General features: G+C 70.3%; 47 protein-coding genes (1 of these 47 cut by a window edge). 26 read left to right on the forward strand and 21 right to left on the reverse strand.

All coding sequences use genetic code 11. The annotated features are described in order from the left end of the window. Together ABTW65_RS27300 and ABTW65_RS27305 are read left to right on the forward strand one after the other, a co-directional pair. Positions 1–683, forward strand: partial view of an amidohydrolase gene (locus ABTW65_RS27300; protein WP_350666044.1) — the 3' end only. It extends 901 nt beyond the left edge of the window; only the last 683 of its 1584 coding nucleotides appear in the window; its start codon lies beyond the left edge, outside the window; its stop codon occupies positions 681–683. Beyond that, positions 680–1804, forward strand: coding sequence for a serine hydrolase domain-containing protein (locus ABTW65_RS27305; protein ID WP_350666046.1), 1125 nt, complete (start codon positions 680–682; stop codon positions 1802–1804). Before ABTW65_RS27300 ends, ABTW65_RS27305 begins: the two co-directional genes overlap by 4 nt. Here ABTW65_RS27305 and ABTW65_RS27310 read toward each other — a convergent pair whose 3' ends face one another. Next, positions 1805–3022: an MFS transporter gene (locus ABTW65_RS27310; RefSeq protein WP_350666048.1), complete on the reverse strand. Its 1218-nt coding sequence runs from the start codon at positions 3020–3022 to the stop codon at positions 1805–1807. A gap of 83 nt (positions 3023–3105) precedes the next feature. On the opposite strand from ABTW65_RS27310, the gene ABTW65_RS27315 reads away from it, so the two are divergent. The 4 genes from ABTW65_RS27315 to ABTW65_RS27330 all read left to right on the forward strand — a co-directional run bounded on the left by ABTW65_RS27315 (position 3106) and on the right by ABTW65_RS27330 (position 8056). Beyond that, complete coding sequence (locus ABTW65_RS27315; RefSeq protein WP_350666050.1) at positions 3106–4029, forward strand: LysR family transcriptional regulator; 924 nt, start codon at positions 3106–3108, stop codon at positions 4027–4029. A 93-nt stretch (positions 4030–4122) separates the two neighbouring features. Beyond that, the gene (locus ABTW65_RS27320) at positions 4123–6195 is read left to right on the forward strand and encodes an MMPL family transporter (protein ID WP_350666052.1); all 2073 of its coding nucleotides are present in this window, start codon (positions 4123–4125) and stop codon (positions 6193–6195) included. Then, a complete protein-coding gene (locus ABTW65_RS27325; protein ID WP_350666054.1) occupies positions 6192–7442 on the forward strand; it encodes a sensor histidine kinase in 1251 nt (416 codons plus the stop codon). Before ABTW65_RS27320 ends, ABTW65_RS27325 begins: the two co-directional genes overlap by 4 nt. Next, complete coding sequence (locus ABTW65_RS27330) at positions 7439–8056, forward strand: response regulator (protein WP_350666056.1); 618 nt, start codon at positions 7439–7441, stop codon at positions 8054–8056. Before ABTW65_RS27325 ends, ABTW65_RS27330 begins: the two co-directional genes overlap by 4 nt. Positions 8057–8067: 11 nt before the next feature. Here the strand turns inward: ABTW65_RS27330 and ABTW65_RS27335 are convergent, their stop codons facing one another. Beyond that, positions 8068–8727, reverse strand: coding sequence for a response regulator (locus ABTW65_RS27335; protein WP_350666058.1), 660 nt, complete (start codon positions 8725–8727; stop codon positions 8068–8070). Continuing rightward, entirely contained in the window at positions 8724–9974 is a 1251-nt protein-coding gene (locus ABTW65_RS27340) for a sensor histidine kinase (protein WP_350666059.1), read from the reverse strand. The genes ABTW65_RS27335 and ABTW65_RS27340 overlap by 4 nt, the downstream gene beginning before the upstream one ends. Before the next feature lie 144 nt (positions 9975–10118). On the opposite strand from ABTW65_RS27340, the gene ABTW65_RS27345 reads away from it, so the two are divergent. Then, positions 10119–11021 carry a CPBP family glutamic-type intramembrane protease gene (locus tag ABTW65_RS27345; protein ID WP_350666061.1) on the forward strand — a complete coding sequence of 301 codons (903 nt, stop codon included), beginning with the start codon at positions 10119–10121 and terminating at the stop codon, positions 11019–11021. On the opposite strand, the gene ABTW65_RS27350 is transcribed toward ABTW65_RS27345, so the two are convergent. Further along, complete coding sequence (locus ABTW65_RS27350) at positions 11018–12271, reverse strand: MFS transporter (protein ID WP_350666063.1); 1254 nt, start codon at positions 12269–12271, stop codon at positions 11018–11020. The genes ABTW65_RS27345 and ABTW65_RS27350 overlap by 4 nt on opposite strands. Before the next feature lie 104 nt (positions 12272–12375). On the opposite strand from ABTW65_RS27350, the gene ABTW65_RS27355 reads away from it, so the two are divergent. From ABTW65_RS27355 to ABTW65_RS27375, 5 genes are all read left to right on the forward strand, one after another. Continuing rightward, on the forward strand, positions 12376–13815 hold the full coding sequence (locus ABTW65_RS27355) for a pyridoxal phosphate-dependent decarboxylase family protein (protein ID WP_350666065.1): 1440 nt from the start codon (positions 12376–12378) through the stop codon (positions 13813–13815). Then, complete coding sequence (locus tag ABTW65_RS27360) at positions 13812–15152, forward strand: lysine N(6)-hydroxylase/L-ornithine N(5)-oxygenase family protein (RefSeq protein WP_350666067.1); 1341 nt, start codon at positions 13812–13814, stop codon at positions 15150–15152. The genes ABTW65_RS27355 and ABTW65_RS27360 overlap by 4 nt, the downstream gene beginning before the upstream one ends. After that, positions 15149–17401, forward strand: coding sequence for a GNAT family N-acetyltransferase (locus tag ABTW65_RS27365; protein ID WP_350666069.1), 2253 nt, complete (start codon positions 15149–15151; stop codon positions 17399–17401). Before ABTW65_RS27360 ends, ABTW65_RS27365 begins: the two co-directional genes overlap by 4 nt. Before the next feature lie 79 nt (positions 17402–17480). Then, complete coding sequence (locus ABTW65_RS27370) at positions 17481–19472, forward strand: penicillin acylase family protein (protein ID WP_350666071.1); 1992 nt, start codon at positions 17481–17483, stop codon at positions 19470–19472. Then, entirely contained in the window at positions 19463–19990 is a 528-nt protein-coding gene (locus ABTW65_RS27375) for a GNAT family N-acetyltransferase (RefSeq protein WP_350666073.1), read from the forward strand. The genes ABTW65_RS27370 and ABTW65_RS27375 overlap by 10 nt, the downstream gene beginning before the upstream one ends. A 1-nt stretch (position 19991) precedes the next feature. Here ABTW65_RS27375 and ABTW65_RS27380 read toward each other — a convergent pair whose 3' ends face one another. The 3 genes from ABTW65_RS27380 to ABTW65_RS27390 all read right to left on the reverse strand — a co-directional run bounded on the left by ABTW65_RS27380 (position 19992) and on the right by ABTW65_RS27390 (position 22609). Beyond that, positions 19992–20327: a DUF1048 domain-containing protein gene (locus ABTW65_RS27380; protein WP_350666075.1), complete on the reverse strand. Its 336-nt coding sequence runs from the start codon at positions 20325–20327 to the stop codon at positions 19992–19994. A 134-nt stretch (positions 20328–20461) separates the two neighbouring features. Next, positions 20462–21757 carry an HNH endonuclease gene (locus ABTW65_RS27385; protein ID WP_350666077.1) on the reverse strand — a complete coding sequence of 432 codons (1296 nt, stop codon included), beginning with the start codon at positions 21755–21757 and terminating at the stop codon, positions 20462–20464. A 357-nt stretch (positions 21758–22114) separates the two neighbouring features. Continuing rightward, complete coding sequence (locus tag ABTW65_RS27390) at positions 22115–22609, reverse strand: hypothetical protein (protein ID WP_350666079.1); 495 nt, start codon at positions 22607–22609, stop codon at positions 22115–22117. Between the two features lie 98 nt (positions 22610–22707). Between ABTW65_RS27390 and ABTW65_RS27395 the strand changes: the two genes are divergently transcribed. From ABTW65_RS27395 to ABTW65_RS27410, 4 genes are all read left to right on the forward strand, one after another. After that, positions 22708–24984 carry an HAD-IB family hydrolase gene (locus ABTW65_RS27395; protein ID WP_350666081.1) on the forward strand — a complete coding sequence of 759 codons (2277 nt, stop codon included), beginning with the start codon at positions 22708–22710 and terminating at the stop codon, positions 24982–24984. Between the two features lie 11 nt (positions 24985–24995). Beyond that, the gene (locus tag ABTW65_RS27400; protein WP_350666083.1) at positions 24996–26186 is read left to right on the forward strand and encodes a zinc-dependent alcohol dehydrogenase; all 1191 of its coding nucleotides are present in this window, start codon (positions 24996–24998) and stop codon (positions 26184–26186) included. Positions 26187–26202: 16 nt separating this feature from the next. Continuing rightward, on the forward strand, positions 26203–27783 hold the full coding sequence (gene larAH, locus ABTW65_RS27405; protein WP_350666085.1) for an NPN-dependent hydroxyacid isomerase, LarAH14/15/16 family: 1581 nt from the start codon (positions 26203–26205) through the stop codon (positions 27781–27783). Between the two features lie 157 nt (positions 27784–27940). Beyond that, on the forward strand, positions 27941–28873 hold the full coding sequence (locus ABTW65_RS27410) for a lysophospholipid acyltransferase family protein (RefSeq protein WP_350666087.1): 933 nt from the start codon (positions 27941–27943) through the stop codon (positions 28871–28873). Positions 28874–28893: 20 nt separating this feature from the next. On the opposite strand, the gene ABTW65_RS27415 is transcribed toward ABTW65_RS27410, so the two are convergent. After that, a complete protein-coding gene (locus ABTW65_RS27415; protein WP_350666089.1) occupies positions 28894–29976 on the reverse strand; it encodes a baeRF2 domain-containing protein in 1083 nt (360 codons plus the stop codon). 57 nt (positions 29977–30033) lie between these two features. Next, a complete protein-coding gene (locus ABTW65_RS27420) occupies positions 30034–30468 on the reverse strand; it encodes a hypothetical protein (RefSeq protein ID WP_350666091.1) in 435 nt (144 codons plus the stop codon). A 166-nt stretch (positions 30469–30634) separates the two neighbouring features. Between ABTW65_RS27420 and ABTW65_RS27425 the strand changes: the two genes are divergently transcribed. Continuing rightward, a complete protein-coding gene (locus ABTW65_RS27425; RefSeq protein WP_350666092.1) occupies positions 30635–30973 on the forward strand; it encodes a hypothetical protein in 339 nt (112 codons plus the stop codon). A gap of 7 nt (positions 30974–30980) precedes the next feature. After that, on the forward strand, positions 30981–31853 hold the full coding sequence (locus ABTW65_RS27430; RefSeq protein WP_350666094.1) for a serine/threonine-protein kinase: 873 nt from the start codon (positions 30981–30983) through the stop codon (positions 31851–31853). Positions 31854–31882: 29 nt separating this feature from the next. Here ABTW65_RS27430 and ABTW65_RS27435 read toward each other — a convergent pair whose 3' ends face one another. Genes ABTW65_RS27435 through ABTW65_RS27445 form a run of 3 tightly spaced genes read right to left on the reverse strand, consistent with a single transcriptional unit; the run spans position 31883 to position 34258 of the window. Further along, the gene (locus ABTW65_RS27435; protein WP_350666096.1) at positions 31883–32548 is read right to left on the reverse strand and encodes a response regulator transcription factor; all 666 of its coding nucleotides are present in this window, start codon (positions 32546–32548) and stop codon (positions 31883–31885) included. After that, a complete protein-coding gene (locus ABTW65_RS27440) occupies positions 32533–34017 on the reverse strand; it encodes a sensor histidine kinase (RefSeq protein WP_350666098.1) in 1485 nt (494 codons plus the stop codon). Before ABTW65_RS27440 ends, ABTW65_RS27435 begins: the two co-directional genes overlap by 16 nt. Further along, positions 33986–34258 (reverse strand): hypothetical protein, encoded by a 273-nt coding sequence (locus tag ABTW65_RS27445; RefSeq protein WP_350666100.1) that lies wholly within the window; start codon positions 34256–34258, stop codon positions 33986–33988. The genes ABTW65_RS27440 and ABTW65_RS27445 overlap by 32 nt, the downstream gene beginning before the upstream one ends. 104 nt (positions 34259–34362) lie before the next feature. Here ABTW65_RS27445 and ABTW65_RS27450 point away from each other — a divergent pair, with 104 nt between their 5' ends. Next, positions 34363–35904: an AMP-binding protein gene (locus tag ABTW65_RS27450; protein ID WP_350666102.1), complete on the forward strand. Its 1542-nt coding sequence runs from the start codon at positions 34363–34365 to the stop codon at positions 35902–35904. 103 nt (positions 35905–36007) lie between these two features. Here the strand turns inward: ABTW65_RS27450 and ABTW65_RS27455 are convergent, their stop codons facing one another. From ABTW65_RS27455 to ABTW65_RS27485, 7 genes are all read right to left on the reverse strand, one after another. Next, positions 36008–36934, reverse strand: a complete 927-nt coding sequence (locus tag ABTW65_RS27455) for an intradiol ring-cleavage dioxygenase (RefSeq protein ID WP_350666104.1) — start codon at positions 36932–36934, stop codon at positions 36008–36010. Between the two features lie 98 nt (positions 36935–37032). Continuing rightward, positions 37033–37281 (reverse strand): zinc-ribbon domain-containing protein, encoded by a 249-nt coding sequence (locus tag ABTW65_RS27460; RefSeq protein ID WP_350666106.1) that lies wholly within the window; start codon positions 37279–37281, stop codon positions 37033–37035. A gap of 21 nt (positions 37282–37302) precedes the next feature. Then, complete coding sequence (locus ABTW65_RS27465) at positions 37303–38898, reverse strand: amidohydrolase (RefSeq protein ID WP_350666108.1); 1596 nt, start codon at positions 38896–38898, stop codon at positions 37303–37305. Positions 38899–38945: 47 nt separating this feature from the next. Further along, positions 38946–39779: an ABC transporter permease gene (locus ABTW65_RS27470; protein ID WP_350666110.1), complete on the reverse strand. Its 834-nt coding sequence runs from the start codon at positions 39777–39779 to the stop codon at positions 38946–38948. Next, positions 39776–40684: an ABC transporter permease gene (locus tag ABTW65_RS27475; protein WP_350666112.1), complete on the reverse strand. Its 909-nt coding sequence runs from the start codon at positions 40682–40684 to the stop codon at positions 39776–39778. Before ABTW65_RS27475 ends, ABTW65_RS27470 begins: the two co-directional genes overlap by 4 nt. Next, positions 40677–41873 (reverse strand): polyamine ABC transporter substrate-binding protein, encoded by a 1197-nt coding sequence (locus ABTW65_RS27480; RefSeq protein ID WP_350666114.1) that lies wholly within the window; start codon positions 41871–41873, stop codon positions 40677–40679. Before ABTW65_RS27480 ends, ABTW65_RS27475 begins: the two co-directional genes overlap by 8 nt. Continuing rightward, the gene (locus tag ABTW65_RS27485; protein ID WP_350666116.1) at positions 41870–43012 is read right to left on the reverse strand and encodes an ABC transporter ATP-binding protein; all 1143 of its coding nucleotides are present in this window, start codon (positions 43010–43012) and stop codon (positions 41870–41872) included. Before ABTW65_RS27485 ends, ABTW65_RS27480 begins: the two co-directional genes overlap by 4 nt. Before the next feature lie 155 nt (positions 43013–43167). On the opposite strand from ABTW65_RS27485, the gene ABTW65_RS27490 reads away from it, so the two are divergent. From ABTW65_RS27490 to ABTW65_RS27500, 3 genes are read left to right on the forward strand one after another with little or no spacing between them, the layout of a single operon-like run. Then, on the forward strand, positions 43168–43965 hold the full coding sequence (locus ABTW65_RS27490) for a Nif3-like dinuclear metal center hexameric protein (RefSeq protein WP_350666118.1): 798 nt from the start codon (positions 43168–43170) through the stop codon (positions 43963–43965). 57 nt (positions 43966–44022) lie between these two features. Beyond that, positions 44023–44739, forward strand: coding sequence for a zinc ribbon domain-containing protein (locus tag ABTW65_RS27495; protein ID WP_350666120.1), 717 nt, complete (start codon positions 44023–44025; stop codon positions 44737–44739). Beyond that, on the forward strand, positions 44736–45440 hold the full coding sequence (locus ABTW65_RS27500) for a histidine phosphatase family protein (RefSeq protein ID WP_350666122.1): 705 nt from the start codon (positions 44736–44738) through the stop codon (positions 45438–45440). Before ABTW65_RS27495 ends, ABTW65_RS27500 begins: the two co-directional genes overlap by 4 nt. A gap of 103 nt (positions 45441–45543) precedes the next feature. On the opposite strand, the gene yaaA is transcribed toward ABTW65_RS27500, so the two are convergent. Beyond that, positions 45544–46335 (reverse strand): peroxide stress protein YaaA, encoded by a 792-nt coding sequence (gene yaaA / locus ABTW65_RS27505; protein ID WP_350666124.1) that lies wholly within the window; start codon positions 46333–46335, stop codon positions 45544–45546. 101 nt (positions 46336–46436) lie between these two features. Here yaaA and ABTW65_RS27510 point away from each other — a divergent pair, with 101 nt between their 5' ends. Both ABTW65_RS27510 and ABTW65_RS27515 read left to right on the forward strand, forming a co-directional pair. Continuing rightward, positions 46437–46757 carry a hypothetical protein gene (locus tag ABTW65_RS27510; protein WP_350666125.1) on the forward strand — a complete coding sequence of 107 codons (321 nt, stop codon included), beginning with the start codon at positions 46437–46439 and terminating at the stop codon, positions 46755–46757. Between the two features lie 17 nt (positions 46758–46774). Further along, the gene (locus ABTW65_RS27515) at positions 46775–48238 is read left to right on the forward strand and encodes an RNB domain-containing ribonuclease (RefSeq protein ID WP_350666127.1); all 1464 of its coding nucleotides are present in this window, start codon (positions 46775–46777) and stop codon (positions 48236–48238) included. 19 nt (positions 48239–48257) lie between these two features. Here the strand turns inward: ABTW65_RS27515 and ABTW65_RS27520 are convergent, their stop codons facing one another. Further along, on the reverse strand, positions 48258–49190 hold the full coding sequence (locus ABTW65_RS27520; protein ID WP_350666129.1) for a TauD/TfdA dioxygenase family protein: 933 nt from the start codon (positions 49188–49190) through the stop codon (positions 48258–48260). A gap of 139 nt (positions 49191–49329) precedes the next feature. On the opposite strand from ABTW65_RS27520, the gene ABTW65_RS27525 reads away from it, so the two are divergent. Together ABTW65_RS27525 and ABTW65_RS27530 are read left to right on the forward strand one after the other, a co-directional pair. Beyond that, positions 49330–50613: a hydroxyacid-oxoacid transhydrogenase gene (locus ABTW65_RS27525; RefSeq protein ID WP_350666131.1), complete on the forward strand. Its 1284-nt coding sequence runs from the start codon at positions 49330–49332 to the stop codon at positions 50611–50613. Between the two features lie 70 nt (positions 50614–50683). Continuing rightward, the gene (locus ABTW65_RS27530; RefSeq protein WP_350666133.1) at positions 50684–51895 is read left to right on the forward strand and encodes a multidrug effflux MFS transporter; all 1212 of its coding nucleotides are present in this window, start codon (positions 50684–50686) and stop codon (positions 51893–51895) included. Positions 51896–52026: the final 131 nt, after the last annotated feature.

Consider the following 52026-nt stretch of genomic DNA (forward strand, 5'->3'; position numbering starts at 1 on the left):
CCGACGCGTTCTGGCGCGACCCGGCGTCCTATACCCGGGCTGTCCGTCACTTCGCCTCCGGCCGGGTCCAGACGGCGACCCACGCCATCGGGGACGCCGGCGTGCGCCACGTCGTCGAGTCCCTGGTCGGTGTGGACACCGGAGGTGTGCGGCACCGGGTGGAGCACCTCGAGACCTTGCCTCTGGAGGACGTACGGCGGGTTGTCGACGCGGGACTCGTCGCCTCGATGCAGCCGTCGCACACCGGCTATGCCAGGGCCGACCACACCGATGAGTGGTCGACCCGCCTGGGCCCCGAGCGGGCCGCGCGCGCCTGGCCCTGCCGGGACGTACGTGACGCCGGCGGCACTCTGGTGCTGGGCTCGGACTGGCCCATCGCGTCGTACGACGCCCGCGAGGTCCTCGCCTTCGCGCAGCTGCGCCGCCGCCCGGGGAGCGGCAACACGCCGATCACGCCCGACCAGGCCGTCACCGGGCTGATGGCACTCGAGGGGATGACCACCCACGCGGCGCTGGCCGACGGCACCGAGGGCACCACCGGAAGCATCGCCGTCGGGCACCGGGCCGACCTCACCGCGTTCGTCGTGGACCCGGTCGAAGCGCCGGCCGACGAGCTCGCGACCGCACCGATCCGGCTCACCGTCTCCGGCGGACGGATCACCCACCGCATGGACGACCGATGACGGAGGTCACTGTCGCCGACTGGCAGACCCATCCGCAGCTGCGCTGGGCCTTCCAGCACATGGATGACCTCTTCCCTGCGGCGGTGATCGCCCGGGGAGAGGGGGCTGCCGCGCCCCTACCGCCATGCGACCTCGACCAGCCCGCCCTCACCGTGCAGGCACAGGACACCGACGCCTGGCTCGTCGTCCACCGCGGGGCGGTAGTGGCCGAGGAGTACGCCGGCACGATGGGCCCAGACACACGACACCTGCTCATGTCCGTAAGCAAGTCGATCGTAGGCCTCGTGGCGGGCATCCTCGTAGGCGACGGCCGACTCGACGTGAACCGGCTCGTCACGTCGTACCTCCCCGACCTCGCCGGTTCCGGCTGGGCCGGCGCGACGGTTCGCCACCTGCTCGACATGCGTGTCGGTATCCACTTCTCGGAGGACTACCTCGACCCGACATCCGAGGTGCGCCGCCTCGACGAGGCGGTCGGGTGGGCCGTACGTGGCCCATCGTCGCCCGCGAACCTGCGCGCGTTCCTGGCCGAGCTGCGCAGCGATCGCCCCCACGGCGGTGCCTTCGCATACAGCAGCGCCATCACCGACGCCGTCGGCCTCGTCTGCGAAGTGGCTGCCGGCGGCGTCCCCATCGCCGACCTGGCCTCGGACCTGATCTGGTCGCGGATCGGAGCCGAGCACGACGCCTTCGTCACAGTCGACAGCGCCGGCACGGCCATGTTCGACGGCGGCATCTGCGCCACGCTGCGCGACCTCGCCCGGTTCGGTGCGCTGATCGCCTCGGGTGGCCGGTCGCTCACGGGGGAGCAGGTCGTGCCTGCTGCGTGGATTGACGACCTGTTCCGCGGTGGGGCCGACTCGGCGACGGCCTTCGCGAACGCCGAACACGACCACGGCCTTCGCGGCGGCAGCTACCGCGGCCAGTTCTGGTCCCCGGCCGCGGGCGGCGACGTCGTGCTGTGCCTGGGCATCCACGGTCAGATGGTCTACGTCGACCGGGCCCGGGACTTCATCGGCGTGAAGCTGTCGAGCTGGCCGCTGCCGATCGACCACGAACGGTCGCAAGCCGACCTCACGGCCTTCCGCGAGATGGCGCAGCGCCTGACATGCTGGGCATGACTAGGAGGCCTGGCGACCTGGATCCTGCTTCGAGGACTGGGGCAGGAGCGTGCGGGCGGCTGTGAACGCGATGAGGGTGATCGCGATGACCATGCTCGCGGTGCCGGTCCAGCCGGCCGCGAAGGCGAGGCCGCCGAGCCAGCCGAAGAGACTGGAGCCTGCGTAGTAGAAGAGTGTGTAGAGCGAGGTGGCCTGCGCGATCCCACTGGTCGCCATCGGGCCCACCCAGCCGGACGCGATCGAGTGCGCGGAGAAGTAGGCGGTCGTGAACAGCAGCAGTCCGATCAGCACCGTGGGCAGTCGGTCGGGGATCGTCAGCGTGGCTCCCGCGACCATGGTCAGCGATGAGGCCAGGAGTACGCGTCTGCGGCCGAAGCGTCCGGCGAGCGTGGCCGCGAGGCGGGCCGAGACGGCGCCGGAGAGGCTGGCCAGGAAGATCACCGCGGTCAGTGCGGGCGGCAGGTCGAACGGCTCCAGCTCGAGTCGGTAGCCGAGGTAGTTGAAGACCGCCACCTGGGCGCCCATCAGGAAGAACGCCTGTGCGTAGAGCGCGAGCTGGCCGGTGTTGGTGAGGTTGGCGACCATCCCTGGCCACACGCCGGCCGGTCGCGGCTGTGCTGTTGCGGGGCTGGGGCGTTCGCGGCGTTCGCGCGACAGGGCGATGACCGCGATGGCAGCGCCGACCGCGCTGACGACTCCGGCCACGAGCGCCGCTACGCGCCAGTCGCTCACATCGGCGATCGGCGCGGCGATCAGCCGTCCGACCAGGCCGCCGACGACCGTGCCGGAGATGTACGTCGCGCCGGCGGCCATCGCGTCGCGTCGGCTGACCTGCTCGGCGAGGTAGGCGAGGGCGAGCGCCGGGGTGCCGCCCAGGGCGATGCCCTGTGCGACGCGGAGGAGGATGAGGAGGGGGAACGAGGTCACGAAGGGAAGGGTCAGCCCGATGGCCGCCGCGGCGACGATGGCGATAGTCATCGCCCTGGCCCGGCCGATCCGGTCGGCGATCCACGACCAGCCGAGCGCGGCGACGGCGAGTCCGATCGTCGCGCCGGAGACGGTCAGGGCGGCCTGCGACGCATCGACCGCGAAGTCGCGGCTGATCGACGGGATCAGCGCCTGGGGGTAGTAGAGCTGCACGAACGTCGTCATCCCGATCGCGACCAGAGCGATCAGCACGCGTCGATGCCCGGGGTCGGTCGGTGCCTGTACGCTCACCCTTATCACGCTAAGGATCCTGAAACCATGCGTCCAATGCATTGGTGATGCATGAATAATGCCGATTCGCATACCATGGCGACGTGGATGCCACCGCACGAAACGTCCTGCCGATGCTCCCGGCCCTCGCCGCCCTGGCCGAGACCGGGCAGACGCTCGCCGCCGCCGATCTTCTGCAGATGCCGCAGCCCACGGTGAGCCGCATGCTCGCGCGCCTCGGTCGCGAGCTCGGCGTGGACGTGGTCGAGCGGCACGGGCGAGGTCTGCGGCTCACCAGGGCGGGGGAGGCGCTGGCGCCGCATGCGGCCGCCGCGGTCGCGGCGGCAACGGCGGGCATCGAGGCGGTGCAGGCCCAGGAGTCAGGTGCCCGCGGACGGATCGCCCTCGCGTTCCAGAGCACCCTCGGTGAGCGGGTCGTGCCGGCGCTGGTCAAGGCGTTCCTCCAGGAGCATCCGGGCACGTCCGTCGACCTGATCCAGACCTCGCGTCCGCGGTGCCTGGAGGCGGTCACCGACGGCACCGCCGAGGTCGCACTGATCTCGCCACTCGAGGAGGCCTCCGGCATGCGCCAGTGGCGGCTGCACACCGAGCCCCTGGTCCTGGTCGTACCGACCGGCCACCGCCTGTCGACACGTGCCCGGGTGAGCTTCGAGGAGGCCGCCGCGGAGACGTTCATCTGCATGAAGCGCGGCTATGGGATGCGTACGCTGCTCGAGGATCTCGCTCAGGCCAGCGGTGTCACGCCCGCGATCGGTTTCGAGGGCGACGACCTCGCCACGCTGCGGGGGCTCGTCTCGGCCGGCCTCGGTGTGAGCCTCGCACCCCGCGACCCGCACGGTGCCGCGGGCTGTGTCGAGGTGCCGTTGACGAACCCGGAGGCCGTACGTCACATCGGTGCCTGCTGGCTCGACCGCCGTCCGTCGACCCTCGCCGCCGCCTTCCAGGACCTGCTCCGGCGCCGGGGTCGGCGACTGACCGAGATCGGCTTGCGGCCCTTGATCGGATGATTCTCCGGCGCCGCGGCATCAGCCATTTGGATGATTCCGGGTTCAGTCCTGCTCGCGATGATCTGCGACGACGCCGCTGGTGGAGTTGTGGGTATGGCAGATTCTCTGGTTCGTACGCGGTCGGGTGCTCGTCCGCATGTCGCAGACAGGTTGACCTCGCGCCGTGGGGCCTGGGTTGCGCTCGGGGTCGCGGTGGTCGTGGTGGGGGTGCTCTTCGGGGCCTTCGCGGGTGCGGAGTCCCCGGCGCGGACCGGGCAGGCGCCGGCGGGCTCGGAGTCGACGCGGATGAGCGAACTGCTGGAGGAGTTCCCGGGAGCGGATCGTGAGTCCGTGCTCGTCGTCGCCTCCCGCGAGGACGAGGGTGCTCTCTCCAGCGGCGATCTCGACGGCCTCGAGCGGCTCGGCGCCCAGGTCGGGGCGCAGCCCGGCTCCGCCGGTCCGATGGTCAGCGAGGACGGGAAGGCTGCGGCCCTCGCCGTGCCGATCACGGTCGGCGCCGACAACGCCGAGACGGCGAAGGTGGTCAAGGCGCTGCGTACCGACATCGCGGCGCAGGCCCCCGACGGGCTCACCCTGCAGGTGACGGGCGGGCCGGCGTTCGGGGCTGACGCGGCGGCCGCGTTCGACGGCGCGGACTTCACGCTGCTGCTGGTGACGATCCTGATCGTGGCGGTGCTGCTGATCATCACCTACCGCTCGCCGGTGCTGTGGCTGATCCCGCTGATCGTGGTCGCCCTCGCCTACGCGCTCGCCGGGCGGGTCACCGCGGCGGCGGGAGCACTGTGGGACTTCGGGTTCGACGCCGGCGTCGTCAGCGTCCTGGTCTTCGGCGCGGGGACCAATTACGCGCTGCTGTTGATCTCGCGATACCGGGAGGAGCTGCAGCGGACCGAGGACGACCGTCTGGCGCTGAGCACCGCCTGGCGGAAGACGGTGCTCGCGATCCTCGCCTCCAACCTGACGGTCGTGCTCGCCCTGCTGACGCTGGTCCTGGCCACGATCCCGATGACCCGGGGTCTGGGTGTCCCGGCGGCGATCGGTCTGCTCATCGCCGTCGTCGCGGTGCTGTTCGTGCTTCCGCCGGCCCTGGCGGTGTGCGGGCGGCGCCTGTTCTGGCCGTTCGTGCCTCGCCCGGGTGAGTCAGGTGAGCAGGGGCGGACATGGCGCGCGGTCGCGTCACGGGTGGTGGCGCGTCCGGTGGTGAGCCTGCTGGGTGGGCTCGTGCTGCTCGCGGTCATGGCCTCCGGCCTGTCCGGTACGTCAGTCGGGCTCGATCAGATCGAGAAGTTCCGGGTGCAGTCCGAGTCGGTTGCCGGTCTCGAGACGCTCTCGGCGCACTTCCCGCCCGGGGAGGCCCAGCCGGTCTACATCGTCACCGCCAGCGCGGCCGCCGCCGAGGTGGCCTCGGTCGCGGGTGAGGTGGAGGGCGTGGTGCGCGCCCAGCCGGCCGGAGTCACCGACGACGGGTCCCTGACGAAGATCATGGTGACCAGCGACTACTCGCCGGGCACCGAGCGGAGTCTCGACCAGATCGCCGACCTGCGGGAAGCGGTCCACCCGATCGCGGATGCTCTCGTCGGCGGTGCGGTCGCGACCGAGCTGGATGCCGCTGAGGGCAGCGAGGACGACCTGCTGCTGATCGCGCCGCTGGTGCTCGCGGTGAGCTTCCTCGTGCTCCTCGTCCTGCTGCGTTCGCTGATCGCGCCCGGCCTGCTGCTCCTGGTGAACCTCGCAAGCGCGGTCGCGGCGATCGGCGCCGGGGCCTGGCTGAGCCGCGTCCTCTTCGATCAGCAGGCGCTCGATCTGCAGGTGCCGATCCTGGCGTTCCTGTTCCTGGTCGCGCTGGGGATCGACTACACGATCTTCCTCGTCCACCGGGCGCGCGCCGAGGCGGCGCAGCTCGGCACTCGAAAGGGCGTGGTGGAGGCGGTCGCCCACACCGGCGGCGTGGTCACCAGCGCGGGCATCGTCCTCGCCGGGGTCTTCGCCGCCCTCGGTGTGCTGCCGCTGGTCACTCTCGGGCAGCTCGGCCTGATCGTCGGTGTGGGCGTGCTGGTGGACACCCTGGTGGTGCGTACGGTGATCGTGCCGGCGATCTTCGCCCTGGTGGGCGACCGCATCTGGTGGCCGGGACGACTGCGGGCCGGGGGAGAATCGAGCACATGAGTGTCGTACACGTGCCGCTGAGGCGGCCCGGCGCCTCACATCCGACCCCCGCCGCCTCGACGGTGCGGGCGATGGAGATCGGGCAGCACGTCATCGCGGTCGTGCTGACGGCGATCGGCGTCAGCAGGGCGATCGGCGACGGAGTGGCGCTTCCGGTCGCGATCATCGCGGGGCTGGCGATCCTGGGGTGGCACACCGCCGGGACGGTCTTGCCGGCCAGGACGAGCTCGCCGCGTCTCCCGGTGTGGTGGCTGCTCGGCTTCGCGCTGATCTGGGTCGCCGCCGTCGCCGTCTCGGACGAGTTCGTCTGGCTCGCGTTCCTGCTGTGGCTGCTCGCCGGCCACCTGCTGCCGCTGCGCTGGGGTCTGGTCTTCGCGGCGGCGATCCTCGTGGTGGTGATCGTCGCCCCGATCCTGCATCGCGGCACCACCAGCTACGCGGACGTCTTCGGGCCGCTCATCGGCGGCATCTTCGCGTTCGGCATCTCCCGCGGATACCTGCAGCTCCTCCGCGACGCCGCCGAGCGAGAACGGCTGGTCACCTCGCTGCGGAAGGCCCAGCAGGAGATGGCCGAGCTGCAGGACGAGCTCCTGCTCGCCCAGCGGCACTCCGGAGCGATCGCCGAACGCACCCGGATCTCGCGAGACATCCACGACACCATCGCCCAGGCGCTCTCCTCGATCCGGCTCCTCACCCACGCCGGAGGCAACCGCACCACGGACCCTGAGTCCTCGCGCACCTTCGCGCAGGTCGAGGCGCTGGCGGGCGACAGCCTCGCGGACGTACGCCGGATCGTCGAGGCCCTGGCGCCGGCCGAGCTCGAGGACGCCGCCCTCGCCTCCGCGCTTCGACGCATGCTCGACCGCACGCACGAGGAGGCCGGGCTGCACGTCGAGCTCCATGTCGACGACACGCTCCCGCTGCTGCGCACCGAGGTCGAGGTCGCGCTGCTCCGTACCGCCCAGTCGGCCCTCTCCAACGTACGTCTCCACGCCGGCGCGACCCGGGTCGTCCTCACGCTGATCGACGACGGTGACTCGGTGCGCATGGACATCAGCGACGACGGCACCGGCTTCGACGTCGCTGCCTGGGAACAGGACGCCGATGCCGGGTCCTCCAGCTATGGCCTGCGGTTCATGCGGGCTCGCCTCCGCGAGCTCGGTGGCGGTCTCGACGTGGAGAGCACGCCCGGTGAGGGCACCGCGGTCTCCGCACATCTCCCGATCCACATCGAGGGGTCACGATGACCACGGTGCTTCTCGTCGACGACCACCCGGTCGTACGCAGTGGGCTGCGCGCCGTGATCGAGGCGGGCGACGCGCTGACGGTGGTCGGCGAGGCCGCCACCGGCGAAGAGGCGATCGTCCTCGCCGGTCACCTCCGTCCCGACGTCGTGCTGTGCGACCTCCGCCTGGGGAGCGGGATCGACGGCATCCGGACCACCATCGCGCTCCGCGCCCTCGACCCGGCCCCGGCCGTGCTGATCCTGACCACCTTCGACCGCGACGCCGAGGTGCTCGGCGCGATCGAGGCGGGTGCGGCCGGCTACCTGCTCAAGGACGTCGACCCCGAGGTCATCGTCCAGGGCATCCACCGCGCGGCTGCCGGCGACATGGTCCTCGCTCCGGACCTGGCCACCCGGGTGCTCAAGGGCATGCGCAGCCCGCTGCCGCGGCTCACCGATCGCGAGATCGAGGTGCTGCGTCACCTCGCCAGGGGCGCGACCAACAAGGAGATCGCGCGCACGCTCTTCGTCACCGAGGCGACCGTGAAGAGTCACCTCGCGCACATCTTCACCAAGCTCGACGTCGACAGCCGCTCCCGTGCCATCCACGTCGCGCAGGAGACCGGCCTGATCTGACGCGCGACCCCTCAGTGCTCGACGAGTCCCGACTGGTAGGCCCACACGGCGGCCTGGAGGCGGGACTTCACGCCGAGCTTGGGCATCATCCGGGCCAGGTGGGACTTGACCGTGGAGACCTCGAGGACGAGCGCCTGGGCGATCTCCTCGTTGGACATGCCCTCGGCGAGGTGGAGAAGGATGTCGAGCTCGCGGGTGGTGAGGACCTCGCTGGCGCGTGCGGCGGTGACGGGCTGCGTACGTCTGCGGGTGACGACCTCGCGGAGGACCCGCCGGGTGAGGGAGGTGTCGAGGGTGCCGTGGCCGGCGGCGACGGAGCGTACGGCGGCGACGATCGCGTCGGGGTCGGCGTCCTTGAGGAGGAAGCCGGAGGCGCCGGCCTCGAGGGCGCCGAAGACGTAGTCGTCGATGTCGAAGGTGGTCAGGACGAGCACCGGGATCGGGTCGGGGACGTCGGGGCCGCAGAGCTCGCGGGTGGCGCTGATACCGTCGCGGCCGGGCATCCGGATGTCCATGCAGACCACGTCGGGCCGCAGCGCGAGCGCCCGCTCGACCGCGGCGGCACCGTCCTCGGCCACCGCGACGACCTCGATGTCGGGCTCGGTCTCCAGCAGCGTACGCAGCCCGGCTCGCACCAGCGGCTGGTCGTCGGCGACCACGACCCGGATCATCCGGCCACCTCCGCGGTTGCGGTGGCGGAGATCCGCAGCCGCGTCTGCCAGCCGCCCTCGGCGGTCGGTCCGGCCTCGAGGGTCGAGTCGGTCAGGTCGGCGCGCTCCTGCATGCCGATCAGGCCGAGGCCACGCCGGCGCGGCGACCGCTCGGGCGGGATGGGCGGCGGCCCGTTGCGCACCGTCACCACCACCTCGGCCGGATCCCGGGCGTCCAGGACCACCTCGCACCGGGCGCCCGGCGCGTGTCGGGCGGCGTTGGCGAGGCACTCCTGCACGGTGCGATAGGCGGAGAGCTGGGCGAGCGGCCCGACGGTCTCGGTGACGGAGCCGGAACCCAGGGTGGACAGCGACACCTCGAGCCCTGCTCGACGGGCCTCCTCGACGAGCGAGGTCAGCTGGGACAGCCGCTCGTGCCCGGTCGTCTCCTCGGCCTGGCCCGGGCTCCGCAGCAGCGTGACCAGCCCCCGCAGCTCGCGCAGCATCGCGGTGCTCTGGGTGCGGACCTGGCGTACGGACTCCTTCGCGCCCGCCGGGTCGGTGTCGATCTGCCGCTCGACCGCGCCGGTCATCACCGCGATGCCGGTCAGGTGGTGGGCGGCGATGTCGTGGAGCTCGCGGGCCATCGCCGTACGCTCCTCCGCGATCGCCGCGGCGATCTGGGCGGACTGCTCGCGGTCGACGGCATCCGCCAGGTCGGTCCGGGCGGACCTCGCGTCGCGGCGTGCGCGCACGGTCGCGGCGAGCAGCGCCGGAGCGGCGATCACGCCCGCACCCTGGACGAGGCCGGCGAGCACCGCGGTGCCCACCGCGAGGCCGATGCTCGTCTGGCTCAGGCAGGTGCCGAGCGCGACCAGCAGCCCGGCCCCGGTCAGCGCCCCGGCGAGCGGCCGGGCTCGACTGGGGAGCGACACCGAGGTCACCGCCGACCACACCGCGACCAGCACGGCCGCCGAGGCGAGGCTGGTGGCGTCGCCCGCACCGCTGACCGCCAAGACGACCGACGCGGCGGCCACGACCAGCAGCACCGTCAACGGCCGCGAGCGCCGCTCGATGAGCACCGCGGCCTGGACGGTGAGCACCACCAGCGCGACCCACCACCCGCCGCTGCCGAGCGCCGGGCTCCCGCCGATCTCGGCGTCGGCGGAGTCGAGGCTCGGCGCGGCCACCAGCAGCGCCGTGGTGACCAGCCAGACCACCACGGGTGGGATCAGTCGCGGCAGCATCCGGGTCGTCTCGTCGCTCACGTCATCATCCTTTACGCAACCGGTCCCGGTCGCCAGCATCTTTCGATGCAACTGCGAAGGTTCGCTCTTTTGCCAGGCGCGACCGGACCGGCCCCGTTCCTAGGTTCAGGTCAGGAAAAGCGACCCCAGCCGAAAGGAACGACCATGACCACGACCCAGCCAGCGATCCAGCCGGTCACCCACCCGGACCAAGGCCTACGAGCATTTGTACGCCGCCACCAGCTCTCGACATTCTTCGTCCTCGCCCTCGCGGCGAGCTGGCTGGCCTGGACACCGTACGTCCTGTCCAACAGCGGCCTTGGCCTCTGGGACCTCACCTTCCCCGGCGGCATGATCGGCGGCCAGCTGCTCGGGATGCTCCCGGGCGCGTACCTCGGCCCGATCGGCAGCGCCGCGCTGGTCACCGGGATCGTCGGCGGCCGGGCCGGCCTGCGGGCCTGGGTGGTCGGGATGTGGCGCTGGCGGGCGAGCTGGCGCTGGTACGCCGGGATCCTGATCGGTGTGCCAGCCACGATCATCATCGCCACCCAGGCCGTCGGTGGGCAGATGGCGGCGCCGTCGCAGGCGTGGCTGTTCGTGCTGGTGGCGTACGTCCCCGGCCTCATCCTGCAGATGATCACCACCGGGCTCGCCGAGGAGCCGGGCTGGCGTGACTTCGCCCTGCCCCGGCTGCAGCGGAAGGTCGGACCGCTCGGCTCCGCGTTCGTGCTCGGCCCGATCTGGGCGCTGTGGCACATGCCGCTCTTCCTGACAGACTGGGCCGGCTGGCCGGACGTGCGCTGGTACGCGCCGCTCGTCTTCGCGGCCTTCTGCGTCACCTTCGGGATCGTGATGACCTGGGTCTTCAACCGCACCGGGCAGAGCCTGCCGCTGGCGATGCTCCTGCACACCAGCGTCAACAACTACGCCTCGGTGGCCTCCACGGAGCTCTTCCCGAGCGTCGACGCCGACCGGTTCCAGCTCGCGGTGCTGCTCGCCGCGGGGATCGGCGCGGCCATCGTCATCGTCGCCACGCGCGGGCGGCTCGGCTACGACGCGCGGCGTTAGTCGGCAGCCACCTCGACCGGCTCCCGGAGGCTCGCGGCCTCCGGGGCGCCGTCCTCTTCCGCAGTGAGCAGGAACCGGAGCCGGGTCAGCACCAGGCCCGCGGTGAGGGTGCCGCCGATCACGACGACCGCCCACAGGTGGCCGAGGCCGCTGCCGATGAGGGAGCCGGCCAGCGCCGGTCCGAGGATCTGGCCGAGGGTCAGGGTGAGGCCGAGGGACGCGTTGTAGCGGCCGCGCAGGTGGTCGGGGGCGATGGTGTTCGCCAGGCCGGTCACGATCGGGGCCCACAGCGTCTCGCCGAGGCCGAAGATCGCGAGGCCGATCACGACGGCGGCCACCGCGCCGGCGACCGGCATCAGGTCAGCGGCCGCGAGCACGGTCCAGGCCAGCGACCACGTCAGCACGGCGCAGGCCAGCGCGGTCGTACGCCGCCACCCGGACGTGAGCCGCAGCAGGATCACCTGCCCGCAGACGATCACGGCGGCGTTGGCGGCGAAGGCCCAACCGAGCGCGGTCGCCGGCACCCCGGCCACGTCGACGGCATAGGCGGTCGCGCCGGCCTCGAGCTGCCCGTAGCCGAAGGTCACCGCGAGCACGCCGCAGCCGACCAGGGCCACCGCCCGCCGGTCGCGGAGCACCTCGCCCCAGGACCCACCGTCCTCGGCCTCGTCCTCGCCGGCCCGAGCGGGGGAGCGGACCAGGAACGCCAGCACCGCGGCGTAGGCCAGATAGGCGACGGCGTCGCACAGGTAGAGCACCTGGAAGGTCTCCGGACGCTCGACGTCGATGAGGAACGCGCTGACCAGGCCACCTACGCCGATGCCCACGTTCAGCCCCAGGAAGGCGAAGCCGTACGCCCGCTCGCGGTCGCTGGCTGGGACCATCCCGGCGAGCAGGGTCGTCGTGCCGGGCCACAGGGGAGAGGCGCCCACGACCACGCCGGCCAGCACCGCCATCGTCGGCACGGTCCCGTCGACGAACCCGAGCGACCCGATCGAGACGGCCTCCACGATCAGCGCGGCGAGCAGGACGGCGCGAGGCCCGAAGCGGTCGAGGAGCGCTCCGACGCCGGGGGCGGCAGCGAGACCGACGACCCCCATCCAGGCGAACATCCAGCCGGCCGTCGACGACCCGAGGTCCTGGACCTGGGCCATGTAGACGTAGAGGAACGGGAGGGTCAGGCCGTTGCCCAGGGAGGCGAAGGCGAAGCCTGCGAGCACGCGAGTGGCCTGGGTGGGGGAGTGCGGCACGGGTGTGATCGTCCTCTCTCTGGCCCACCTGTCTGGCGGGGACGCGTTTAGGGTAGCCTCACTTAGGTTCGCCTAACCTAATCCCCCCGTGTCGAAGGAGACCAGTGAGCGCACCGCACTTGGAGCATCTGTTCCACCCCGACAATGCTCGTGAGTACACCAGCGGGATCACCGAAGCAATCCGGCTGCTCGTCGACCAGCTCGCCACCCTCTCGGGCCCCACCACCGGGATCTCGCCCGAGTCGGCCGCAGGACCGGTCGCCGAGGTCGACCTGGACAACCCCCTCGTAGACGGCGCCGCAGCGCTGGCCGAGGTCAGCAAGCTGTGGCTCCAGGACGCGGTCTGGTTCCACGACCCCTCCTACGCCGCGCACCTCAACTGCCCGGTCGTGATCCCCTCCCTCGTCGGGGAGCTGCTGATCGCGGCCGTCAACACCTCGATGGACACCTTCGACCAGTCCGTCGGCGGTACGTTCATGGAACGTCGTCTCATCGACTGGACCGCCGCCCGAGCGGGTTACCCGGAGGCGACCCGCGACGGCATCTTCACCAGCGGCGGCAGCCAGTCCAACCTGCAGGCGCTGCTCCTGGCCCGTGGTGAGGCGGAGCGCCGCGGCGTACCTCTGGACCGGCTGCGCTTCCTGACCTCCGCGGACAGCCACTTCTCCATCGCCAAGTCGGCCCGCCTGCTCGGCATGGGCGACGCGGCCGCGATCGCGATCCCGACCGACGCCGAGCACCGGATGGACGTCGTCGCTCTGCGCGAGGCGCTCGACGAGTGCGTCGTCGACGGCCTCGTCCCAGCCGCGGTCGTGGCCACCGCCGGCACGACCGACTTCGGCGTCATCGACCCCCTCCACGCCATCGCCGACGCCTGCCAGGACTACAACGTCTGGTTCCACGTCGACGCGGCGTACGGGGGTGGGCTGCTCGCCTCGCCGAAGTATCGCCACCTGCTCGACGGCATCGAGCGGTCGAACTCGATCACGATCGACTACCACAAGACCTGGTTCCAGCCGGTCTCCTCCAGCGCCCTGCTGGTCCGCGACCTGGCGACCCTGCAGCACGCCTCCTGGTACGCCGACTACCTCAACCCGCGAGAGTCGGAGAACCCCAACCAGGTCGACAAGTCCCTGCAGACCACCCGCCGCTTCGACGCGCTCAAGCTGTGGCTGACGCTGCGCACGATGGGCCCCGACCAGATCGGCGCCTACCTGGAGACCGTCATCGACCTGGCGCGCGAGGTCTACGACATCCTCAGCGTGCAGCCCGACATCGAGGTCATCACGCCCTCCCAGCTCTCCACGGTCGTCTTCCGCTACGTCGACCCGCACCTGGACGAAGACGCTCTCGGCGACCTCAACCGCCGCATCCGAGCCGAGATGTGGAGCGGCGGCCGCGGAGTCGTCGCCGCGACCAAGGTCGACGGCCGGCAGTTCCTCAAGCTGACCCTGCTCAACCCCAAGGCCTCCGTGCAGGACGTACTCGACATCATCGAGCAGGTTCGTACGCTCGGCCGTGCCGTTCCGGAGGTCGCCCGATGACCACGCCCACGACTGTGTTCACCGATGCCCGCGTCCACGACCTGATCGGCATCGGCCTCGGCCCGTTCAACCTCGGCCTGGCCGCCCTCGCCGACCCGATCGACGAGCTCGACTGCCTCTTCCTCGAGAGCCGCGACCGGTTCGACTGGCATCCCGGGATGATGCTCGATGAGGCCACTCTGCAGGTCCCGTTCCTCGCCGACCTGGTGACGATGGCCGACCCGACCTCGCGGTTCAGCTTCCTCAACTTCCTCAAGCAGACCGGCCGGATCTACCCGTTCTACATCCGCGAGAACTTCCTGCCCCACCGGCGTGAGTACAACCAGTACTGCCAGTGGGTCGCCGAGCGGCTCGACTCGGTGCGCTTCGGACAGCAGGTCACCTCCGTGGAGCACGACGGCGAGACGTACGTCGTGACCACCGCCTCCGGTGAGACCCACCGGACCAGGCGGCTGGTGCTCGGGACCGGGACGAGCCCGCGGGTTCCCGAGTGTGCGGCCGAGGCCGTGGCCGCGGAGGGGCCGGCGCTGCACAGCGCCGAATACCTGGCCCGCAAGGACGAGCTCGTCGGCCGGCGCAGCATCACCGTCGTCGGCAGCGGCCAGTCGGCCGCCGAGGTCTACCTCGACCTGCTGACCGCCCAGCCCGACCACGACTACCAGCTGGCCTGGCTGACCCGCAGCCCGCGGTTCTTCTCGATGGAGTACACCAAGCTCACCCTCGAGCTGACCTCCCCGGAGTACTCCGCCTACTTCCAGGCGCTCCCCAGCGAGAAGCGCGAGCGGCTGCTGAAGGCGCAGCAGAGCCTCTACAAGGGCATCTCGGGCGACACGATCGACGCGATCCACGAGGCCCTCTACACCCGGTCGGTCACCGAGGCGGCCGAGACCACGCTGCTGACCAACACCGAGGTGCGCGGCGTGACCCGCACCGAGAGCGGCTACCACCTCGCGCTGCACCACGTGGAGCAGGAGGAGGACTACGAGATGGCGACCGAGGCGCTCGTCCTCGCCACCGGCTACCGCGCCGGCATCCCGGACTTCCTGGAGCCCGTCCGCGACCGGCTCCGCCTGGACGAGCAGGGGCGCTACGCCGCCAGCTCGACCTTCTCGGTCGACACCGCCGACCGCGAGATCTGGGTGCAGAACGGCGAGGAGCACACCCACGGCTTCGTCGCCCCCGACCTCGGCATGGGCGCCTACCGCAGCTCGGTGATCCTCGCCGCCATCCTCGGCCGGGAGCCGTACCCGGTCGAGAAGCGGGTCGCCTTCCAGGAGTTCGGCGTCCCCGACCGCTTCAAGATTCAGCCCGGCCAGGGCACGGAGGAGAACCGATGAGGATCACGATCGAGCCGCTCGAGATCGAGGCCAACCTCGGCACCGTCCACTCCTGGGTGACCCACCCGCGCTCGGCGTACTGGATGATGCTGGACGCCACGCTGGAGGACGTCGCCGCGGAGTACGCGCGCATCGCCGGCCACCCGCACCACGACGCCTGGCTGGGCCGGGTCGACGGCGTACCGGCGTTCCTGGTCGAGACCTACGATCCCGCCCACAGCGAGCTCGCCGGGATCACCCACGTGCCCGACCTGGCTCCCGGCGACCTGGGCATGCACGTCCTGGTCGCACCGACGTCCGGCGAACCCGTCTCCGGCTTCACGACCCAGGTCTTCCGGGCGGTCATGCGGCACTGCTTCGCGGACCCCGGCGTGCGTCGTGTGGTGGTCGAGCCGGACGTTCGCAACGAGGCGATCCGCCGCAAGAACACCGAGGCGGGCTTCGTCGAGCTGCGCGAGATCAGCATCGGCGAGAAGACCGCGATGCTCTCGGTCTGCACCCGGGAGATGTACGCCGCCGCCCACCTGCGCCCGGAGAACCTGGGCGTCGCGCACCGCCACCTGGTGGCAAAGGCGATCGCGGAGTTCAGCCACGAGCGGATGATCGCCCCCGTGGCGACCGACACGGGCTGGGAGCTGCAGGGGCCGTCCTCGACCTACACCTTCGCCGCCCGCCGCTTCCAGCTCGAGCACTGGGAGGTCGACCCGGCCTCGATCGTCCGGCGGACCGAAGGTGCGGAGGCCGAGGTCGACGCGCAGGCGTTCGTCGCCGAGTTCGCGCCCGATCTCGGGATCCCGGAGAAGCTGCTGCCGACCTACCTGGAAGAGCTGGCGGCCACCATCGCCTCGGCCTGCTGGAAGCTCGAGCACCAGACGCTGACCGCCGCCGACCTGGTCGACGCCGACCACCAGAGCGTCGAGGGCGCGATGAGCGAGGGCCACCCGGCCTTCGTCGCCAACAACGGCCGGATCGGCTTCGACATCGACGACCACGCCCGCTGGGCGCCGGAGACGAGCAACGACCTGAGCCTGCTGTGGGTCGGCGTCTCCCGGGACCAGTCCCACCTGGCCCTGGGCCGCGGCGAGGACGAGCGGGGGCTCTACGAGGCCGAGCTCGGCGAGGCGACGCTGGCCCGGTTCGCGTCGAAGCTGCGCGGGCTCGGGCTCGACCCGGACGGGTTCCGCTACCTGCCGGTCCACCCGTGGCAGTGGCGCCACAAGCTGGCGGTCACCTTCGCCGCCGACGTCGCCGCGCGCCGGCTGGTGCTGGTCGGCGAGGGTGAGGACGCCCACCGCCCGCAGCAGTCGATCCGGACGTACTTCAACACGAGCCGTCCCGAGCGGCACTACGTCAAGACCGCGCTGTCGATCCAGAACATGGGCTTCATGCGGGGGCTCTCGCCGGCCTACATGGCGGCGACCCCGGTCATCAACGACTGGGTCGCCGACCTGGTGGAGGGCGACGCGGAGCTGAAGGAGCGGGGCTTCGGGGTGCTGCGCGAGCTCGCCTCGATCGGCTGGACCGGTGACATCTTCCACGCCCTGCCGAGCCCGTCGCCCTACCGGAAGATGATCGCCGCGCTGTGGCGGGAGTCGCCGGTGCCGCGGCTCTCCGAGGGGGAGCGGTGCGCGACGATGGCGGCGCTGCTCCACCGCGACGCCTCCGGTGCCTCGTACGTGGCCGAGCTGGTCCGTGCCTCCGGGCTGCCCGCCCGGGAGTGGGTGCGCAGCTACCTCGACGCCTACCTGCGCCCGCTGGTGCACTGCCTGCTGGCGTACGACCTGGCGTTCATGCCGCACGGCGAGAACCTCGTCATGGTGCTGCGCGACCACGTGCCGGTGCGGATGTTCATGAAGGACATCGGCGAGGAGGTGGCGGTGATGGGTGATCTGCCGCTGCCGAACGAGGTCTCCCGGATCCGCGGGCAGTTCCCCGACGACGTCAAGGCGCTGGCCGTCCACACCGACATCTTCGACGGGGTGCTGCGCTACGTCGCCGCGATCCTCGATGATGAGGGAGTGCTGCCGGAGACAGAGTTCTGGGCCGAGACGCGAGCCTGCATCGTCGACCACGCCGCCGACCACCCCGAGCTGGCCGACGCCGTCGCGCGGTACGACTTCCTCCGCCCGCGCTTCCGCCACTCGTGCCTCAACCGACTCCAGCTGCGCAACACGCTGCAGATGGTCGACATCACCGACCAGGCCGAGTCGCTCATGTTCGCCGGCACGCTGGCCAACCCGATCGCATGAGCGAGCGCGAGCGAGCGAGTCATGGAGTCAACATGCCGCCGCGTCCGTACTCTGGCGCTTGCGCTACGGATGTGGCGGCATGAGCGTTCTCCTGCGGGAAGAGTGGGGCATCCCGCATGTGCGGGGTGCCTCGCTCGCCGAGGTGGCCCGGCTGCAGGGCTGGGCCACCGCGCGGGACCGCGCGTGGCAGCTCGAGATCGAGCGGCTGCGCGGCGAGGGCCGCACCGCCGAGCTGCTCGGCCCGGCCGGGCTCGAGTGGGACGTCTTCGCCCGCCGTGCCCGGCTGGCGGCGGTGGCGAAAGCGGCCTACGAGCGGCTCGACGAGGAGACACAGGGGTTCCTGACGGCGTACGTTGAGGGGGTCCGCTCCGGTCTGGAGGGGGCCTCCTCGCCGGAGCTCGAAGAGTTCGGCCGAGCGCCGGGGACGTGGCAGCCGTGGACGCCGCTGGCGGTGTTCTGGGTGCAGCAGATCCTCTTCGGGTCGTTCCCCTCCAAGCTCTTCGGCGCCCGAGCGGCGCGCGTGCTCGGGACCGACGCCGAGCTGTTCCGCACCGAAGGGTTGACCGGGGGACTGTCCGGCGGTTCCAACGCGTACGCCGTCGGCGGCGGCCGCACCCGATCCGGCGCGCCGATCGTGGCCGGTGACCCGCACCGGGTCTTCGAGGCGCCCAACGTCTACCTCCAGGTGCGCCTGGCCTGCACCGACCCCGACGACGCCTTCGACGTGGTCGGGATGACTTTCCCCGGCGTACCCGGCGTGCAGCACTTCGCGCACGCCGGCCAGGTCGCGTGGGGCATTACCAACGCGATGGCCGACTACCAGGATCTCTACCGCGTCGACCTGCGCTCGGACGGCGATGTGGTGCGGCGGAGCGTGGAGACCGTGCTCGTCCGCGACCAGGAGCCGGTCGAGGTCGAGGTGCTGGAGACCGACCGCGGACCGGTGGTCCTCGGCGGTCTCGACGAGGGCTGGGGACAGGTGCTGCGCACACCCGGCCACGAGCTCGGTGACCTCGGCTTCGGGGCGCTGCTGCCACTGCTGCGGGCCCGTTCGGCCGCCGATGTCGAGGCTGCGGTGGAGCACTGGGTCGAGCCGGTCAACAACTGGGTGATCGCCGACGTGACGGGCGACGTCGTCCACACCGTCGGCGGCCGGGTGCCGCGGCGCGACGACGCGGGGGAGTGGACCGGCTGGGTCGACCCGCTGCCGCGGCGTACGGCGTCGGCCGATGGTTCCGTCGTGACCGCCAACGACCGGTGCATGCCGGAGTTCGACGTGCTCGCGACCGGTTTCGCGCCGCCGTTCCGGGCGCACCGGATCGGCCAGCTCCTCGATGAAGCCGGCCCCCTCGACGCCGAGCAGGCGGTGGCGGTGCTCGCCGACACCACCCAGACCGCGGGCGCGCCGCTGCTCGCGCTGGTCCCGGCCGAGCTGCGCCCCCAGGCACTGGCCGAGTGGGACGGCGCTATGGACGGCTCGCCGGGCGCGGCCTGGTACGCCGCGCTGCGAGACGAGGTCGTAGACCGGATCTGCGCGGCACCGGTGCTCGCGCCGCTGCGGGAGCCGTCGGAGCACGGGCCCCTCTACGAGCCGTGGTTCAGCCTGTCCGCGCGAGTGGCGGGCGCGCTGCACATCATCCTGGCCGCGGAGAAGCCCTTCGGCTTGGATCCGCGAGCGCTCGTCGCTGACGCGGCGAAGGCCGTACGCGACGCCGACCGCGAGCCGGCGCCCTGGCCGGACGAACACCGCTTCTGGCCGCTGCACGCGCTGGAGCAGTTCGATCTACCGCACACCCGGACCGCCCCCGCCACCCCACTGCCCGGCGACACCGACACGGTCCGCTGCAACGCCTGGATCCCGGGCACCACCGTGACCGTCCGGGGCTCGGTGGCGCGCTACGCCTGGGACCTGGCCGACCGCGACAACAGCCGTTGGGTCGTACCCCTCGGTGTCAGCGGTTCCCCGGACAGCCCCCACCACACCGACCAGCACGACGCCTGGGCCAGGGGAGGCGCGGTCCGCGTCGTCACCGACTGGTCCCTGCTCACCGAGGAGAAGACATGCCCCTGACCGTACTAGATCTGGCTGGCCCAGCCCTGACCATTCGTGACCTGAAGCCGTCGGCCGACATCGATCTGCTGTGCGGCTGGCTTCACGACGATCGGGCCCAGTTCTGGGGCATGGTCGAGAAGCCGCGGGAGGAGATCGAGGAGATCTACACCTGGCTGCAGGAGCAGCCCCACCTGGCTGCGTACATCGTCGAGCTCGACGGCGAGCCGGTCGCGCTCTTCCAGACCTGGGACCCCGAGGTCGACGAGCTCGGCACCTTCTATGACCGCCGCCCCGGCGACATCGGCGCCCACCTCTTCCTGGCCGACACTCCCACCCGCAAGGGCTGGACGGAGACCGTTCTCGACTTCTTCATCGAGGAGGTCATCTCCAAGTCCGGCGCCCGCCGCATCGTCGTCGAGCCCGACGCCTCCAACGAGGCCTCCCTCGCCAGGCTCGACGACTACGGTTTCAAACGCGGCCCTGTCGTTCAGCTCCCGCACAAGGTCGCCCAGTACGCCTTCCTAGACCTGCCCTGACTCATGCGAGCTTCGAGGCGACCTCGTTGAGGTTGGCGCGGAGCTTGGCGCGGTACGCGTCGTGCTGCTCGGGCAGCCGTGCGTCGCAGAAGGCCGCCAGGTCGGTCCCGGTGACCTCGATGACCGAACGCCCCGCAGCGGCCTCGGTCTCGAAGAGATCAAGAATCTCGCGCAGGACCTCGACGATGTCCATCCCGTCGCCGGCGGTGAAGCGCCACATGTAGCTCTTCATCTCCGAGTAGACGGTGCGGTAGTCAGCGGGCAGCTCAGCAGCGCGGGCTTCCATGCGCTTCCAGTCCTTCTTGTCACCTACGAGGCGGCTGAGGAGGTTGTTCACGGTGATGCTCCCTTGTGATCGGTTGGTGTGTGTTTCCCGGCTCCCTTGTTTGGGGCCGTGAAAGAAGCGTGCAGCCCTGACGTAGCGTCAAGGTCAAGCACCGATCTGAAGAAAGTTCTCGAGAGCCCTGGACCTCAGGCCGCGAGGGTGTGGTCGAGGAGTACGTCGCGCAGCCCGAACTCAGCCCGGGACAGTGGCGGTGGATCCGGTGCCCAGGTATCGGGCGGCGGGCTGACATACGTATGGCCCGTTGGTGTGATCGTGATGATGCTGCCGTCGGGTCCTGGTCTGGCTCGCCAGCCGAGAGCTTCCTTGGCCTGATTGCACCTTTCGCACAGTCCTTGCAGGTTCTCGGCGCTGGTTTCGCCGTCGTCTGCGTGGGGCTCGACGTGGTCGATGTTGCGGATCGGGGCGTCGCAGCCGTTGGTCCGGCAGATGCCCCCGTCGCGGGTGGTGATGAACTCCGCCAGCCCCTCGGGGGCCTTCCGCGAGTGTGACTCCATCGCCACCAGGTGACCAGCGGGGTCGGTGAAGAGTCGCCGTACGAAGACCTCGGCGTCGGCGAGCGCGTCACGGGCCCAGGCCGCTGGGACGGGGCCGTAGCCCTTGACCATGGCGGGCTGATCGGCGTCGTTGGCGAGGGAGTCGGCGGTCATGACGATCTTGACCTCGATCCGAGGCTTGCTACCAGCCTCACGGCGGCCGGTGACTCGGTCAACGAGGGTGTCGGCCATGACCTGGCCCCGGGTGCGCTCATCGCCTGCGGCCGCAGCGGTTTTCGCGGCCTGATCGAGCGCGGCGAAGACGGCGACGCCGTCCTTGACCGGCAGCAGGGATCCGAGCCAGGTCATCGTGTCGGGTGCCGGGCGGAGGCTGACCCGGCGGTCCTTCTCGGCGTTGGCGGCACGGGCGACGACGGATTCTTGGTCGAGGGTGATGGCAAGCTTCTTGGCGGCGTTCTCGAGCTGCCGCAGCCCCATCGACACCGCCTTCGCCAGCTCACCGCCCGGCCCAGTGGCACAGAGTTCGAAGTCGATGACCCGACGATCCTCCAAGGACAAGCAGGCGGTCTCGCGGGCGAGGATGGTGGCCTGCCATTGCGAGAACAGCCCGGCCTTCATCAGAGCGAAGGTGTGCGGCATCTCGGCGATCAGGATCTTCGCCAGCCCGAGCAGCTTGGCGCCTCTCTCGGGCGAGACCCGCCGCGCCAACGCGATCTGAGAGGCAACCCCTTCGCCAAGTTTGCGGGCCGGAACCCCGGCCTCAGTCTGGCGTGCCCGGACCGCTTCCTCAACACGTACCGCCGCTTCGGCCTGAACCGCCTCAGCAGTGCACTTGACCTCTTCGAGGCGCGCGATCCAGTCGACCAACTCACCCTCGGACGCACCCGCAGGCGGCCCAGCGAGGAGGCGTTCGATGGTCTCGTACATGAGCCTTATTATATGCGACAGAGCACCACGAAACGACCCATTTAAGCAGGTCAAACCACGTTACGCAGTCAGCGAACACGACACCTGAGCACCGCGCCACTCTCTCGCCGCCGCCCCGTTATAGGCGAAATCTTTCTCGATCGTGTGTCGAGTCAAGGATGGCCGAAGGCCACCGCGCAGCGGCGGGCGAAGCCCGTCCTTGACGCGGCGCACGATCGAGAAACAATCAAAGCAAGGGTCGGCGGCGAACCCCAGAAACGAAGAACAGTCGCTAAGCGAGGTTTCCCGCAGAAGAGAACCGTGTTGGTCTCGACACGCCGCCGCCTAGCGGCTCCAGCGGCTCGACCAGCGGGGAAGTCAGTCCGCAACCATCTCAACAAGCCGCCCCATAGCCCCGAGCTCAGCATCATGAACCCCCTGATCAGGAACGATGACAAGCGACCAAAGCCGATTGTCAACAGCAACATTCCCGACAACGAGATCCCCGTCATCGTGCGACTCAATACACACGAACGCCCGAGATCCGACCTCAACAGGCGCAGGAGAAGAGATGCAGTCGTCCCGACTAGCCGAGAGCCCAGCAGAGACAGAGGTGTCAACCAAGGTTGTCACGAAGATCGCGCCCCGGTCGCTGGTGTAGGTGCAGACGTCCTCGTCGGCGGTATGCGACCAGGTGCCGGGGATGGCACTGGCGACCTGACCGGGCTCGAAGAGGCACGGTCCGGAGGCTTCGACGCGGGAGGAGGTCGAGGGGCTCGGACCAGGGCTGCCGGAGGTGGGCTCCCCGGAGCCGCAGCCGGCGAGAGCGGTCGCCGAGAGGACGGCTGCGATGCTCAGCAGCTTCCTCGACACGTACGTCTCCTCGGGTTTGCGGGGGTTCCACGCAGTTTCTCAGGTCGAGCGCGGAAAAGGAGTCACGGGGGTTGCCTCGACGGGGCACAATCGCATCCGTGACCTCTGACCTGGCGCAGGGAAACCATCATCACGACGCCTCCATTCGGGAGCGGCTCGCGGGGCAGCATGTGCTGCTCACGGGAGTGACCGGGTTTGTCGGCGAGGCGCTGCTGCATCTGATGCTGACCGAGGTGCCGGACGTACGTCTCAGCGTCCTGGTCCGGCCGAAGGGGTCGACGTCGGGGGCTGACCGGATCGCGAAGATGCTGACCAAGCCGATCTTCGAGGCTGTCTCGGATGCGCAGGTGAACGTCGTGGAGGGCGATCTCTCCGCTCCGCCGGCGCTGCCGGACGACCTCGACGCCGTCGTGCACTCCGCGGGCGATGTCTCCTTCGACCCGCCGGTCGACGAAGGCTTCGTGACCAACGTCGTCGGCGTCCGCGAGCTGCTCAAGCGGGTCCAGGAGACCGGGCGGGACATCCATTACCTGCACGTCTCGACCGCGTACGTCTCCGGGCGGCGCCGTGGGCACATCCCCGAGGGGCCCGTCGACCACTCCGTCGACGTCGACGCCGAGCTCGCCTGGGGGCTGGCGCAGCGCGCGGCCGTCGAGGAGCGCTCGCGCGGCGTCGAGGTGATCTCCAAGCTGCGCAAGCAGGCCGAGCGAGAGCATGGTCGTGCCGGGCTGATGACCGCCGCCGCTGCCGCCGAGGAGGCGCGCAAGAAGTGGGTGAAGGACGAGCTCGTACGCCTCGGCACCGAGCGGGCGCGGTCGCTGGGCTGGACCGATGCCTACACCTTCACCAAGGCGCTGGGCGAGCGGGTCGTCGAGGCCCACGCCGCAGCAGGGAACCGGGCCACGATCTATCGCCCCGCGATCATCGAGTCGGCTGTCTCCCGCCCCTATCCGGGCTGGATCGAGGGCTTCAAGATGGCCGAGCCGCTGATCCTCGCCTACGGCCGCGGCGAGCTGCCGCTCTTCCCGGCCGCCGCGGACACCCCCGTCGACATCGTGCCCGTCGACCACGTCGTCGCCTCGATCGTGGCCTGCCTGGCCCACCCGCCCAAGCACGGGGATCCGGCCTATTTCCATCTCGCCTCCGGCGACCGCAACCCGGTGACCTTCGGGATGCTCTACGAGACCGTGCGGGCCTACTTCTCGAAGGAGCCGTTCGCAGCCGGTGACCGAGGCGCGGCGCGGCTCCCGGAGTGGACCTTCCCAGGCGGCGCCTCGGTCGAGCGGATGATGGTGACCGGCGAGAGGGTGCACAAGATCGCCGACACCCTGCTCGGTCTTGCCCCGCGCGGCGACCGCACCCGCGGATGGGCGCGCGACCTCGACCGCCAGGGCCGACGGCTGCAGTTCCTGCGGCGCTACCTGGACCTCTACAAGGAGTACGCCCAGGCCGACCTCCGCTTCGTCGACGAAAACACGCTCGCGCTCTACCGGTCGCTGTCGCCGGCCGACCAGCAGACCTTCGCCTTCGACACCGGCGTGATCGACTGGCACGAATACCTCTACGACATCCACGTGCCGTCGGTGACCAAGCCGGTCCGTGAGCTCGACGAGCTGCGCAAGCTGCGGAAGAGGCCGGACTCCGGCCGGCTGCCCCAGCTCAAGGACGGGCGGGTCGCGGCCTTCTTCGACCTCGACGGCACGCTGATGTCCTCCAACGTGATCGAGACCTACCTGTGGCTGCGGCTCGGTGAGCTCTCCGGCACCAAGAAGGCGGCCGAGATCGCCCGGATGGCGAGCAAGGTGCCCGGCTACGTGTGGGCGGACCGCACCGAGCGCGGCACGCTGCTGCGTACGGTCTACAAGGAGTACGCCGGCGCCCGGCTCTCCGAGCTGGACGAGATCGTCGACGAGCACCTGACCACGCACATCCTCGGGCGGCTGGCCCCGGACGCGGTCCGGCGGATCCGGGAGCACCGGGCCGCGGGGCACGTGACGGTCCTGGTCACCGGCGCGATCCGGCCGCTGACCAGGCCGCTGATGCCGCTGTTCGACCACATCGAGGCGGCCGACCTGGCCGTCGACGATCGTGGGTTCTGCACCGGCCACATGGCCGCGTCGCCGCTGGTCGGGGAGTCGCGCGGGGCGTTCGTCCGCGAATGGTCACGCCGCGAGGGCATCTCGCCGGCCGACTGCTTCGCCTACGCCGACTCCCACTCCGACCTCCCGCTGCTCGCGGCGGTAGGGCACCCGGTGGCGGTCCGGCCCGACGTACCTCTGTTCCGGCACGCCAAGAAGTCGCACTGGACGATCGTCGACTGGGAGTCGCCGGGCCACGCGAGCCGGACCCTCGACCCGGCCGGGCTGCACCGATGAGGAGGGGCTGAATGCTCGCGCTCGAGATGTATCGCAGCGTCGCCAAGACGGCGCTGGGGAAGGTCGCCGGCGGGCGGCTGCCGCTCCTGCTGACCGGGGCGGCGGCGCCGCTGCGGATGGTGACGCTCGACCCGCCGCGGGTCGAGCACGAGGGATGGGCGCGGCTGCGGGTCTCGCTCTCCGGCATCTGCGGCTCCGACCTGGGGATGCTGTCCGGGAAGACGAGCCTCTACTTCCAGCCGCTGGTGAGCCTGCCGTTCGTGCCCGGCCACGAGATCGTGGGCGAGCTGCTCGACTCCTGCGGCGACCTGGCGGCCGGGACCCGTGTGGTCGTCGACCCGGTCCTGACCTGCGCGGCGCGTGGGCTGGAGGCGTGCGAGGCGTGTGCGCGGGGCGAGACCAACCGGTGCTCCCGGATCACCGTCGGCGACATCTCGTCGGGGCTGCAGACCGGCTTCTGCCACGACACCGGCGGCGGCTGGTCGCAGCAGCTCTCGGTGCACCGCTCCCAGCTCCACGTGGTGCCGGAGGGCTACTCCGACGAGCAGGCGCTGCTCGCCGAGCCGGTCGCCTGTGCAGTGCACACGGCGCGAAGGGCCGCGGTCAAGCCCGGTGACCGGGTGCTCGTCTCGGGTGCCGGCGCGGTCGGGCTGCTGGCCACGCTGGCCCTGCGCGAGCTCACCGACGCCGGCGAGATCCTGGTCGTCGCCAAGCACGCTCATCAGCGCGAGCTGGCGCTGGAGTTCGGTGCCACCGAGGTCGTCGCGCCGTCGGAGACGCTGCGCCGGATCAGGCGCGCGACCAGCGCGTTCATGCTCGAGCCGGAGATGCTCTCCTCGCCCTACCTGCTCGGCGGCGTGGACGTCACCGTCGACGCGGTCGGCTCGAAGGAGTCGCTGCAGACCTGCCTGCACGCCACCCGCGCGGGTGGCCGGGTGGTGCTCTCCGGGATGCCCGCCTCCGCCGATCTGTCCGCGGCCTGGTTCCGGGAGCTCGAGGTGGTCGGGACGTACGCCTCCTCGCGTGGCTCCGGCGACTTCGCCACCGCCCTCGACCTGGTCGGCCACGACGCCATGTGCCGCCTGGCCAAGACCGTCGCGCCCTACCCGCTCCACCGCTGGCGCGAGGCCCTCGACCATGCCCATTCAGCCGGTCGGCTCGGCACCGTCAAGGTGGCGTTCGACCCCAGACGTACGTCTTGAAGAAGGAGAGTCATCGATGACACGGCCAGGTTTCGTGCTGGAGGTCGACGACCGTACGCCGCCCCTGCTCGTCCACGAGGGGCTCGGGTTCCGGCTGGAGGAGTTCCCGCAGGGCACCCGGGTGGTCTACCCGCCCGAGTCGCTGCCGACGGTGCCCGACGTGGAAGCCGCGATCCGGGAGTCGCTGGAGAACCCGGTCGACTCCGAGCCGCTGCGGGAGCTGATGTTCCCGGGGATGCGGCTGACGATCGCCTTCGACGACCTCTCGCTGCCGCTGCCGACCATGAAGGCACCCGACATCAGGGGCCGAATCATCGAGCAGGTGCTCACGATCGCGGCCGAGAAGGGCGTCGACGACGTCGAGATCATCGCCGCACTGGCCCTGCACCGCCGGATGACCGACGCGGAGATGAAGCACATCGTCGGCGAGCGCGTCTTCCGCAGCTTCGCGCCGCAGGGCTTGCTCTACAACCACGACGCCGAGGACCGCGCCAACCTCGAGCACATGGGCGTCACCGAGAAGGGCGAGGACGTCGAGATCAACAAGCGGGCGGCCACCTCCGACCTGCTGATCTACGTCAACGTCAACCTCGTCGCGATGGACGGCGGCCACAAGTCGGTCGGCATCGGGCTGGCCTCCTACAAGTCGATCAAGCACCACCACAACGCCAAGACGATGGTGCACTCGCGCTCGTTCATGGACCACAAGCACTCCGAGATGCACTCCTCCGCCTGGCGGATGGGCCGGCTGATCGGCGAGCACGTCAAGGTCTTCCAGATCGAGACGACGCTCGACAACGAGGTGTTCGGGAAGCCGTACGACACGCTGCTCAAGCGCGAGTGGGAGTGGTCGCTGCGCGACCAGGCGACGGTGCTCGGCCTGCGCCGCGGGCTGGCCGTCGCGCCGCAGAAGATGCGCCACAAGATGTTCCACGACCTGCGTTCCAACTACGGTCTGACCGGGATCACCGCCGGCGCCGTCGAGCCGGTGCACGAGCTGACCGTGCAGCGCGTCCACCAGCAGCAGCGGGTCAAGGTCGAAGGACAGTCCGACGTGATGGTGATGGGGGTGCCCTATCTCGGCCCCTACAACGTCAACTCGACCATGAACCCGATCCTGGCCGCCTGCATGGGTCTGGGCTACTACTTCAACTCCTACCTGCGGCAGCCGGTCGTGCGCGAGGGTGGGGTCGCGATCCTCTACCACCCGCTCGACGAGGGCTTCAACACCCTCACGCACCCCTCCTACGTCGACTTCTACGAGGAGGTGCTGGCCGACACGAACGACCCGGCGCTGATCGGGCCGAAGTTCGAGGAGCAGTTCGCCACGGACCCCTGGTACGTCCACCTCTACCGCACCTCGAACGCCTACCACGGCGTCCACCCGTTCTACATGTGGTACTGGATCGCGCACGCCCTCGACCACCTCGGCGACGTCATCTGGGTCGGCGGGAACCCCAAGGCCGCGGCGCGGATGGGCTTCCGATCGGCGTCGACCCTGCGGGACGCTCTCGAGATGGCGAGCTCGACCGTCGGCCCGTCGCCGTCGATCACCTACCTGCGCAACCCTCCGCACCTGCTGGCGGACGTCCGATGAGCGCCATCACCGCTGGTCGAGCCGCCGGAGCCGCTAGGCGGAGGCGTGTCGAGACCAACACAGTCGATTCGAGCGCGGACGGGACCGTGTTGGTCTCGACACGGATTCGTTCGTTCCTCACGAATCCGGCTCGACCAGCAGTGACAGGGTGGTCCGCATGAGTGGCTTCTGGAAAGAGACGATGCGCGACGTACGGCTCTTTCAGCGGGGCTGGCGGTGGGGTCACCGGGCGCAGGTGCCGCGGTCGGCGGAGCCGTTCGTGCCGCCGGCGACGACGACGGTCTTCGACAACGAGTGGTCGCGCAAGCCGCCCGCGCGAGCGGTCAGGGAGGTCGCGCAGGCCGGGCTGGAGGCGGTCTTCCGGTCGCAGGTGAAGACCCAGGTCGAGGGGCTCGACGTGCTCGAGAGGCTCGACGGACCGGTGATCTTCGTGTCCAACCACGCCTCCCACCTGGACACTCCGCTGATCCTGCTGAGCCTTCCGGACCAGTGGCGGCGGCGTACGGCGGTGGCGGCCGCGGCCGACTACTTCTTCGACACCTGGTGGCGGGCGGTGGGCTCCTCGCTGGTCTTCAACACGCTGCCGATCGACCGTCGCGGGGGCGCGCTCGCGAACGCGCCCGGGGAGGTGCTCGCCGACGGCTGGTCGCTGGTCGTCTTCCCGGAGGGCACCCGGTCCAAGGACGGCACCGTCGGCCGGTTCCGGTCCGGCGCCGCCTACCTGGCCATCGAGTACGGCGTCCCCGTCGTCCCGATCGCCCACCGCGGCACCTACGCCGCGATGCCGCGCGGGGTGAACTGGCCCGGGAAGGACAAGGCCGGTGGCCGCCGCCAGTTGACCGTACGCTTCGGGGAGCCGCTCCGCCCGGTAGAGGGTGAGTCGATCCGCGAGTTCGCGCCCCGGATCCGAACGGCGGTGGCGAGGCTGCTGGATGAGGACGCCACGGACTGGTACGCCTCGATGCGCCGTGCCGCCGAGGACCGCACCCCCGACCCCGCCGGCGACGAGATCGCCGAGTGGCGCAAGGTCTGGGCGGCCACGGAGTCACCCGACACCGAGCCGGACCGGATCAGGGCCTGGCGGCGCTGATCCGGTGTTGCTGAGTCGGGTCAGGCCCAGCGCAGCAGCGCGGCGACGGGTGCGTCGCCGAGCACGCTGGCGGGCAGGACGCACACCTCCGCGTCGGTGAGGACCGCGGCGGCGATGAGCGCCTCGCTGGCCGGGACCGGACCGGAGACCGGGGCCTCGCCGAAGGTGAGGCCGGGATGGTCCGCCGGATCGAGGGTGTGCTCGGCCAGGGCGCCGGGGTCGATCAGCAGGGTCTCGACGCGGCCGGTGACGAAGGCGTCGGCGACGTCGCGTACGCCGGTGGCCGCGCGCTCGCCCTTGCCCCAGGCCTCCTCGAGCCGTCCGACCAGCGCCGTGCGGCGGCGTACGACCTGGTCCAGCAGCGCGGTGCGGATCGCCTCGTCGCGAGCGTGGTCCCCACCGTCCTCGGCGCGCTGGCCGCTCGACAGCTCGACCACCTCGGCGCGAAGGCCGGCGAGACCCTCGCGCAGCCTGCCCACCGTGGTCGGGTCTCCGCCGACGAGCACGAGCTCGTGGCCATGGTCGCGGACCAGTCTCGTCACCTCCTCGGCGACCTTGTCGGCGTTGTGGCGCCAGACGTTGTCGGTGGTCTGCTGCATACGGAAGGCCGCCCAGCCGACGTTGTCCTGGACCTTGTGGACGTGCTCGAGCTCGTCGCCCTCCACGGTGGTCGTGCTCGTGGGCTGCGGCAGTCCGGAGTCCCACAGCGAGATGTCGCCACCCGTGTGGTCGGCCAGGACCAGCACGAACGGCATCGAGGCCTCGCGCGCGGCGATCCAGGAGCCGAGGTCGGGCAGCGCGTCCCAGGTCGCGACCGGGTTCGGGACCTCGGCGACGGCGACCTCGTCGTAGGCGATCCCCTCGGGCGTCGCGACGACGACCCGCGCGAGCGGGGCCGGCTGGCGTACGTTCGCCTCCAGCCGGTCGGAGACCTGGGCGACGACGCCCGGGGGAGCGCCCTGGGCGGAGAGCTGCTCGCAGACGGCTCGCACCCGGAGCTCCTTGGCGTGGGCCGCGTTCTCCGAGTCCTGGCTGACATCGGCCAGCACGGTGGCGTACGGCCCGGGTCGGGTCAACAGGTTGGTGAATCCAGCGGTGTCCATATCGGTGTGGTACCCACCGACGGGGACTGGCAAACGGGGGCTGGCAGACGGGTCGGATCAACCGGCCTTGCAGGTGACCTCGGTGACGTGCCACTCCTCGTCCTTGCCCTCGCCGGAGCGGGTGACGACGAGGGTGAACACGGACTGGCCGCCGTCGGGGGTCAGCTCCACCGTGGCGCCCGTCTCGGTGAGGTCGGTGGAGGTGATGCGTACCTTCTCCAGGTGGCCGCGCGCATCAGCCGTCTTCTCGGTCGGCGGGGTCTGGACCGAGGGGCAGGCCCGCGCCCACTGAGCGACCAGCTCCGGCTTCGCCTCGACGGTGGTCCAGCTCGTGGTCCGCGCGAACCGGCTTGCAGCCGTCTCGGACTGCTCGGTGGCGTGCTCGCGGAAGCGTGAGCGGGAGTAGCCGTAGCCGGCCACGGAGATCAGCACCCCGACCAGCAGCAGTACACCGACCTTGAGCGCGATCTCGCGCCGCTCGCTGCTTTGCACGGGACGTTCCTACCACCACCGGCCCCAGGACCCGAACCGGCTCGCGGATGAGAGAGCTCTCATGGTCATCTCACGATCACCTCACCGCGGGTCGAGATGGTTCTTGCATGGCGCCGGGAACACCCGGGGCAGAACCTGAAAGGGACGAATGATGAAGAAGCTTCCGATGATCCTCGGTACCGGCCTGGTCGGTGTGGTCGCGGCCGGCGTGTTCAGCTACCAGAGCGCTGCCGCTGTCGATGACGACAGCTATGCCAAGCGTGAGGAGAAGTCCAACACCCAGGTGACCACCGTCGACGATGACGACGACAACGACGCCGACGACGTCACCCGCGACGCCGCCGGCAACGACGACGCGACCAATGGCACCGGCGTGACCCGGGCGACCAAGGACAACACCCGGGACAACACCCGCGACAAGGTCACCCGCGACGACCAGACCAAGGACAACAACACCAACAACAACACGCGGGACGACAACACCAACGACCGGACCCAGGGCTGAGTCGAAGATGACCGACACCTGGGGCCTGGTCCAGGGTGACGCGATCACCCCCGAGCTGACCGCGATGCGGCTGCTCGGGGGCGGCTCGTCGTACGAGGCCTTTCTGGCCTTCGACGAGATCACCTACGGGCCGGTCGTCGCCAAGGTCCTGCGACCGAACCTGATCGACAGCGAGACCAGCCGCAACGCGCTGCGGCGCGAGACCGACGCACTGACGCAGCTGCGTCATCCAGTCCTCGTCCGCGGCCTGCGCGAGGACCTCGAGGGCGAGCGTCCGTACGTCGTGATGGAGCACGTCGAGGGCCCCCGGCTCTCGACGCTGATCCGCCGCCACGGGCGCCTCCCGGAGCAGCAGTACCTGCCGCTGGCGCTCGACCTCGCCTCGGCGCTGCACTACCTGGGCCGCTCCGGCTGGGTGCACCTCGACATCAAGCCGAGCAACCTGATCATGGGCTCGCCGGCCCGGCTGATCGACCTCTCCGTCGCCCGGCCTGTCGCCGCGGCCGCCGCGTTGCGCCACGAGATCGGCACCGACGCCTACATGGCGCCCGAGCAGTGCTTGCCCGGCGAGCGCGGCGAGGTCGGCCCCGCCAGCGACGTGTGGGCCCTGGGTGCGACCCTCTTCCACGCCGTCACCGGCGAGCGGCCGTTCCCCCATGGCGACCCGTCGGCCGCGGACCGCAACGAGCGCTACCCGCAGCTCGTCTCCCAGCCCGGCGACCTCCCCAGACGTACGCCGCCCGAGGTCGTCAAGGTCATCGAGGCGTGCCTCGCCCCGGCCGCCGGTGACCGGCCGGCACCGGCGGAGATCGCCGAGACCGTCTCGCCCGCGCTGGAGCGGCTTCCGCGAGCCTCGCTGGGCGGCCTGCGGATCAGTTGATCCCCCGGCTGATCCCCGGGAGGCCCGGGTCAGGGCTGGAAGCGGTAGCCCATGCCGCGGACGGTCTCGACCCGGGCCGAGCCCAGCTTTTTGCGAAGGTAGCCGACGTAGACGTCGACGACGTTGGAGCCGGGGTCGAAGTCCATGCCCCAGGCCAGATCGAGCAGCTGCGCACGGGAGAGGACCTGCCCCGGATGCCGCAGCAGCACCTCCGCCAGAGCGAACTCCCGCGCCGAGAGGTCGCTCTCGCGCCCGTCGACCCGCAGCCGCCGCGTACGCAGGTCCAGGCCCACCGAACCGGAGCGGAGCTCGCCCACCTCGGCGTCGGTGTTGTCCTGCTGCCGCAGGCGTACGTTGATCCGGGCCCGCAGCTCGGCGAAGCGGAACGGCTTGGCCAGGTAGTCGTCGGCACCGCCCTCGAGCGCGGAGACGGTGTCGTGCACCGAGTCCCGCGCGGTCAGTACGACGACCGGCATCCGGGAGCCCTGGGCGCGGAGCTGGTCGAGCACCTCGAAGCCGTCGATGGTCGGCAGACCGATGTCGAGCACCATCAGGTCGAAGGCGCCGCTGAGCGCCTCCTCGAGTCCCTCCAGCCCGTCGGCGACGGTGCTGACCTGGTGGCCGTCGGCGCTCAGGCCCTTGGCGAGGAAGGCCGCGATGCGGTCCTCGTCCTCGACGATCAGGATGCGGGCCATGCCTCTCCTTCGGTGCGTGCGGGCAGGGTGATCGTGAAGCGGGCGCCCGGTCTGGCGTCCTCGACGCCCACGGTGCCGCCGTGGGCCGTGGCGATCGCGGAGACGATGGCGAGCCCGAGTCCGAGTCCCGGCCGGTCGCCCGAGCCGGTCTCCGCGCTGCGCGCGAACCGCTCGAAGATCCGCTCCCGGTCCTCGGCGGGCACGCCGGGTCCGGTGTCGCGCACCCACAGCCGCAGGGTGCCGTCGACGGTCGCCGAGCCGACCGCGATCCGGTCGCCTGGTGCGGTGTGGCCGGCGGCGTTGTCGCACAGCTGGAGCATCGCCTGGGTGACCCGCTGCGGGTCGAGACGCCAGGTGCCGGGCGTGGCCTCGTCGAGGTGCCAGTCGCGCTCGGCCAGCGCGCTGGCCTTGGCGAGGATGTCCTCGGTGAGGGTGTCGACGTCGACCTCCTCCAGGGTGAGGAAGTCGGGCCGGTCGTGCTTGGCCAGCAGGATCAGGTCGCCGACCAGACGGCTCATCCGGTCGATCTCGTCGAGCGCCAGCCGCCGGGTCTGCTCGACCTCGGCCGGGTCGGACTCGTCGAGGAGCTCGAGGTGGCCGCCGATGATCGTCAGCGGCGTACGCAGCTCGTGACCGGCGTCGTCGAGGAACTGGCGCTGGTCGGTGAACGCCTGCTCCAGGCGGGCCAGCATGTCGTTGAAGTTCCTGGTCAGGGCCGAGATGTCGTCGTTGCCCGACTCGGGCAGCCGGGCGGAGAGGTCGCTGGCGTTGACCGCTCCGGTCGCCTGCCGGAGCCTGGTCAGCGGTGCCAGCAGCCGCCCGGACTGCCAGGCCGCGACCGCGGTGACGAGCAGGGCGAGGAGGGCGGCCACGATCGTGTAGGTGCGCATCGTGCTGCGCAGCTCGGCGCGGTCCTCGTCGAGGTAGGAGACGACCAGGAGGGCGCCCTCGGTGGTGCCCCGGGCGTTGTCCTGCCGCACCGGCTGGCTGGTGATGCGTACCTCGCCGTCCGCGGTGTCGAGATAGGTCGTCCCACCGTTGCGGACCACGTCGCGTGCGGCGCTGTGGAACCGTGGCGAATTGACCAGCGGGTCCTCGGGGAAGTGCGCGCGCGGCCGCCCGTCGACCCAGGCGACGAGGAGCTCGTCGTCGTCGGGCACGTTGCGGCTCAGGAACGTCCGCAGCAGGCCCTCCACGTCGTACGGCGCCCTGGTCTCGGGGTCGATGCCCTCGGTCCGCAGCCTGGAGAACTCGTCGAGCTCCTGCTCCATCTCGCGCGTGGTCGCGGCATCGACCCGGCTGAGCTCGACGGCGTAGACGATGAGGCCGGCCCCGGCCAGCGCGAGTGTGACCAGGAGTGCGACCGAGGCGGTGATCCGGGCGCGCACGGACAGCCCCCGGCGCGGCGGGGGCGGTGTGGTCCCGGGAGGCTGAGGGTCAGTCGTCGTCATGGCGGTCGTCGCGGTCATCGTCGTCGTCATCATCATCGTCGACGGGACCAGGGGTGACGACCGGGACACCCGAGGGATCCGAGCTCGACGAGGAACCCGGAGATCCGGGCGAGGAGGGCGAGACGGTCTCCGAGGGCAGCACGACGGGCTCGCGAGGCGGCGGGTCGTTCTCGGAGGCTCCGGCGAAGGAGCCGGCCAGGTACACGCCGATCGCCACCAGGACGACCAGTGGGAGGACGAGTTTCAGGGTGCGGGACATGACCCTCCGATAGTGCCTGACCACCTGTCCGATGTGGGGGTCCATGAGAGACCTCTCATCGATACAGTGATCCGGGTCACCACTTGCACTTGGAGGTAACGCCCGTGTTCGTCCCGTTCAGCGTCAACGACTTCATCGACCGAGCCGCATCCGTCTACGGCGAGCGGGTGGGCATCGTCGACGAGCCCGACCAGCCGGCGACGCCCCTCGGGGAGGTGACGTACGCCGAGATGAAGTCGCTCGCGAAGCGGATGGCGGCGAGGCTCGACGAGCTCGGCGTCGGGGTGGGGGAGCGGGTCGCGATCGTCTCCCACAACTCCGCGCGGCTGCTGACGGCGTTCTACGGCGTCTCCGGCTATGGCCGGGTCCTGGTGCCCGTCAACTTCCGCCTCCGTCCCGACGAGGTCTCCTACATCGTGGAGCAGTCCGGCGCCTCGGTGCTCTGGGTCGACCCGGAGGTCGACGAGGCGCTGAAGGACGTGACCGCGAAGCACCGGTTCGTGCTCGGCGACGACACCAACCTCTACGCCGAGGAGGGTGTCGAGCCGAAGCCGTGGGAGCCGGACGAGAACGCGACCGCGGCGATCAACTACACCTCCGGCACCACCGCCCGGCCCAAGGGCGTGCAGATCACCCACCGCAACATCTGGACCAACGCGCTGACGTTCGCGCTGCACGCGGGCTGCAACGACCGCGACGTCTACCTGCACACGCTGCCGATGTTCCACGCCAACGGCTGGGGGATGCCGTTCGCGGCGACCGGCCTCGGCATCAAGCACATCGTGCTGCGCAAGGTCGACGGGATGGAGATCCTGCGCCGCGTACGCGACCACGGAGTCACCTACATGTGCGCCGCGCCCGCGGTGGCGGCCGCCGTGCTCGACGCGCTTCCGCAGTGGCAGGCCACCGAGGGCGAGATCCCGGGACGGGACAAGGTGCGGATCATCATGGCCGGTGCGCCGCCGCCCACGAAGACCGTCGTACGCGTCCAGGAGGAGCTCGGCTGGGAGTTCATCCAGATCTACGGCCTCACCGAGACCTCGCCGCTGCTGACCATCAACCGCACCCGCGCGGAGTGGGACGACCTCGACCCGATGGAGCGCGCCGCGAAGCTGACCCGCGCCGGCGCGCCCGCGATCGGCGTGAGCCTCGACATCTCGCCCGACAAGGAGGTCCTGGCCCGCTCCAACGTCGTGCTCGAGGGCTACTGGGAGAAGCCGGAGGAGACGGAGAAGGCGCTCGCCGACGGCTGGTTCCACACCGGCGACGGCGGCAGCCTCGGCGACGACGGCTACCTCACCATCTCCGACCGCATCAAGGACGTGATCATCACCGGCGGCGAGAACGTCTCGAGCGCCGAGGTCGAGGACGTCCTCTTCCTGCACCCCTCGGTCGCCGAGGTCGCCGTCATCGGCATCCCCAGCGAGAAGTGGGGCGAGACCATCCTCGCCCTCGTCGTCCTCGCCGAGGGCGCCCAGGCGACCCAGGAGGAGCTGATCGCCTGGTGCAAGGAACGAGCCGCCGGCTACAAGGCGCCGACCGTCGTCGAGTTCCGCGACTCCCTTGCGCGTACGGCCACCGGCAAGCTGCAGAAGTTCAAGCTCCGCGAGCCCTACTGGGGCGACCGCGAACGCAAGGTCAACTGATTCGCCGACTCGGCGCAACTGCCCCAGAAATACGCCTCGAGTCGGCGCATCTGTCCCGCGAGCTTGGGACATTTGCGCCGACTCGGCGGGTTCTGGTGGGACATCAGCGCCGAGTCGGCGGGGTGCCGCCAGCCGGTGCGGCGCCCATGGCGGCCTCGGTGGTGGTGTCGACGGCGACGGAGAGCGAGCCCTTGTAGCCGGCGCTCGGGCTGCCGGTGAACGTGCCCATCTCGAGGTCGTAGCCGTCGCTGAAGACGTTGTCGGTGTCGAGGCTGACCTTGGTCAGGTTCTCGGCCGAGCCCTCGTAGGCGTCGTCCTGGTAGACCTTGGTGACCATCTTCTCCGGGAAGGCGACCTGCGAGGTGGCGATCGTGTTCTCGCCGGTCGTGGCCGAGTCGGCATCGGGGTAGACCTCGAAGTGCATGTGCGTCCAGCGGCCGTCGTAGCAGCCCGGGACGATCGTCTTGAAGGTCACCTGCCCGTCGGCGTCGGCGACCTGGACACCCCGGAGGTACGTCTCGTCCTCGACGCCTTCGGAGTACATCGAGTAGCGGCCCAGCGCGTCGCACTGCCACAGGTAGACCGCGGCCCCCTCGAACGGCACGTCGTTGGCCATGTCGGTCAGGGTGAAGGTGAACTCGAGCGGCACGCCCTCGACCGTGGTGCCGCCGTCGAGGCTGGAGGTGATGTCGCTGCGTACGATCCCGGACTCGGTCAGCACGTTGGTGCCGTTGGTCCCGTCGGCCGGGTAGGGGCCGTTGGTCTCCTGCGGGATCTCGCCGTCGGCGGTCGTGGAGGTGTTGGCCGCAGAGCCGCCCGTCGACGTGCTCGAGGAGCCCGCACCGCAGGCGGCCAGAGCGGCGGCTCCGACCCCGGCCCCGACGAGCCCGAGGATCCGGCGGCGGGTCAGCAGCGTCGAGATGTCGAAGCCGGCACCCTGGTCGACCACCTCCTCGTCGGGGCGGGCCAGCAGGCGACCTTCATAGGTGGGGCCTTGCGGGGTGTTCTGGGGCTCGGGTACGCGGCTCATGGGTTCTCCTTGACGTCTGTCTCGGTGTGTTGCCCTGACTCTGACGTCGCGATCCGTGAGGACCTCCTGCCCCGGCTGTGGGGTGCCTGTGAAGCCGATCAGCCGACGCTCGGGCGCGGACCGGACATGAGCTGCGCGGCCTGCTCCTTGGTCACCTTTGACGCGTAGCCGCAGTAGGTGCAGTCCATCCGGCGCGAGGTGCCGACGGGGAAGAGGGGGATGAAGAAGAGGGTGAACTTGTTGACGTTCTCGAACAGGCGGTGGGCGGCCTGCTGGCGGCAGTGGGGACAGACCAGCGAGAGCGTGGCCAGCAGTCGCGTGTAGGTCTTGATCCCGAAGATGATCATGGCAACGAGTCTTGCACGCGCTCAGCGCCGATGGACCTCGCGACCGTCGACGTAGGTGTTCGTCACCCGGGTCCGGGCCAGGACGGTGGTGTCCTCCCCGAGGATGTCGTGGTCGACCACGACCAGGTCGGCTGCGTACCCGGTCTCGATCCGGCCCGTAGAGCCCTCGAGACGGTTCAGGTAGGCGGTGCCGGTGGTGTAGCCGGCGAGGGCCTCGGCGACCGTCAGTGCCTCCTCGGGCAGCAGCGGAGCGGCGTCGACGGGCTGGTCGGGGGAGCGGCGGTTGACCGCGACGTGCATGCCGAGCAGCGGCGCCGGGTCGGAGACGGGCCAGTCGCTGCCGCAGGCGATCCGGGCACCCGTACGCAGCAGCGACCCGAACACGTACTGCTGCTTGCGAGCAGCCGGCGCCAGGAACGGCAGGGTCAGCACCTCCACCGCCTCGTCCCGGCAGGCCCACAGCGGCTGGATGTTGGCGGTGACCTCGAGCTCGGCGAACCGCGGGACGTCGGCTGCGTCGACGACCTGGACGTGGGCGAGGTGGTGCCGCAGGCCGCTGGCACCGTTGACCGCACGCGCGTGCTCGATCGCGTCCAGGCTGTCGCGCACCGCCCGGTCGCCGAGCGCGTGGATGTGTGCCTGGAACCCGTTGGCGTCCAGGGCTGCGACATAGGCGGCCAGGGCGTCGGCCGGGATGAAGGAGAGCCCGCGGTTGTCGGTGAGATGGCCGTGGGAGTCGAGGTAGGGGTCGAGCATCGCGGCCGTGTGCGTCTCGCAGACGCCGTCCTGCATCAGCTTCACGCTGGCCGCATCCAGGCCCGCCTGAGCCGCCAGGGCACGGCGCTCGATCAGCTCGGACAGCTGCTCCAGGCCGCGGTCGCGGTCCCACCACTGGGCGAGGACGACCTTCGCGGTGAGCGCGCCGGAGGCACGCGCGGAGATGTAGGTCGGCAGCGAGTCCGGCATGCCGAGACCCTCGCCGACCAGCGCGTCCTGCCAGCCGACGATGCCGACGGAGTGGAGATGCCGCTGCGCGGTGAGCAGTGCCTCGGTCAGATCGCCCGAGGTCGGAGCCGGAACGAGCGAGCCGACCAGCGCCATCGCACCCTCGTGCAACGCGCCGGTGGGCCGACCGGCAAAGTCACGCTCGATGCGCCCGTCGGCGGGATCGGGCGTGCCCGCATCGATGCCGGCGATCTCGAGCGCACGGCTGTTCACCCAGGCGGAGTGGTGGTCGCGGTTGGGCAGGAAGACCGGCCGGTCGGGAAGCAGGCGATCGAGAGGTGAAGCGCTCGGCACCCCACCCGGGAAGGAGTCCATCGACCAGCCGCCGCCGGTGACCCAGGCGCGTTCCGGGTTGGCTGCGGCGTACGCCGCGATGGCGTCCAGATAGCCCTCGAGCGTCGACTGCCCGGTCAGGTCGCACTGGTTCATCTCCAGCCCGGCCTGGATCGGGTGAACGTGGGAGTCGTGGAAGGCGGGCATGACCCACCGGCCGTCGAGCTCCTCGACCACCGTCTCCGGGCCGGCCAGGGCGTCGAGATCCTCGCCGATGGCCGCGATCCGCCCGTCGCGGACGGCGAGAGCCGCGTCCTCCCAGCGGCGTTCCCGCAGCACGCGGCCACCGCGCAGCAGCAGGTCCGCCGGGAGGGCGTCAGAGCCCGTCAGTTGACGGCCATGGTGTCGGTGACCGAGGAGCCCGAGCGCTTGAGCACGAGCGCCACCAGGCCGAGGACCAGGAGCGTGAGGACCAGCAGGATCGTGGAGACCGCGGCGATCTCGGGCTTGAGGCCGGAGCGGACCGAGGAGAGCACGTAGACGGGCCACGAGGTTGTGCCGGAGACGTTGATGAAGGACGAGATCACCGTGTTGTCGAGGCTCAGCGTGAAGGCCAGCAGCCCACCGGCGAGTACCGCCGGGCCGACGAGGGGGATCGTGACCTTGAAGAAGGTCGCCACCGGCCGCGCGTAGAGGTCCGCGGAGGCCTCCTCCAGTGACGCGTCCAGCCCGACCAGGCGTGCCCGGACGATGTAGGTCACCACCGCGGTCGCGAAGAGCGAGTGGCCGATCACGAGGCGTACGTAGCCGTTGTTGAACGGCAGCAGCGACCAGTCCTGCCCGAGCGTCACGAACCAGGGGAGCAACGCGATGCCGTCGACGATCTCGGGCGTCACCGAGACCAGCAGCAACAGCAGCGTGAACGGGCCCGCCCAGCGACCCGGGTAGCGTGCCATCGCCATCCCGGCCAGGGTGCCGAGCGCGCTCGCCAGCAGCGCGGCGACCACGGCGGTCTGCAGGGAGACGGCGACGGTGTGGCGTACGGTCGGCCGCTCGATGATCGCCGTGAACGGCTCCAGGCTGAAGCCGTCCCAGGCGGTGAGCAGGCGGCCGCCGTTGAAGGAGTAGATGCCGATCACGATGATCGGGGCGAACAGGAAGAGGAAGACCAGCGTGGTCCACGCGCCGAGCGCGAGATTGGTCCCGGATGGCCTGCTCATGCGGTCACCTCCTTGGTGTGGACGGTTCCGACGACCAGCTTGCTGCGTCTGTGCAGGAGCCATCCCACGGCCCACATCAGCGAGATGGCGAGGATGACGATGAGCATGGTGAGCAGGATGAGGACGACAGCCATGGCCGAGCCCAGCGCCCAGTTCTGGGCGGTCAGGAACTGGCTGGCGATCAGGGAGCCGACCATCGTGCCCTTCGCGCCGCCGAGGACCGCCGGGGTGACGTAGTCGCCCATCATCGGGATGAAGACCAGGATGATGCCGGCGACGATCCCGGGCCGCGCCAACGGCAGCGTGACCTGGAAGAACGTCCGCACCCGGTCAGCGCCGAGGTCCTTGGACGCCTCACCGAGCGCGCTGTCCACGCGGTCGAAGGCGACGTACATCGGCAGGATCATCAGCGGCAGATAGTTGTAGATCAGCCCCAGCAGCACCGCCCCGCGGGTGTTGAGCAGGTCGTGCGGATCGGCGACGAGCCCGATGTCGGTCAGGAACCCGGCCAGGGCGCCCTCCGAGGAGAGGATCACCTTCCAGCCGATCGTCCGGATCAGGAACGAGGTCCAGTAGGGGACCATCACCAGAGCGACCAGTAGCCCGCGGCGGTGTGCGGGGACCTTCACCGCCATGAAGTACGCAGCCGGCAACGCGATCAGCAGGCAGGCGATGGTCCCCAGCACGCTCATCCACAGCGTCGCCCGGAAGATCGTGAAGAAGGTCGGGCTGAACGCGTCGGCGTAGCGGTCCAGCGACATCACCGCGTTGCTGTGGGTGCCGAACATCCCGGGCTTCTCACCGAGGCTGAACCAGGCGATCTGCAGGAACGGCACCACGAAGAAGACCGTCAGCCACAGCCACGCGGGGACGGCGAGGACGAAACCGGGGAGACGCTTACGCACTGGCGGCGGCCTTCAGCTTGTCGTAGACCTCCGTACGCCGGTCCTGCGCCTCGTTGACGGCACCGTTCTTCATGGTGGCGAGCTGCTCGTCGGTGAAGAAGATCATCTCGGGCAGCTCGACCTTGCGCTCCTTGGCCATCTCCTCGATGCCCAGCGCGCCGGTGTTGTAGCCGATGTAGTCCATCTCCAGGAACGAGTTCTCCGGCTCCAGCACGTAGTCGAGGAACGCGTGGGCGGCCTCGGGGTGGGGCGCGCCGGTCGGGATGCACCAGTTGTCCATCCACAGCTCGGTCGTCGGGCCGGGCAGGACCCACTTCCAGCGGTCGGGCTGCTTGTGCTCGAGGATGCCGAGACGGGAGTCGCCGTTCCAGTTCTGCATCAGCGCGAAGGTGTTCTGCTGCATCGCGCCGGTGCCCGGGTAGGAGTCGAAGCCGGCGATGTGCGGCGCCCACTTCTCGACGGCCTCGGTCTCGTAGGCGTCGTAGTCGGCCATGTCCTCGGTGTTCCAGTCGATGTCGTTGGCCCAGAAGTAGAGGCCGGAGACACCCTGCGGGTCGTCGAGCAGCGAAGTCTTGCCCGAGGCCTCGTTCTGCATCGCATCGATGAAGTCGTTCCACGTCGCCAGGTCGCGCTTGATCACGGTGGTGTCGTAGACGAACCCGGTGGTGCCCCAGCACTTGCACACCGAGTACTCGTTCTCCGGGTCCCAGTCCTGGCCGAGGAACTTCGGGTCCACCTTGGCCATGTTGGGGATCAGGTCCTTGTTGAGCGGGACGATGATCTCGTTCTCGATCAGCTGCGGGATGTAGACCCCGGTCGGCACGACGATGTCGTAGCCGCTGGTGCCCTCGGCAGCGACCAGCTTTGAGATCAGCTCCTCGTTGGAGCCGTAGGAGTCGAGCGTCACCTTGGGGCCGGTCTTGCCGAAGGCCTCGATCACCTCGGGGGAGTCGTAGTCGCCCCAGGTGTAGATCGACAGCGACTTCTCGATCGGACCGCCGGTCGCGCCGCCGCCGGGCTCGACCGCGCTGGAGGCCCCGCCACCGCCGTCCGAGCCGCAGGCGCTCAGCGCGGCGCCTGCACCGACGAGGGCGGCCAGGCTCAGGAAGTGGCGCCGCGAGAGCTCCTGACGGATCGCTCGCGCGCCGGCATGGCTGGCCAGGATGCGTACGTTCTTGTCCTTGTTCACTGTGGGCTCCTAGCGGTGGACGGGTCGATCGGGGTGTCGAGGGGGAAGAGACGTACGTCCTCGGCGGCCCAGCCGCAGAGGACCGGGTCGCCGGGGGAGAGCCGGGCGGCGCCGTGGGTGGGGCGGCGGATCAGCAGGCTGAGCTCGTCAGTGACCTTGACGAGGTACTGGATCACCTCGCCGAGCGGGGAGACCTGGAGGACCTCGCCGGCGACGGAGTTGAGGCCCTCCGTCACCGTCCCGGACTCGGCCCGGGGCTCGATCGAGATCATCTCGGGGCGGATCGCGGCCTGGTGGGCCTCGCCGGGCTTCCCGTCGGGCTTCGCAGGACCCTCGACCACCACGACCGGGGTCTCGACGGTGGTGCCGTCGGCGCTGACCTCGCCGTGCAGGAAGTTCTGCTGGCCGACGAAGCCGGCGACGTACGCGCTGGCGGGCTGGTTGTAGACGGTCTCGGCGTCAGCGAGCTGCTCGATCCGCCCGGCGCGCATGATCGCGATCCGGTCGCTCATCGCGAGCGCCTCGTGCTGGTCGTGGGTGACGAAGACGAAGGTGATCCCGAGGCGGGACTGGAGGAGCTTGAGCTCGAGCTGCATCTCTTCGCGCAGCTGGCGGTCCAGGGCGCCCAGCGGCTCGTCGAGGAGGAGGACGCCGGGGCGGTTGACCAGCGCCCGGGCGAGCGCCACCCGCTGCTGCTGGCCGCCGGAGAGCTGCGCCGGGCCGCGGTCGGCGAAGTCGAGCATCCGCACCATCCGCAGCGCCTCGACGACCCGCTCACGCACCTCGGCGCGGGGCGTCTTGCGCTGCTGCAGGCCGTAGGCGACGTTCTCCGCGACGGACTTGTGCGGAAACAGCGCGTACGCCTGGAAGACCGTGTTCACGTCGCGCTGGTAGGGCGCGAGCCTGACCACGTCCTTGCCGCCGATGATGATGCTGCCGGAATCGGGCTTCTCGAACCCGGCGATCATGCGTAGCGTCGTGGTCTTGCCGCAGCCCGAAGGGCCGAGCAGCGAGATGAACTCGCCGGCCCTGATCTCCAGGTCGAGGCCGTCGACCGCCGTGGCCTGGCCATAGGTCTTGGTCAAGCCGGTGATGGTTACCGAGCCGGAGGGTGGGTCCGGGGTAGCTGTCGTGGTCATCGCTGCTCCAGTCGATTGTTCACTTAGCGCTGCATTCCACCACAGGATCCGGGGAAAAGTACGGAATCAGTTGTAAAAGAACGGTTACGAACTTGATTTCGTGTACGTCGCCGCCGCTGAGTGCGGCCCCGGTCTCGGGATCTAGGGTTTACCCCATGCCGACCCCGCCCACTCTGTCCACCGTCACCTCGTTGCTGGACGACTGGTACCCGCCCGCCACCGCCGACGAATGGGATGCTGTCGGGCTGGTCTGGGGAGAGCCCTCGCAGCCCGTCTCGAAGGTGCTTCTCGCCGTCGACCCGACCCTCCCGGTCGCCGAGGAGGCGGCCGCGTGGGGTGCGGACCTGGTCGTGGTCCATCATCCGCTCTTCCTGAAGGGTGTGCACGGGTTCGCCGCGACGACCCCGAAGGGACGTACGCTCTCGACGCTGGTCTCCGCGCGGTGCGCGCTGCTCACCGCCCACACCAACGCCGATCAGGCCCTCGGCGGCGTCTCGGAGTCGCTGGCGCTCGCGCTCGGGCTGAGCTCGCTACGGCCGTTGGTGCCGGGGCTCACCGACGATGTCGGGACGGGCCGGGCCGGGACGGTGGCGCCGACCACGCTGGGGGCCTTCGCCGAGTCCGTGGCGGCCGCGCTGCCCTCGACCGCGGCCGGGATCCGGGTCGCCGGTGACCTCGACCGGCCGGTGTCCTCGGTGGCGCTGTGCGGTGGCGCGGGTGACTTCCTGCTCGACCAGGTGGCTGCGTACGACGTCTATCTGACCAGCGATCTGCGCCACCACCCGGCCTCGGAGTTCCTCGAGAAGGGCGGTGCGCTGATCGACATCCCGCACTGGGCGGCGGAGTGGACCTGGCTGCCTGTTCTGGCGAGGCGACTGAACGAGGCTTTGGGAGATACGGTGGAGACTCGGGTCAGTCAGATCGTCACCGACCCGTGGACGCTGCGTCTGTAAGAAAATCGTGTGTGAATAGCTGAGGAGAATCCGCTGAAAGCCGACCCGTTCGCCCAGGTGAAGCTGCTCGACGTCTGTGAACTGGACTCGCGAGCGCTCCAGCTGCGCCACCGCCGTGCGCATCTGCCGCAGGCCGCCGTTGTGGCGGAGCTGCAGGCATCGAAGAAGACCACCGACGATGCCGTACGCGACGCGAGGGTCATCCGCGACGACCTCGAGCGGGTGCAGAAGAAGGCCGACGCCGACGTCGAGGCGGTCAAGACCCGCCGTCGGCGCGACCAGGAGCGGATGGACTCCGGGGCGATCAGCAGCGCCAAGGACCTCGAGCGCATGCAGCACGAGCTGGCCACCCTCGACCGCCGGATCTCGGTGCTCGAGGACGAGGAGCTCGAGGTCATGGAGCAGCTCGAGGAGGCTCAGGCGAACGTGACCCGGCTCGAGGCCGAGCTCGCCGAGATCACCGAGAAGCTCGCGGTCGCGGTCGACTCCGTCGACGTCGAGACCTCGAAGATCGACGGCGAGCTCGCCGGGGTCGCCGAGGAGCGGACGCCGGCCCTCGAGGGCATCCCCGACGATCTGCTCGCCCTCTACTCGCGGCTGAGCGAGAAGATGGGTGTCGGCGCCGCCGAGCTGCGCGCCCGCCGCTGCGGTGGCTGCAACCTCCAGCTCGACCCGGCCGAGATTTCCCGCATCCGCGGCCTCGCCGCCGACGAGGTCGTGCGCTGCGAGGAGTGCTCCCGCATCCTGGTCCGCACCGCCGAGTCGGGTCTGTGAGTTCGAAGGAGTCGCGGGGCTCGAAGGAGTCGCGGGGCTGGGGAGCCGGCGCGGTCGCGACCACGCTGGTCCTGGTACGCCACGGGGTCACCAAGCACACCGCCGCCAAGGCGTTCTCCGGCGGCCTCGGTGGCGACAACCCGCCGCTGACCCAGGAGGGCCGCGAGCAGGTGATGCTCACCGCGGAGTGGCTCAAGCCGCTCGCGCCCTCGGTCTCGACCGTCGTGACCTCGCCGGTCCTGCGCACCGTCGAGACCGGTGAGATCGTCGCCGGTGCGCTCGGTGCCCGGCTGGTCGAGGAGCCCGCCTTCGCGGAGATCGAGTTCGGCGAGTGGGAAGGGCTCACCTTCGGTGAGGTCGCCCAACGGTTCCCCGACGAGATGAAGACGTGGATGGGCGCGACCGAGGTCGCGCCGCCGGGCGGCGAGTCGTTCGACTCCGCTCAGGCTCGCGTGCTCGACGGCCTCTCACGGGTGCTCGAGGCGCACGCCGGCGAGACCGTCGTGATCACCTCACACGTGTCGCCGATCAAGCTGATCGTCGCTCACGCACTGGGTGCCCCGATCGGCGGAGTCTTCAACATGGAGCTCTCGCCCGCCTCCGCCACCGTCGTCTCCTTCTTCTCCGACGGCCGCGCCTCCATGCGCCTCTTCAACGGCCTCCCCGTCTCCCGCGACCACTTCGCCGCCAACACCTTCTGACGCCGACTCGGCGCATCCTGACCTGATTTCCCGCCGAGTCGGCTCGTCATAACGAGCCGACTCGGCGAGGTTTTTGGTCAGGACGAGCCGACTGGGCGGTGGGTCAGATCTCGGCGACGATGATGTCGAGCTGGGTGCCGGTCTTGGTGGCGGGGCCGGTCTCGACGGTCCAGCCGAGGTCGCGGAAGGCTTCGGCGAGCTTGGCGGGGGTGCGGGGATTGGCGCCGGATTCGAGGAGGGCTCGGACGAGGCGGCCCTTGGTGGCCTTGTTGAAGTGGCTGACGACCTTGCGCTGGCCGTTGTGCTCGTGGAGGACACGGACGGTGGCGGTGCGGGCGGGCACGGTGCTCGACCCTTCGGCGTCGGGGCGCCAGAAGGCGGCGTACGTCCCGGACCGGAGGTCCACGAGCAGGCCGTCGCCGAGGGCCTCGGACACGCCGGCGCCGAGGTGGGCGCGCCAGTGGGCCTGGACGCCGCCGATGCCGGGGAGGGTGGTGTCGCCCGAGAGGCGGTACGCAGGGATGCGGTCAGCGAGGCCGACGAGGCCGAACACGGAGCTGGTCACCATGACCCGGCTGGTCGCGCGCCGCTTGGCGGCGGGCGACAGGGTGGCGGGGGAGAGAGCGTCGTAGAGGACGCCGGTGTAGATCCGGTCGGCGCGCGCGGTGGGGGCATCGCTCAGCCCGGCGTTCAGGGTGACGAGCTCGGGCTGGGTCTTCGGGATGCCGAGGATGTCGACGGCCTCGTCCGGGCGCGTGGCGCAGAGCTCGACGAGCGCGTCCATGACCTTGGCGCGGGCCGGGTTGAGCACCGGGAGGCGGAGGTCGTCGAGGGCGAGCGGGTTGCCGCGTACGGCCGCGGTCTTGCCCTCCGAGGGCGGCAGCAGGATCAGCACGGGACTATCGTGCCGCCCGGGACCAGGAAGGCCGAATCGAGGATTGGGTATCTTTCAAAGCGCCTGTGACCTGGGGGAACGCGCGAGCTTACGTTCGAGTCATGATCGTTCTGGCCGCCGAGTCCACCGCCGGGCCCAACCTCGGCGGCTTCTTGGTCGTGGTCATCATCGTCGGGCTGTTCTGGCTGATCCACGACTTCTCGAAGAAGGCCCGGGCGCGCTCGGAGCATCTCCGGGCGAGGCGTTCGCTGACCTCCTCCCAGCGCCGGGCGGTGGCCAAGATCGACAGGTCGGCGAAGGCGAGCCACGGGTCCACGAAGGTCCTGTGGGACCAGTTCGGCGCCTTCAAGGGCAACCCGAAGGCGTTCGGCAAGGAAGCCGCCGCGCTGCACAAGACGTACAAGGACTCGAAGAAGAAGTAGCCACTACAGTTCTGGCCATGGGCTCCGCACGCATCATCCGGGTTGCCAGTGCCGACAACGGTGTCGCCGCCACCACGCTTCGAGACGGGATCGCCGCGCTCCAGGCTGAGCTGGGGGTGACCGCCGAGTTCCCGCCGGAGGTGGAGGAGGCCGCGGCCGCCGCCGCGGCCAACCCCAGGCTCCCGGAGCTGGACCGCACCGACCTGCCGTTCGTCACGATCGACCCCGAGACGTCGATGGACCTCGACCAGGCGCTCCACCTGGAGCGCGACGGCGACGGCTACGTGGTGCACTACGCGATCGCCGACGTGGCCGCCTTCGTGGCGCCCGGCGACCCGGTGGATCTGGAGGCCAACAAGCGCGGCGAGACGCTCTACGCCGCTGACGCGAAGATCCCGCTCCACCCCAAGGTGCTCTCCGAGGACGCCGCCTCGCTGCTCCCGGACCAGGTACGTCCCGCCCTGCTATGGACCCACAAGCTCGATGCGACCGGCGAGGGGACCGACACGGTCGTCGAGCGCGCGCTGGTCAGGTCGCGGGCCAAGCTCTCCTACGACGGCGTGCAGAAGATGTTCGACGGCGACGGGTTCGGCGACACCGACTACGCCGAGTCGCTCCAGCTGCTGAAGGAGATCGGCGAGAAGCGGATCGCCCTCGAGGCGGCCCGCGGCGGGGTCAACCTGCCGCTGCGCGACCAGGAGATCTCGGTCGAGGGCGACCACTGGTCGCTGGAATACCGCGACCTGCTGCCTGTCGAGAACTGGAACGCCCAGATCTCGCTGCTCACCGGCTTCGCGGCGGCGGACCTGATGGTCTACGCCCGGGTCGGACTCCTGCGGACCCTCCCCGAACCCGACCCCCGCGACGTACAGCGGCTGCACCGCACCGCTCGTGCGCTCGGGTTGGAGTGGCCCGCGGAGATGCTCTACCCCGACTTCATCCGCTCGCTCGACGGCAAGAACGGCAAGCACGCCGCGATGGCGATCGCGTGCACCCGGCTGCTGCGCGGGAGCGGGTACGCCTCGTTCAACGGCGAGCTTCCGGAGCTGACCGAGCACTCGGCGCTGGCGAACGAGTACATGCACGTGACGGCGCCGCTGCGCCGGCTGATCGACCGCTACGCCGGCGAGGTCTGCCTGGCGCTCTGCGCCGACGAGCCGGTCCCCGACTGGGTCACCAACGCGTTCAAGACCCTCCCGGAGACGATGCGGGCATCCTCGCGCACCAGCGGTGCCTACGAGCGCGGCGTCGTCGACCTCGTCGAGGCCGGGTTGCTGTCCCAGCGGGTCGGGGAGACCTTCGCCGCGGTCGTCGTCGAGGTCGACGACGAGGACAAGCAGAAGGGCTCGATCACGGTCGAGGAGCCGGCCATCGAGGCCAGGGTCACCGGCGCGACGGCCCTCCCGCTCGGCGAGGAGGTCGAGGTGCGGCTGGAGACGGCCGACGTCGTCGCCCGGAAGGTCAGCTTCACCCTCGCCTGACCTCCCGGACGTACGTCGGTCAGGAGATCAGCTCGTCGAGGCGGTTGTAGACCTCGGCGGAGCCCTCGAGCACCCGGCTGTGCTCGCCCTCGATGGAGACGGGTACGTCACCCTGGACGGTGATGCGGCGCACCTCCCGCGGCAGCTCGTCGAAGTCGGCGACGGCGTAGTGCTGGGTGGCGCGGTTGTCCCAGATCGCGACGTCGCCCTGCTGCCAGTGCCAGCGGACGGTGTTCTCCAGGGCAGTGACCCGGTCCTGGAGCAGGTTGAAGAGGATCGCGCTCTCCTTCTGGTTCAGGCCGGTGAAGTGCTTGACGAAGTGGCCCAGGACGAGCGCGCGCTCGCCGGTCTCGGGGTGGATGCGGACCGCCGGGTGCTCGGTCCGGTAGATCGTCGAGACGAACTCCTCACGCTTGCGCGCGGCCACGTCGTCGGTGGACGCAGGCGTGTCGGGGCGTACGTAGTCGTAGTCGTTGGAGTGGACCGCCCACAGGTTGTCGACCAGCGCCTTGAGCTGGGGGTGGAGCCGCTCGTAGGCGGTGACGGTGTTGGCCCAGACGGTGTTGCCGCCGTACTCGGGGATCTCCGCACCGCGCAGGATCGAGAACGCCGGCGGCCGGTCGACGAAGGTGACGTCGGTGTGCCAGGAGTTGGCGGCCATGCCGCGGTTGGCCTTGAGGGTCAGGACGCGGGCGCTGCCGGTGTTGACGGTCGGGTGTGCGGTCGTCAGCGGACCCAGGCGCTCGCCGAAGGCGATCTGCGCGCGGTCGTCGAGATGGTCCTGGCCGCGAAAGAAGACGACCTTGTTCTCCAGGATCGCGGCCCGGATCTCGGCGATCGTTTCGGCGGGGAGGTCGCCGGAGAGGGTGACGCCGTCGATGCGGGCGCCGATCCGGCCGCCGACCTTGTGGACGGTGAGCTCGTTGACGGGGGATGCTTCGGTGATGGTCATGCGTGGTCTCCTCTGACGAAGGCTGCTTGATCTGAATAAAGTCTAGTGAAATACATGACTTACGACCACGGGTGTCTCACGAGACGTTTGGGCACTGCGCACAGTGATCCCGGTGGGAGCCGGTCGATATCGTGCGCTCATGACGCACGCCACACCTGAGACCGTCTTCACCTATGGCTCCCCGCAGCTCAAGTTCGGCACCGGCGCATCGGCCGAGATCGGCTACGACCTCGCGTCCCTGGGCGCCCGCCGCGCCCTCGTGGTGACCGATCCCGGCATCTCCGCGACCGGGCTGCCGCAGCGGGTGGCCGAGCAGATGAAGGCGTACGACGTCACTGCCGTCGTCTTCGACGGCGTCCATGTCGAGCCGACCGACGAGAGCATGCGCGAGGCGGTCGAGTTCGCCCGCGAGCACGGGCCGTTCGACGCGATCGTGGCGGTCGGAGGCGGGTCGAGCATCGACACCGCGAAGGCGGTCAACCTGCTGACCACCAACGACGGCGACCTGATGGACTACCTCAACGCGCCGGTCGGTCGCGGGCTCGCGCCGGCCAACCCGTTGCTGCCGCTGGTCGCGGTGCCGACCACCACCGGGACCGGGGCGGAGTCGACGACGGTGTGCGTACTCGACGTGCTCTCGCTCAAGGTGAAGACCGGGATCTCGCACGCGCGCCTGCGCCCCACGCTGGCCGTCGTCGACCCCGACCTGATGATGACCCAGCCTGCCGGGGTGACCGCCGCGTCGGGGATGGACATCCTGTGTCACGCGCTGGAGAGCTACACGGCCCGGCCCTACACCTCCTACGACCGCAAGGAGCCCGCCCAGCGGGTGCCCTACTGTGGCGCCAACCCGATCTCCGACATGTGGTCGGAGAAGGGGCTGTCGCTGCTGGCGGGCTCGTTCCGGCAGGCGGTCGCGCACGGCGACGACACTCTCGCGCGCGGCGACATGGCGTTCGCGGCGACCTTCGCGGGCCTGGGCTTCGGCAACGCCGGCGTGCACATCCCGCACGCCTGCGCCTACCCGATCGCCGGGCGGGTGCGCGACTTCCATCCGGTGGACTACCCCGGGGACGAGGCGCTGGTGCCGCACGGCATGGCGGTCTCGCTGACCGCTCCGGAGGCGTTCCGCTACACCTTCGACGCCGCGCCCGAGCGGCACCTCCGCGCGGCCCGTCTGCTGGCTCCGGACTTCGACGAGTCGAAGGAGGAGCCCCGTGACGTACTGCCCCGGGTGCTGAGCGACCTGATGCGGGACATCGGGATCCCGGCCGGGATCGGCGAGGTCGGCTACGTCGCCGGCGACATCCCCGACCTGGTCGAAGGAGCGCTCAAGCAGCAGCGGCTGCTCGCCACCGCGCCGAAGCAGCCGTCGGCGGAGGACCTGACCGGGATCTTCGAGAGGTCCATCACGCTCTGGTGAGGAATGCCCGGCGGGACTTCGGCGTTCGGTTGGTTGTCTTCTTCAACCAAACTCTCCGGAGGTTCACTCGGTGACGTCAGTCCCGCCGCGGCTCTTGCTCGCACTCGCCCTGCTCTCGGCATCCGCGCCGCTTGCGATCGACTTCTACCTGCCCTCCTTCCCGCAGATCGGCACCGACCTCGGTGCCGCGGCGAGCAACGTGCAGCTGACCCTCACCGCCTTCCTGATCGGGCTCGCGCTCGGACAGATCGCCTGGGGGCCGATCTCCGACCGCTTCGGACGGCTCAAGCCGTTGCTGATCGGGTCGGTCGTGGCCGCGGCGGCCGGTGTGCTGGCCGCGCTGGCGCCGACCGTCGAGCTGCTGATCGCGGCCCGCTTCCTCCAGGCGCTCGCCGCCGCGGCCGGAATCGTGATGGCGCGGGCGATCGTCGCCGACGTACTCCACGGCTTCGCCGCCGCCCGGGCGATGTCGATCATGATGTCGATCAGCGGGATCGCGCCGATCCTGGCGCCGGTGATCGGCGGCGCCATCGCCGGATTCGTGCCGTGGCGCGGGGTGCTCGGCATCGTGGCCGCGATCGCCGTCGCGCAGGTCGTCTGCGTGCTGCTGGTGATTCGCGAGAGCCTGCCGGCCGAGCGCCGGACCAGCCGGGTCGAGTACGCCGACCTCGGCCGTCTCCTCGCCAAGCCCGCCTTCCTCGGCTACACGCTGACCCAGTCGCTCACGTTCGCCACCCTGATGACGTACGTCTCCTCCTCCTCGTTCCTCTACCAGTCGGTGATCGGCACCTCGGCCGCGGTCTACGGCATCGGGTTCGCGGTCAACGCCGCCTTCCTCACCGTCGCCGGGCTCTTCTCGGCGCGACTGGCCAAGCGCCAGGTGCACCCGGCGCAGATCGTCCGCTCGGCGCAGCCGGTGCTCGCCATCGGCGCGATGTTCGTGCTCGTCGTCGCGCTGCTGCCGGTACCGAAGGCGCTCATCCTGCTGCCGATCCTGGTCGTCACCACCTGCGTCGGCCTGATCATGGGCAACACCGGCGCCCTGGCCATCGAGCAGGCCCGTCCCTCCGTCGGTGCCGGTTCGGCGCTGATGGGCGGGATCATGTTCCTCGGCGGTGGCCTCGCCTCCCCGCTCGGTGCCGTCGCCGGTGAGCACACCGCGGTCCCGCTGGCGATCACCATGGTGGTCACCTCGGTCCTCGGCGCCGTCGCTTTCAACCTCGCCCGGCGCTCGGTCGCCCGCAACCCGGAGTCCGAGGCGGCCTTCGCCACCGCGGCCTGACGAACTCGCCGAGACGTCAGGTACGTCGGCCGAAACGTCACTCCCGTGCGGGGGGGGGGGGGGGCTGGGGGCGGGAGGGCCCCGGACCCCCCCGCCCAGCGCCGCCCGGCGCGGCAGCCGCCGGCGGGCGG

This window comes from Nocardioides sp. NPDC127503 (genome assembly GCF_040302165.1).
Taxonomy (GTDB): domain Bacteria; phylum Actinomycetota; class Actinomycetes; order Propionibacteriales; family Nocardioidaceae; genus Nocardioides.

Bases quoted from the DNA above. Each gene is read 5' to 3' on its own strand.
- ABTW65_RS27305 (WP_350666046.1), top strand. From the start codon at position 680: ATGACGGAGGTCACTGTCGCCGACTGGCAGACCCATCCGCAGCTGCGC.
- ABTW65_RS27320 (WP_350666052.1), top strand. From the start codon at position 4,123: ATGGCAGATTCTCTGGTTCGTACGCGGTCGGGTGCTCGTCCGCATGTC.
- ABTW65_RS27325 (WP_350666054.1), top strand. From the start codon at position 6,192: ATGAGTGTCGTACACGTGCCGCTGAGGCGGCCCGGCGCCTCACATCCG.
- ABTW65_RS27330 (WP_350666056.1), top strand. From the start codon at position 7,439: ATGACCACGGTGCTTCTCGTCGACGACCACCCGGTCGTACGCAGTGGG.
- ABTW65_RS27335 (WP_350666058.1), bottom strand. From the start codon at position 8,727: ATGATCCGGGTCGTGGTCGCCGACGACCAGCCGCTGGTGCGAGCCGGG.
- ABTW65_RS27345 (WP_350666061.1), top strand. From the start codon at position 10,119: ATGACCACGACCCAGCCAGCGATCCAGCCGGTCACCCACCCGGACCAA.
- ABTW65_RS27360 (WP_350666067.1), top strand. From the start codon at position 13,812: ATGACCACGCCCACGACTGTGTTCACCGATGCCCGCGTCCACGACCTG.
- ABTW65_RS27365 (WP_350666069.1), top strand. From the start codon at position 15,149: ATGAGGATCACGATCGAGCCGCTCGAGATCGAGGCCAACCTCGGCACC.
- ABTW65_RS27370 (WP_350666071.1), top strand. From the start codon at position 17,481: ATGAGCGTTCTCCTGCGGGAAGAGTGGGGCATCCCGCATGTGCGGGGT.
- ABTW65_RS27375 (WP_350666073.1), top strand. From the start codon at position 19,463: ATGCCCCTGACCGTACTAGATCTGGCTGGCCCAGCCCTGACCATTCGT.
- ABTW65_RS27385 (WP_350666077.1), bottom strand. From the start codon at position 21,757: ATGTACGAGACCATCGAACGCCTCCTCGCTGGGCCGCCTGCGGGTGCG.
- ABTW65_RS27400 (WP_350666083.1), top strand. From the start codon at position 24,996: ATGCTCGCGCTCGAGATGTATCGCAGCGTCGCCAAGACGGCGCTGGGG.
- larAH (WP_350666085.1), top strand. From the start codon at position 26,203: ATGACACGGCCAGGTTTCGTGCTGGAGGTCGACGACCGTACGCCGCCC.
- ABTW65_RS27410 (WP_350666087.1), top strand. From the start codon at position 27,941: ATGAGTGGCTTCTGGAAAGAGACGATGCGCGACGTACGGCTCTTTCAG.
- ABTW65_RS27415 (WP_350666089.1), bottom strand. From the start codon at position 29,976: ATGGACACCGCTGGATTCACCAACCTGTTGACCCGACCCGGGCCGTAC.
- ABTW65_RS27425 (WP_350666092.1), top strand. From the start codon at position 30,635: ATGATCCTCGGTACCGGCCTGGTCGGTGTGGTCGCGGCCGGCGTGTTC.
- ABTW65_RS27430 (WP_350666094.1), top strand. From the start codon at position 30,981: ATGACCGACACCTGGGGCCTGGTCCAGGGTGACGCGATCACCCCCGAG.
- ABTW65_RS27435 (WP_350666096.1), bottom strand. From the start codon at position 32,548: ATGGCCCGCATCCTGATCGTCGAGGACGAGGACCGCATCGCGGCCTTC.
- ABTW65_RS27440 (WP_350666098.1), bottom strand. From the start codon at position 34,017: ATGACCGCGACGACCGCCATGACGACGACTGACCCTCAGCCTCCCGGG.
- ABTW65_RS27445 (WP_350666100.1), bottom strand. From the start codon at position 34,258: ATGTCCCGCACCCTGAAACTCGTCCTCCCACTGGTCGTCCTGGTGGCG.
- ABTW65_RS27455 (WP_350666104.1), bottom strand. From the start codon at position 36,934: ATGAGCCGCGTACCCGAGCCCCAGAACACCCCGCAAGGCCCCACCTAT.
- ABTW65_RS27460 (WP_350666106.1), bottom strand. From the start codon at position 37,281: ATGATCATCTTCGGGATCAAGACCTACACGCGACTGCTGGCCACGCTC.
- ABTW65_RS27470 (WP_350666110.1), bottom strand. From the start codon at position 39,779: ATGAGCAGGCCATCCGGGACCAATCTCGCGCTCGGCGCGTGGACCACG.
- ABTW65_RS27485 (WP_350666116.1), bottom strand. From the start codon at position 43,012: ATGACCACGACAGCTACCCCGGACCCACCCTCCGGCTCGGTAACCATC.
- ABTW65_RS27490 (WP_350666118.1), top strand. From the start codon at position 43,168: ATGCCGACCCCGCCCACTCTGTCCACCGTCACCTCGTTGCTGGACGAC.
- ABTW65_RS27510 (WP_350666125.1), top strand. From the start codon at position 46,437: ATGATCGTTCTGGCCGCCGAGTCCACCGCCGGGCCCAACCTCGGCGGC.
- ABTW65_RS27515 (WP_350666127.1), top strand. From the start codon at position 46,775: ATGGGCTCCGCACGCATCATCCGGGTTGCCAGTGCCGACAACGGTGTC.
- ABTW65_RS27520 (WP_350666129.1), bottom strand. From the start codon at position 49,190: ATGACCATCACCGAAGCATCCCCCGTCAACGAGCTCACCGTCCACAAG.
- ABTW65_RS27525 (WP_350666131.1), top strand. From the start codon at position 49,330: ATGACGCACGCCACACCTGAGACCGTCTTCACCTATGGCTCCCCGCAG.